Source organism: Clostridium sp. FS41 (assembly GCF_000954015.1).
In the GTDB taxonomy this organism is placed as follows: Bacteria; Bacillota; Clostridia; order Lachnospirales; family Lachnospiraceae; genus Enterocloster; species Enterocloster citroniae.
This window is the reverse complement of sequence record NZ_JYHN01000051.1, coordinates 1-57,671: the sequence shown is the minus strand read 5'-3', so window position 1 is coordinate 57,671 and position 57,671 is coordinate 1. Positions and strand designations below refer to the sequence as shown.

General features: G+C 49.4%; 53 protein-coding genes (1 of these 53 running past the window's edge). 7 read left to right on the top strand and 46 right to left on the bottom strand.

The window, feature by feature from the left end:
• The 17 genes from CLFS41_RS08480 to CLFS41_RS08405 form a co-directional block, all read right to left on the bottom strand.
• Nucleotides 1-763: the 5' portion of a sugar ABC transporter permease gene (locus tag CLFS41_RS08480; RefSeq protein WP_082082538.1), read on the bottom strand. The gene continues 125 nt to the left of window position 1, outside the view; only the first 763 of its 888 coding nucleotides appear in the window; its start codon is at nucleotides 761-763; the stop codon falls past the left edge of the window.
• Nucleotides 764-832: 69 nt separating this feature from the next.
• Complete coding sequence (locus tag CLFS41_RS08475) at nucleotides 833-2,239, bottom strand: ABC transporter substrate-binding protein (RefSeq protein ID WP_007862993.1); 1,407 nt, start codon at nucleotides 2,237-2,239, stop codon at nucleotides 833-835.
• A 156-nt stretch (nucleotides 2,240-2,395) separates the two neighbouring features.
• Nucleotides 2,396-3,334 (bottom strand): AraC family transcriptional regulator, encoded by a 939-nt coding sequence (locus CLFS41_RS08470; RefSeq protein ID WP_007862995.1) that lies wholly within the window; start codon nucleotides 3,332-3,334, stop codon nucleotides 2,396-2,398.
• A gap of 100 nt (nucleotides 3,335-3,434) precedes the next feature.
• The gene (locus CLFS41_RS08465; RefSeq protein WP_082082537.1) at nucleotides 3,435-4,466 is read right to left on the bottom strand and encodes a deoxyribonuclease IV; all 1,032 of its coding nucleotides are present in this window, start codon (nucleotides 4,464-4,466) and stop codon (nucleotides 3,435-3,437) included.
• Nucleotides 4,467-4,558: 92 nt separating this feature from the next.
• Nucleotides 4,559-5,146, bottom strand: a complete 588-nt coding sequence (locus CLFS41_RS08460) for a hypothetical protein (RefSeq protein ID WP_045092036.1) — start codon at nucleotides 5,144-5,146, stop codon at nucleotides 4,559-4,561.
• Nucleotides 5,147-5,208: 62 nt separating this feature from the next.
• The gene (locus CLFS41_RS08455; RefSeq protein ID WP_045092035.1) at nucleotides 5,209-6,351 is read right to left on the bottom strand and encodes a mandelate racemase/muconate lactonizing enzyme family protein; all 1,143 of its coding nucleotides are present in this window, start codon (nucleotides 6,349-6,351) and stop codon (nucleotides 5,209-5,211) included.
• Nucleotides 6,352-6,373: 22 nt separating this feature from the next.
• Entirely contained in the window at nucleotides 6,374-7,648 is a 1,275-nt protein-coding gene (locus tag CLFS41_RS08450) for an SLC13 family permease (RefSeq protein ID WP_007862999.1), read from the bottom strand.
• Between the two features lie 200 nt (nucleotides 7,649-7,848).
• Nucleotides 7,849-8,487, bottom strand: coding sequence for a substrate-binding domain-containing protein (locus CLFS41_RS08445; RefSeq protein ID WP_242856799.1), 639 nt, complete (start codon nucleotides 8,485-8,487; stop codon nucleotides 7,849-7,851).
• On the bottom strand, nucleotides 8,484-8,756 hold the full coding sequence (locus CLFS41_RS30705) for a LysR family transcriptional regulator (RefSeq protein WP_242856797.1): 273 nt from the start codon (nucleotides 8,754-8,756) through the stop codon (nucleotides 8,484-8,486). Before CLFS41_RS30705 ends, CLFS41_RS08445 begins: the two co-directional genes overlap by 4 nt.
• A gap of 30 nt (nucleotides 8,757-8,786) precedes the next feature.
• The gene (locus CLFS41_RS08440) at nucleotides 8,787-9,650 is read right to left on the bottom strand and encodes an NAD(P)-dependent oxidoreductase (protein ID WP_045092034.1); all 864 of its coding nucleotides are present in this window, start codon (nucleotides 9,648-9,650) and stop codon (nucleotides 8,787-8,789) included.
• A gap of 341 nt (nucleotides 9,651-9,991) precedes the next feature.
• On the bottom strand, nucleotides 9,992-10,690 hold the full coding sequence (locus CLFS41_RS08435; RefSeq protein WP_052665674.1) for a 4'-phosphopantetheinyl transferase superfamily protein: 699 nt from the start codon (nucleotides 10,688-10,690) through the stop codon (nucleotides 9,992-9,994).
• Between the two features lie 2 nt (nucleotides 10,691-10,692).
• A complete protein-coding gene (locus tag CLFS41_RS08430; protein ID WP_007863003.1) occupies nucleotides 10,693-11,205 on the bottom strand; it encodes a DUF1097 domain-containing protein in 513 nt (170 codons plus the stop codon).
• A 5-nt stretch (nucleotides 11,206-11,210) separates the two neighbouring features.
• Complete coding sequence (gene buk, locus CLFS41_RS08425) at nucleotides 11,211-12,323, bottom strand: butyrate kinase (protein WP_007863004.1); 1,113 nt, start codon at nucleotides 12,321-12,323, stop codon at nucleotides 11,211-11,213.
• An 11-nt stretch (nucleotides 12,324-12,334) separates the two neighbouring features.
• On the bottom strand, nucleotides 12,335-13,339 hold the full coding sequence (locus CLFS41_RS08420) for a phosphate acyltransferase (RefSeq protein WP_045092033.1): 1,005 nt from the start codon (nucleotides 13,337-13,339) through the stop codon (nucleotides 12,335-12,337).
• Nucleotides 13,340-13,401: 62 nt separating this feature from the next.
• On the bottom strand, nucleotides 13,402-13,641 hold the full coding sequence (locus tag CLFS41_RS08415) for an acyl carrier protein (protein WP_007863006.1): 240 nt from the start codon (nucleotides 13,639-13,641) through the stop codon (nucleotides 13,402-13,404).
• Between the two features lie 105 nt (nucleotides 13,642-13,746).
• Nucleotides 13,747-14,163, bottom strand: coding sequence for a zinc ribbon domain-containing protein (locus CLFS41_RS08410; protein ID WP_045092032.1), 417 nt, complete (start codon nucleotides 14,161-14,163; stop codon nucleotides 13,747-13,749).
• A 2-nt stretch (nucleotides 14,164-14,165) separates the two neighbouring features.
• Entirely contained in the window at nucleotides 14,166-15,485 is a 1,320-nt protein-coding gene (locus CLFS41_RS08405) for a thiolase family protein (RefSeq protein ID WP_045092031.1), read from the bottom strand.
• Between the two features lie 161 nt (nucleotides 15,486-15,646).
• Here CLFS41_RS08405 and CLFS41_RS08400 point away from each other — a divergent pair, with 161 nt between their 5' ends.
• Nucleotides 15,647-17,197, top strand: a complete 1,551-nt coding sequence (locus tag CLFS41_RS08400; protein WP_007863011.1) for a helix-turn-helix domain-containing protein — start codon at nucleotides 15,647-15,649, stop codon at nucleotides 17,195-17,197.
• A 51-nt stretch (nucleotides 17,198-17,248) separates the two neighbouring features.
• On the opposite strand, the gene CLFS41_RS08395 is transcribed toward CLFS41_RS08400, so the two are convergent.
• The 5 genes from CLFS41_RS08395 to CLFS41_RS08375 form a co-directional block, all read right to left on the bottom strand.
• Nucleotides 17,249-17,821 carry an NADH-ubiquinone oxidoreductase-F iron-sulfur binding region domain-containing protein gene (locus CLFS41_RS08395; RefSeq protein ID WP_045092030.1) on the bottom strand — a complete coding sequence of 191 codons (573 nt, stop codon included), beginning with the start codon at nucleotides 17,819-17,821 and terminating at the stop codon, nucleotides 17,249-17,251.
• A gap of 13 nt (nucleotides 17,822-17,834) precedes the next feature.
• A complete protein-coding gene (locus CLFS41_RS08390) occupies nucleotides 17,835-19,925 on the bottom strand; it encodes an FAD-dependent oxidoreductase (RefSeq protein WP_045092029.1) in 2,091 nt (696 codons plus the stop codon).
• A 32-nt stretch (nucleotides 19,926-19,957) separates the two neighbouring features.
• Nucleotides 19,958-21,445 carry an FAD-dependent oxidoreductase gene (locus CLFS41_RS08385; protein WP_007863014.1) on the bottom strand — a complete coding sequence of 496 codons (1,488 nt, stop codon included), beginning with the start codon at nucleotides 21,443-21,445 and terminating at the stop codon, nucleotides 19,958-19,960.
• A gap of 45 nt (nucleotides 21,446-21,490) precedes the next feature.
• Nucleotides 21,491-23,521, bottom strand: coding sequence for an NAD(P)/FAD-dependent oxidoreductase (locus CLFS41_RS08380; RefSeq protein WP_045092028.1), 2,031 nt, complete (start codon nucleotides 23,519-23,521; stop codon nucleotides 21,491-21,493).
• 211 nt (nucleotides 23,522-23,732) lie between these two features.
• Nucleotides 23,733-24,677, bottom strand: coding sequence for a flavodoxin family protein (locus tag CLFS41_RS08375; RefSeq protein ID WP_045092027.1), 945 nt, complete (start codon nucleotides 24,675-24,677; stop codon nucleotides 23,733-23,735).
• A 208-nt stretch (nucleotides 24,678-24,885) separates the two neighbouring features.
• On the opposite strand from CLFS41_RS08375, the gene CLFS41_RS08370 reads away from it, so the two are divergent.
• Nucleotides 24,886-26,460 carry a helix-turn-helix domain-containing protein gene (locus CLFS41_RS08370; RefSeq protein ID WP_045092026.1) on the top strand — a complete coding sequence of 525 codons (1,575 nt, stop codon included), beginning with the start codon at nucleotides 24,886-24,888 and terminating at the stop codon, nucleotides 26,458-26,460.
• Nucleotides 26,461-26,658: 198 nt separating this feature from the next.
• Here CLFS41_RS08370 and CLFS41_RS08365 read toward each other — a convergent pair whose 3' ends face one another.
• The gene (locus tag CLFS41_RS08365; protein WP_045092083.1) at nucleotides 26,659-27,525 is read right to left on the bottom strand and encodes a LysR family transcriptional regulator; all 867 of its coding nucleotides are present in this window, start codon (nucleotides 27,523-27,525) and stop codon (nucleotides 26,659-26,661) included.
• Nucleotides 27,526-27,647: 122 nt separating this feature from the next.
• On the opposite strand from CLFS41_RS08365, the gene CLFS41_RS08360 reads away from it, so the two are divergent.
• Nucleotides 27,648-27,896, top strand: coding sequence for a proline--tRNA ligase (locus CLFS41_RS08360; protein ID WP_242849232.1), 249 nt, complete (start codon nucleotides 27,648-27,650; stop codon nucleotides 27,894-27,896).
• A gap of 247 nt (nucleotides 27,897-28,143) precedes the next feature.
• On the opposite strand, the gene CLFS41_RS08355 is transcribed toward CLFS41_RS08360, so the two are convergent.
• From CLFS41_RS08355 to CLFS41_RS08345, 3 genes are read right to left on the bottom strand one after another with little or no spacing between them, the layout of a single operon-like run.
• The gene (locus tag CLFS41_RS08355) at nucleotides 28,144-29,157 is read right to left on the bottom strand and encodes an aldo/keto reductase (protein WP_117451591.1); all 1,014 of its coding nucleotides are present in this window, start codon (nucleotides 29,155-29,157) and stop codon (nucleotides 28,144-28,146) included.
• Nucleotides 29,154-30,128: an alpha/beta hydrolase gene (locus tag CLFS41_RS08350; protein ID WP_045092025.1), complete on the bottom strand. Its 975-nt coding sequence runs from the start codon at nucleotides 30,126-30,128 to the stop codon at nucleotides 29,154-29,156. The genes CLFS41_RS08355 and CLFS41_RS08350 overlap by 4 nt, the downstream gene beginning before the upstream one ends.
• Nucleotides 30,129-30,149: 21 nt before the next feature.
• A complete protein-coding gene (locus CLFS41_RS08345; protein ID WP_007863029.1) occupies nucleotides 30,150-30,386 on the bottom strand; it encodes a hypothetical protein in 237 nt (78 codons plus the stop codon).
• A gap of 193 nt (nucleotides 30,387-30,579) precedes the next feature.
• Here CLFS41_RS08345 and CLFS41_RS08340 point away from each other — a divergent pair, with 193 nt between their 5' ends.
• Nucleotides 30,580-31,455 carry a LysR family transcriptional regulator gene (locus CLFS41_RS08340; RefSeq protein WP_007863032.1) on the top strand — a complete coding sequence of 292 codons (876 nt, stop codon included), beginning with the start codon at nucleotides 30,580-30,582 and terminating at the stop codon, nucleotides 31,453-31,455.
• A gap of 37 nt (nucleotides 31,456-31,492) precedes the next feature.
• On the opposite strand, the gene CLFS41_RS30985 is transcribed toward CLFS41_RS08340, so the two are convergent.
• The 7 genes from CLFS41_RS30985 to CLFS41_RS08305 all read right to left on the bottom strand — a co-directional run bounded on the left by CLFS41_RS30985 (nucleotide 31,493) and on the right by CLFS41_RS08305 (nucleotide 42,740).
• The gene (locus tag CLFS41_RS30985) at nucleotides 31,493-34,588 is read right to left on the bottom strand and encodes a diguanylate cyclase (RefSeq protein WP_052665672.1); all 3,096 of its coding nucleotides are present in this window, start codon (nucleotides 34,586-34,588) and stop codon (nucleotides 31,493-31,495) included.
• 250 nt (nucleotides 34,589-34,838) lie between these two features.
• Complete coding sequence (locus tag CLFS41_RS08330; protein WP_048929494.1) at nucleotides 34,839-35,753, bottom strand: AEC family transporter; 915 nt, start codon at nucleotides 35,751-35,753, stop codon at nucleotides 34,839-34,841.
• A gap of 15 nt (nucleotides 35,754-35,768) precedes the next feature.
• The gene (locus CLFS41_RS08325) at nucleotides 35,769-36,950 is read right to left on the bottom strand and encodes a M20/M25/M40 family metallo-hydrolase (RefSeq protein WP_007863035.1); all 1,182 of its coding nucleotides are present in this window, start codon (nucleotides 36,948-36,950) and stop codon (nucleotides 35,769-35,771) included.
• Nucleotides 36,934-38,376: a Na+/H+ antiporter NhaC family protein gene (locus CLFS41_RS08320; protein WP_045092023.1), complete on the bottom strand. Its 1,443-nt coding sequence runs from the start codon at nucleotides 38,374-38,376 to the stop codon at nucleotides 36,934-36,936. Before CLFS41_RS08320 ends, CLFS41_RS08325 begins: the two co-directional genes overlap by 17 nt.
• A 52-nt stretch (nucleotides 38,377-38,428) precedes the next feature.
• Entirely contained in the window at nucleotides 38,429-39,646 is a 1,218-nt protein-coding gene (gene dpaL / locus CLFS41_RS08315; protein WP_045092022.1) for a diaminopropionate ammonia-lyase, read from the bottom strand.
• A 323-nt stretch (nucleotides 39,647-39,969) separates the two neighbouring features.
• Nucleotides 39,970-41,712 (bottom strand): sigma 54-interacting transcriptional regulator, encoded by a 1,743-nt coding sequence (locus CLFS41_RS08310; RefSeq protein WP_045092021.1) that lies wholly within the window; start codon nucleotides 41,710-41,712, stop codon nucleotides 39,970-39,972.
• An 86-nt stretch (nucleotides 41,713-41,798) separates the two neighbouring features.
• Nucleotides 41,799-42,740 (bottom strand): AEC family transporter, encoded by a 942-nt coding sequence (locus CLFS41_RS08305; RefSeq protein WP_007863039.1) that lies wholly within the window; start codon nucleotides 42,738-42,740, stop codon nucleotides 41,799-41,801.
• A 438-nt stretch (nucleotides 42,741-43,178) separates the two neighbouring features.
• Here CLFS41_RS08305 and CLFS41_RS08300 point away from each other — a divergent pair, with 438 nt between their 5' ends.
• Nucleotides 43,179-44,507 (top strand): S41 family peptidase, encoded by a 1,329-nt coding sequence (locus tag CLFS41_RS08300; RefSeq protein WP_045092020.1) that lies wholly within the window; start codon nucleotides 43,179-43,181, stop codon nucleotides 44,505-44,507.
• Between the two features lie 35 nt (nucleotides 44,508-44,542).
• Here the strand turns inward: CLFS41_RS08300 and CLFS41_RS08295 are convergent, their stop codons facing one another.
• The 13 genes from CLFS41_RS08295 to CLFS41_RS31140 all read right to left on the bottom strand — a co-directional run bounded on the left by CLFS41_RS08295 (nucleotide 44,543) and on the right by CLFS41_RS31140 (nucleotide 56,979).
• Nucleotides 44,543-45,466: an AEC family transporter gene (locus CLFS41_RS08295; protein WP_045092019.1), complete on the bottom strand. Its 924-nt coding sequence runs from the start codon at nucleotides 45,464-45,466 to the stop codon at nucleotides 44,543-44,545.
• A gap of 664 nt (nucleotides 45,467-46,130) precedes the next feature.
• Nucleotides 46,131-47,195, bottom strand: a complete 1,065-nt coding sequence (locus CLFS41_RS08285; protein ID WP_007863042.1) for a substrate-binding domain-containing protein — start codon at nucleotides 47,193-47,195, stop codon at nucleotides 46,131-46,133.
• Nucleotides 47,196-47,361: 166 nt separating this feature from the next.
• A complete protein-coding gene (locus CLFS41_RS08280) occupies nucleotides 47,362-48,654 on the bottom strand; it encodes a TRAP transporter large permease (RefSeq protein ID WP_007863044.1) in 1,293 nt (430 codons plus the stop codon).
• Nucleotides 48,636-49,109 (bottom strand): TRAP transporter small permease, encoded by a 474-nt coding sequence (locus CLFS41_RS08275; RefSeq protein WP_007863046.1) that lies wholly within the window; start codon nucleotides 49,107-49,109, stop codon nucleotides 48,636-48,638. The genes CLFS41_RS08280 and CLFS41_RS08275 overlap by 19 nt, the downstream gene beginning before the upstream one ends.
• Before the next feature lie 16 nt (nucleotides 49,110-49,125).
• Nucleotides 49,126-50,157: a TRAP transporter substrate-binding protein gene (locus CLFS41_RS08270; protein ID WP_048929501.1), complete on the bottom strand. Its 1,032-nt coding sequence runs from the start codon at nucleotides 50,155-50,157 to the stop codon at nucleotides 49,126-49,128.
• 34 nt (nucleotides 50,158-50,191) lie between these two features.
• A complete protein-coding gene (locus tag CLFS41_RS08265) occupies nucleotides 50,192-51,325 on the bottom strand; it encodes an enolase C-terminal domain-like protein (RefSeq protein ID WP_045092017.1) in 1,134 nt (377 codons plus the stop codon).
• A 19-nt stretch (nucleotides 51,326-51,344) separates the two neighbouring features.
• Nucleotides 51,345-52,775 (bottom strand): glucuronate isomerase, encoded by a 1,431-nt coding sequence (gene uxaC / locus CLFS41_RS08260; RefSeq protein WP_007863052.1) that lies wholly within the window; start codon nucleotides 52,773-52,775, stop codon nucleotides 51,345-51,347.
• 20 nt (nucleotides 52,776-52,795) lie between these two features.
• The gene (locus CLFS41_RS08255) at nucleotides 52,796-53,560 is read right to left on the bottom strand and encodes a glucose 1-dehydrogenase (protein ID WP_007863054.1); all 765 of its coding nucleotides are present in this window, start codon (nucleotides 53,558-53,560) and stop codon (nucleotides 52,796-52,798) included.
• 5 nt (nucleotides 53,561-53,565) lie between these two features.
• Nucleotides 53,566-54,771: a UxaA family hydrolase gene (locus CLFS41_RS08250; RefSeq protein WP_045092016.1), complete on the bottom strand. Its 1,206-nt coding sequence runs from the start codon at nucleotides 54,769-54,771 to the stop codon at nucleotides 53,566-53,568.
• 11 nt (nucleotides 54,772-54,782) lie between these two features.
• Nucleotides 54,783-55,112 carry a UxaA family hydrolase gene (locus tag CLFS41_RS08245; protein ID WP_007863057.1) on the bottom strand — a complete coding sequence of 110 codons (330 nt, stop codon included), beginning with the start codon at nucleotides 55,110-55,112 and terminating at the stop codon, nucleotides 54,783-54,785.
• A gap of 16 nt (nucleotides 55,113-55,128) precedes the next feature.
• Entirely contained in the window at nucleotides 55,129-55,794 is a 666-nt protein-coding gene (locus tag CLFS41_RS08240) for an RraA family protein (protein WP_007863058.1), read from the bottom strand.
• 41 nt (nucleotides 55,795-55,835) lie between these two features.
• Nucleotides 55,836-56,573, bottom strand: coding sequence for an SDR family oxidoreductase (locus tag CLFS41_RS08235; RefSeq protein WP_007863061.1), 738 nt, complete (start codon nucleotides 56,571-56,573; stop codon nucleotides 55,836-55,838).
• A gap of 64 nt (nucleotides 56,574-56,637) precedes the next feature.
• A complete protein-coding gene (locus tag CLFS41_RS31140) occupies nucleotides 56,638-56,979 on the bottom strand; it encodes a hypothetical protein (RefSeq protein ID WP_045092015.1) in 342 nt (113 codons plus the stop codon).
• Between the two features lie 157 nt (nucleotides 56,980-57,136).
• On the opposite strand from CLFS41_RS31140, the gene CLFS41_RS31135 reads away from it, so the two are divergent.
• Together CLFS41_RS31135 and CLFS41_RS29375 are read left to right on the top strand one after the other, a co-directional pair.
• Nucleotides 57,137-57,358 carry a hypothetical protein gene (locus CLFS41_RS31135; RefSeq protein ID WP_045092014.1) on the top strand — a complete coding sequence of 74 codons (222 nt, stop codon included), beginning with the start codon at nucleotides 57,137-57,139 and terminating at the stop codon, nucleotides 57,356-57,358.
• Nucleotides 57,264-57,581 carry a transposase gene (locus CLFS41_RS29375; protein ID WP_347467935.1) on the top strand — a complete coding sequence of 106 codons (318 nt, stop codon included), beginning with the start codon at nucleotides 57,264-57,266 and terminating at the stop codon, nucleotides 57,579-57,581. The genes CLFS41_RS31135 and CLFS41_RS29375 overlap by 95 nt, the downstream gene beginning before the upstream one ends.
• Nucleotides 57,582-57,671: the final 90 nt, after the last annotated feature.

Sequence of the window (57,671 nt, the reverse complement as noted above, 5' to 3'; positions counted from 1 at the left end):
CATAGATCGAATACGCCATCACAGATGTGCTTCCCCCTGGACCGCCCTTTGTCATCAGCTTGACCTGGGTAAAGATCTGAAAGGCATTGACTGTATTGATCACCAGAAGGAAAAACAGCGTGGGGGAGATGCAGGGCAGCGTAATATGCCGCACCGTCTGAAGATAGCCCGCTCCTTCCAGCCTGGAACATTCGTAAAGCTCATCCGGCACTGACTGGAGCCCTGACAGTACATAGATAAAATTCATACCGGCCGTCAGCCAGCAGGTTGTGATAATGATCATAAGCATTGCATGTATCCGGTCACCGGACCAGCTGATCGGCTTTCCGATCACGGAATTAATAAGGCCGGCAGTGGGGTTAAACATCATAAGCCAGATCATGGCCCCGCAGGCATAGGAGATCGACATGGGCAGGGCAAAGATGGTGCGGATGGGGCTGGTTTTCTTTTTCCGGTTATCCGCGAGAAGCCCTAAGGTTACCCCGATCAATAATTCCAGTGGAACCAGACAGGCTGCAAACACAAAGGTGGTCCGAAAGCTTTTCCAAAACTGCTCTGCCCGGAACAGGGTATGGAAATTTTTCAATCCCGCGAATTTGACGATTTCTCCCATGGAATTAACGGAAGAAAGGCTCATTACCACGGTGCGGATCAGGGGATAGAATGTAAATACCCCAAACAGGGCAAATACCGGCAGCAGATACAGATAGGGTTCCAGCTTTTTCGTCACCTTTCTGTCAGCTTTTTTCTTCATACTACTCATAAGCAAACTCCTTCTTCCCAGATCAGGCCTGCCTCAGGACATCGGCCTGACCCGGCCCGCATTCTTGTACTAGAAGTTAATATCATTGTATTCCTCAATCAATATATCGATCTCTTCAGCCGACTTGCTGATACATTCTTCCGGTGTTATCTCTCCAAGCATCATCCGTTCCAGATAGCTGGAATAAATCTCCCTTGCATCCACCAGACTGGCATATAACGGACCATATCCCATGTTGGGAGACTCATTCACCGTATCAATCACGGCCTGGTACTGCGGATATGTTTTCAGTGTTTCCTTTACGGCATCCTGGTTTAATGCCTCCCCTGTAACCGGGAAATATCCTGTGTTTGCAAATATGTATCCCTGTGCTTTTGGGGAGATCAGATACTTGACAAAATCCGCGATCCCTTCATTCCTGCCGTCACCCTTTCCGTTATCACAGATATAAACAGAGCCGCCGCCAAGGGTGACACCGCCGTTGGGGGCATCCGCCGTCAGTCCCGGGAACTTACATACGCCAAGTTCATAGGCGCCGCCGATGGTTTCTAAGGATGAACGGATGGAGCCTGAAGAGTCACACATGATCACCGCGTCTCCTGACCAGAAGGCCGCCCGGTTGGCCTCAATGGTAAAACCAACATCAGCAACATACCCCTTTGCCACAAGTTCCTGGAACTTGGAGGCGATCTCCACCGCCAGCGTGCCGTCAGCAAATGTTGTTTTTGTTGCTCTTCCCGTGCGCCCGTTGCCATTATCTACCATTGGATATTTTTGCTGTACCATGGGCTGTTCAAAGCACCAGATCAGGTTTGAGCAAAGTGCGATCCCTGATTTGGACAGGCCCTGATCCATCACCTTCCGGGAAATGTCGGCAATGTCATCCCAGCTTTGAGGACCGTTCTCATAACCGATCTCCGAGAGGACGGTCTTGTTATAATAACAGACCGGCACGGAGGTATTTAAGGGCATGGAATAAAGCTGGTCGTCAACCGTGTAATAGTTAAGCATGTTTTCTTCCAGTCCGGATATATCAATATTGTAATCGTCAATGATCTGCTGCATGGGAATGATAAAGCCGCTGTCGATCATGGTCCTTGTTCCTGCCTCATAGATCTGGACCAGATCCGGTCCGTCCTGTGTGCGCATGGATGTCTTTAATTTATTTAATGATTCCTGGTATGAGCCCTGATACTGAAGGTCCACAAAGACTTTATCCTGGGAATTGTTATAATCATCGATCACCTGCTGGATCACCTCTCCGGCCTGTCCGGATAACCCGGTCCAGAACACAAATGTCTCTTTTCCGTCCGCGGCTTTCCCCGTACCGCTTCCCGACTCCTTTTTGCTGTCCGCTAAGACCCCTTTGCTGTCTGCTGTATTTTCTTTGTTATCAACCTTTGCCGGTGCGCAGCCGCTGATTGCCGATGCCGTCATTACCGCTGCAAGAGCCGCCCCAATTAAATTTCGTTTCATACGCTTACCTCTCCAATCTGAATCTATGGTTTGTTGATGCCTTCCTACACAACTGGTTTCCGGAAACAGTTCCTGTAGATTGAATTATACTAATTATATCATTCCTCCCCATTATATCCTTGATGTTATTGTTGCTTTCATTAGACTTTTTTGCTGTTACCTATACTTTTCCCTATATTTCTTTACCAGTTCCATGCTTTGCTCCGGTGTATAAAACCGTTCACTGGAATGGATGCTGTGTTTAAACATTGTTTCGTTCCCCACCCTTTCCAGTAATTTTTTCCCATATACTTCCGGTGTGACTCCGGTACGGCTGACAAATGCTTTTGAAAAATACCGGTAATCAGAAAAGCCGCATTCCATGCAGATATCCAGCATTTTGTACCGGCCCGTGGCCATCATCTTACATGCGGCGCTGTACCGGACCAGGTCCACATATTCGCGGAAACTCTGATGCATGGCGCTCTGGACAAAATGTGAGATATGGCTCAGTGACCGTCCCTCCCTTTCTGCAAAGTCGGACAACCGTATATTATTCTGGTAATTCATATTGACAAATTGGATCAGACGCTTCAGCCTTGCATTCTGATTCTTTTGGATCTGGCTTTGCTCCTCTGTAAGCACGCGGTAAGGAAGGTAGGATAACAGCGTATAGAGAAACAGCCGGATCTGGCTTCTGCAAAAGAATTCATAAAAGGCAGGCTGTGTCAGGTACTGCCATGTCACATCAAGCAGGGTCTGCTCTATATCCTTATAGATTTCTTGCGGCAGACTGTTCACAAAATACTGGTCAAAATGGATATGTTCAAACTCCGGCACGTCCTCGGCCACCAGATCCGGCGAGATCTGGATCCCAAGCAGGGTACAGCTTTTCCCCGTGGCCTTGATCTCATGGGGCTGTTCCGAATTCATCAGGACCATCTCCCCCTCCCGCACCGTACATCGGTCATTGCCCACCTGTACTTCCAGGTCGTCCTCCAATGCCCACATAACTTCGATATCCCGGTGAAAATGGGAGGTCCGATAATCAAGCGTATTAAAATACAGTCTTACACATTTAACAGTCTGGTGCAGGTTAATATTATGTTCGCTCATTACCTTCTCCTTTTTATAAAAATATTCCCGGATCTTATCAACTTCCGTATCCGTATTTCTTTTTACATAGTAGCACGTAATGAGCCAAATCTCACTAACATTAAAAATCTGTGCCCGGGTATGTCTTACTTATCCCATTTTGCTCTGAAATTTTATCACTGACAGATCCCCATACATATTGTTTCCTCAGCTTTTTTATTTCCTGTGCATGTCCGGCCAAGTCCGTGGGCGTCTCTAATATAAAGGGCAGATGACACAGACGCGGGTGGTTGATGATCCTGATGATCGTGTCCTCCCCGATGTGCCCCTCCCCTATCAGTGTATGCCGGTCCTTGTGGCTTTCCCTGACATTCATGCTGTCATTGATGTGAAATGCTTTCAGACGGTTTAATCCGATGAGACGGTCAAACTGTTCCAGCGTCTCATCCAGCCGGTCCACAATGTCATATCCCGAATCCCACATGTGGCAGGCATCCATGCAGACTCCGATGTGATCTTTTTGGGCCACCCGGTCCAGAATCTCCTTCAGTTCTTCAAACCGTTTTCCCACCTCGCTGCCTTTCCCGGACATGGTTTCCAACAGCACCGTGGTCTTCATGTCCGGGAACATCACATGGTTCAGCCCCTGGGCGATCTGTTCAATGGCGCTGTCCAGGGGCTGGTCCAGCCGGCTGCCCGGATGAAGGTTGTACAGATTTCCCGGCATCAGTTCCATCCGCTGCAGGTCCTCCCCCATCATCCGGGCGGAAAGCTCTCTCAAATGCCGGCTTGACGAACAGAGATTCAGCGTATACGGAGCATGGGCTATAAACGGTCCAAATCCATGCATTTGCAAACTATCCAGGAATGTCTCGATCTCTCCCGGTTTTAACTCCTTTGCCCTGGCTCCCCGGGGATTGCGGATGAACATCTGGAATGTATTTGCGCCGATTTGGACCGCGTCCTTTGCCAAAGCGGCGTACCCCTTGGCAACTGAAAGATGGGTTCCGATTGATAATTCGTTTATGCATATTTCGCTGGCCGGTGTTTCGCTGGCCGGCGTTTCGTTGACCGGTGTTTCGCTGGCCGGTGTTTCGTAAGTCAATGTCTCATGTTCCTTACAATGTTTTTTGCACCTATTATAATTTTTCATATTGATATTATCTTTCTTAAAAGCTCAATTATGTATATAAAAACATTCCCGGCCAGGAAGAATCCTTACCGGGAATAAATATTTATACTCTTTTAAATCAGTTGAATCCTGTACGCGGTCGTCTGCGGTGGAATACTTGCCGTCATAAAATTGGCATGGGTGATCCTGGCCATCTGGCCGGGCCGGAGGGAATGGATATTGATAGGTCTCCCTGCCCGGTCTGTGATCGGCGTGGTGCTTGGAACACTGAACCTGATCTGGCTGTTTATATCACCGCGGTTTCCAGTGTAAATAAAGCCATTGCATGCATCCACATCCACAATCCGGTCTGTTGTCACCGAAGTCTCCTGACCCCTGCTTCGCACAACAATCATAAACGCATTGGATTGAGGCGGGATACTTCTTGTCATGCGGGAAGAAAAAATGGCATTGATCCACATTCCCGGCTGAATCCGGCACAGGCCCACACTCTGTCCAAAAGAATTTATAATAACTGTATTTCTGTTTATGTTCAGCTGTAGGGTCTGGATGGAAACCATTTGTCCGGCTTCCGGCATGGAATAAGAGATCAATATGGTTCCGTTTGAATTGTTGGTACAGGAGCTGTCCTCCACAAATGCATTATCAATACGCAGGGCATTTCCCTGCCGGACGATGGTTCCTCTGGGGTCGTTGTTCATAGCTATCCTTAACTAATACGTTGTTTACTATTATAGTATGAGGATTTTGGCAACCTGTTCCACTATACGTCATATACCCCGCCGTCATAGGCAGTCTGGGCGGAAATGCTTCTCTGTCTGGGCGGGAACTTCTCCGTAAGGTCTTTTGCCAGCTCAATTCCGATTCCCGGTGCATCCGGGATCACAATGTATCCATCTTCCTCCCGGAACGGTTCGGTGGTCATCTCCGCCTCGTTTCCCTGGTGATAAAAGGATGGGAACTCCTGGATGGCAAAATTGGGGATGGCCGCGTCCAGCTGCAGGCAGGCTGCGGTGGAAACCGGACCCAATGGATTGTGAGGCACGATTTTGGCATAGTTCGCCTCCGCCATGGCCGCCACCTTTTTGGAGGGAGTCAGACCACCCAGGGCGCAGACATCCGGCCTGAGGTATCTGGCCGCCCGCTTCTGTAGAATTGTTTCAAACTCCTGTATATTGATAAAGCGCTCTCCTGTTGCCACCGGAATACTTGTGCCCTTGGCAACATCCGCCATAGCCTCCGGGCTGTCCGGGGGGATCGGATCTTCCAAAAACAGGGGTCTGTAAGCCTCCACCCCTTTTGCAAATGCAATGGCCTCACAGGGATCCATACTGCGGTGGCATTCCAGGATCAGGTCAAAATCTCTCCCCACCGCTTCCCGGCAGGCCCTCACCCGCTCTATGTAACCTTCCACCTTGCTGTTATAAATACCGGATGACCGGTCCGCCTGGGTCCTGGTGATATCACCTGTGATCATCAGACGGGCCGCATCATATCCCTTCTGTTTTAAATTCACGCAAAATTCAGCCATTTCCTCCGGCGTATAGCAGAAAACCGCCTCGTAGCTTCTCACTTTATCCCGGCATTTTCCTCCCAGCAGTTCGTAAACCGGCACGCCCAGCGCCTTACCTTTTATATCCCAGAGTGCAATATCAATGGCGGACAGGGCGCTCATGATCACCGATCCCCTGAAATACATGCTGCGGTACAGATAATTCCAGTGGTGCTCAATCTGAAATGGGTTTTTGCCCAGAAGATAGCTCTCAAAACGTCTCAGCACTCCCTCCACTCCGTCTAAAAAGCCCCAGGCCCCGGCCTCGCCCGTACCGTGGATCCCCTCATCCGTGCTGATCCTGATAAATAAATATTTGCTTGCCGGAATGATCTCCAAACCAGTAATCTTCATAATATGGTCACCTCATTCTTCATTAATAAAACGGAAACATGATAGGCAGTGTAAAAATGCAGACAATAGTGATCATAACCGCCAAAGGTGTTCCGCATTTTAGATAATCCTTTAGTGAATACCCGCCCGGCCCCATGATCATGATCTGGCAGGGAGCCGCCATGGGGGTCAGAATAGAGGTACAACTGGCAATGAGCACGCCCATTACAGCCGCCCTTGGGTCCACTCCAATCTTTACACAGGCAGCTGCTACCAATGGAATGAAAATAGTCACGGTTGCCAGATTGGACATCACCTGGGTCAGAATGAATGGGATAATGAAGAACACTGCCATGATGACATAGGGGTTGGTGGTATTGCCCAGCAGGGAGATCATCCAGTCCGCCACCACATCCCCGGCCCCTGTTATCTTGATGGCGTCCGAGAGAGCCAGCACACCGGCAAACAGGAACACGGTGGGCTGATGAATGGAACCCAGGGCCTCGCGCTCCGACAGCACGCCGCACAGGACCAGGAGGCATGCCCCAATGGAGGCGGTAAGGTACATCTTAATTCCGGTCACGGATTCCAACAGCATACAGGCAATGGTGCCCAGGATAAGGATGACAGCCACCTTTTCCTTGGAAGGTGTCAGATGGCTGGCCGTGTCCTTTTTCTGAATGTTATCTGAAAACTGGGAATTATCAATGTCAGGCATGAGACGGTAGCCGATAAATACCATGTAGGCCAGTGAAATCAGCAGAATGGGGATTCTGGCAATGGTAAAATCCCAGATTGAAAACGGGATGGAAGCGCCCGCCTTGATCATAACATCGCTCCAGGTCATATTGCTGGCCCCCTGTCCCAGGAATGTCATGGCGGTAGCTATGTTGGCAATAGCCATGGCGGGAAACAGCATCTTGCTGCGGCTGGTGCCGATCTCATTGGCAATCCCCACCAAAAGGGGAATCATGATGGCGGCCGTGGCTGTGGCGCTGGTCAGGCAGGCCAGGAAACCGGCCACTAAGGATGAAATCAAAATCAGCATTTTGGGATTATTTTTGTAGCGGACCACCAGTTTCTGGGCTCTGTCCAGCAGACTGGTCTTGGTCAGTGCAGCGCCGATCACAAACATGGCAACAAACATGACCACATTGGTGTTGATGAAACCGCTTAAGGCTTCGGCCGGCTTCATCACACCGGTAAGAATAAGGGCGAGAATGATTCCCGCTGAAATGATGGAAAATGGGATTTTTCCCGATAAAAACGCTATGATGGTACATAGCAAGATAATGAGCGTAATCTGTAAAGGTGTCATGGTTTCCTCCGTATGGTTAGAGTATCCCGGATCCTTTTAATGTCCGGGAGTACTCATTCTTCAATGACCGCGCCGTCCTTTGATATACTTATCATAATGCAGTCAAATGCAGATGTACAGCTCAATATTTTCAACATTTATCAACTTTAATTCAATATTTTACGTAATCGTCCAGACGGAGAAACTGAACGGTTACTATATTACCGGATATGCTTTTTGCAGATACGGTGAAACACGTTGATCTCCTCTGTCAGCATGGATTCCTCCGGATGTGCGGTGACCAAATTCCTGGATAAGGGTTTCTCACCCACGGACAGGGGGACAATCTCCTCATGGAACAGATTATTAAATATCATGTGGTCCAGCGTGATCATCAGGGCATGGGTGTACGCCACACAGGCCAGGCCGCTGCGTGAGGATCCCAGCTCATAAGCGATATCCGGCTTCAGCTGGTAATAACCGTACAGATTATCCGCATAGGTACGGTACGGGGAACCGGGCATCAGCATTACATTGGGTTGATCACAGCAGTACGAAAGGTCGATCCAGGGATATCGAAATCCCGGTTTTGAAACAGCCTTCCGTACCACCGGATGCGTCCCCACCGCTGCCATCACCAGCTCACACTGGTGGACCGTTTCATAGCAGAAGCCATGCTCCTGCTTATCCATCACGGCCAGCAGCACGTCCAGCTGGCGCCCCTTTACCATCTGGACCAGCTCCCCCACGGTGCGCTCGTGCATCAGGATTCGGATCCCCGGAAATGCCTCCTTAAGCTCCGGCAGGATAAAGCGGAACATGACCTCCGTAAAGGTGGCCTGGACCCCGATGCGTATCACCCCCTGCTCATACTGGAAAAACTGCCCATCTGCGTGTCCAGTTCCCGCTGGATCCGCTCGATCTCCCCTATCTTCTGAACATAATACTCCCCTGCCTGGGTCAGCACAAACCGCTTGCCCACACGGTGGAACAGCTTCACCTGAAGCTCAGACTCCCTGGCCTGGACAAATTTACTTAAGGCAGACGGGGTAATGAACAGGTTCTCCGCTGCTTTCGTGATGCCGCCGCAGCGAGCCACCTCCAAAATGTATTCAATTCCTTTGTCCATGTCTCCCACCTGACCTTTGCAGCTGCAGGCTTACCAATTATAATATTTGATCAAAGCCTGCGTTCCCAGTTCTCCCATGCCTTCCCGCTCCAATTCCTTATACATGGAAAGGACGTCCTCCAGCACCTTTAACTCCGTATCCGCTGCCCTGGCCTCTTCATCCGCCAGGTTCATATCCTTGATAAAATGCTTGATAAAGAATCCAGGCCGGTAGTCGTCCTGCAGCGCCTTTGAAGCCACATTGTTCATCTGCACGCTGCCGGCGGCTCCTGTGGAAATGGACTTTAGCATTGTGTCCACATCCAGCCCCACATTCCTGGCATAGACCATTGCCTCACAAGCCCCTGCCAGGGCTCCCGCAACCGCAATCTGGTTACACATCTTGGTGTGCTGTCCGTTTCCTGCCCTACCTTCATAATCAATATTTTTACCCATGGCCTGAAGGATGTTCAGGCAGACGTCAAAGTCTTCCCTGTCACCGCCGGCAAGAATGGTCAATGTTCCATCCTTTGCCCCCTTGTCGCCTCCTGTCACCGGAGCGTCCAGGGCGTGAAGACCTGCTTTCTTTGCCTCCTCATAAATCCGCACAGCCAGTCTGGGACTGGTGGTTGTCATATCGATCAGATATGTGCCGGGATCCGCATTGGCAATGATACCGCCTTCACCAAAATAGATGTCCTCCACATCCTTTGGATACCCCACAATACTGATCACAGCCTGTCGTCCCTTGGCGCATTCCCCCGCGCTTTTGCACCAGACTGCTCCTTCGCTAATGATATCCTCCACCTTTGATCTTGTTCTGGTATAAATAGCAACCTCATAGCCCGCCTTCATCAAATTGCGCACCATGGATTTTCCCATGATCCCCATGCCAATAAAACCTATTTTTTTCATTTACCATTACCTCCTACAGATATGGGGAAAGGCCCCCCGTTTTTTCCAGGCTCATCTCCCAATATATCACTTTTTTTCAAATTATCAAGCCCCGGAAGACTCTTACCAAACCGTACTGTTCCCAGAAGGAGGTATCCCCCTGTCCCCTGAATCCCAGGTTCCGGATGACCCTTATGTCCTTAAGACGCTTTACGCTGTCCTACCACAGTCCCCTGAACAGCTGGGGATATTCCTTAAATGAAGGATTTTTGTCCGGATATACCCGCAGGAACATTTCCGCCCCTAGAGGTCCACCCACCGAAGAATCCAGATATATTTTCCCATTTCCATAGGGAGCAGTTTTATATTTCCCCACGCATCATTCCCCGGATCCGGCCCAAAGGATGCCCGGCGGCCTGCCTCCCCGCAGCCTGCCGTTTAGCTGCCTTTGGCCCATGGACCAGTTCCTCCCTCCCAGCCTCTCTGACAGATATCTGAAAGTCCTCATTTGCAGCACACGCAACCATGTAATCCTCGTATTGAAACCAGTGGACGAACCGCCCCTCATTTTCATATACCGCTCCCGCTACAAACCCGGTCCCCAATAGTTTCAAAGCCGCCTCACACTCTGTCCACATCCTTGTAAACTGTATGGACTGTTCCTTTTCCGGCGTTTGTTTAAGACGTACCTGCTGTTCCCCGGAAAACACTTTTCTTACAGATGGCCAGTGGATATCCATGATTCTCTCCATGTCCACCCCGATCTCCATATCCGCAATGGCCAGGGCCACATAATTCCCGCTGTGGGACAGATTAAAACAGATCTCCCCGGACCTCAGCATGGGCTTTCCATACCTGTTCCTTATGAGCTGTCCATCACTCCATACCCCCAGATAAGACTTCAGCAGGAAGCCTGCCGTCAATTCCTGGCATGCCTCCTGCTTTACCTTTATATTCCTGTATTTTTCAGCGTAATACTGAGGGATGCTGTGGATAAACTCATCCCCATGTGCGGCAATCCGGTCTGCATCTGCGATGATTATCTTTACTTTTTGCATCATTATTACCTCATGAGCCGCCTTACCATCATTTTCTGAAACGCGTCAACGCCCACGCCCACGTAGATAACTCCCACCAGCATGGCAATCCCGATCTGGACCGGCAGGGTGCCGATCCGGTCCACTTTCACGGGACCCATGATAGTAAGGCCGATGGCCCATCCGCACAGCCAGGCCGGTGTATAGATCACCTTTGCAAGTGTCTCCCCAACGATCACCGCAATCCCTCCCAGAATGAACAGGGTAAGGTACAGCTCCACATTGGGATTCCACGGCAGGATTTCCATGATCCACACCGCGGTCAGCGCCCATAGATCGCCCAGCAGGAAACCAAGGCTGATCTTAAACGTATCCTGCCGTCTATTGCCGTTGGCCACAAATAGTCCGGCGCAGATCAGAGCCACGGCTCCGGTATCCACCCCTATAAAAGGCGCCAGCACAGCCCAGACCGGAGGCATAAACGCAATGCCAAATGCCAGGGTCAGCATATTGATTGTCTTTATCCTTTTTTCTTCCATATCCGTCACTCCCAGTCAAAACCGTCCCATACCGGCTTTCCTGTGTATGTTTTCAGTTCCTCCCCGCCTTCCAGCACGCGGATGGCTCCGGCAGCCATGGCTTCCATCTCAAACTCTCCGGGATAGGCTGTCACCGGTGCGATAAAGGAACATGCATCTGTGATCTGTTTTACAAGGTCCTGGTTATGTACCATGCCGCCGCCCAGCAGAATGCCGTCCACCTGTCCGTGAAGCGCGGCTGCCATGGATCCGATGCACTTTTCGATCTGGTAGATCATGCTGTCCCAGAGCATTTCCGCATACCGGTCCCCCGATGCAGCGCGGTCCGTCAATTCAATGGCGTCCGAGATTCCCACGTGGTTTACAAATCCCCCTGTTCTGGTGCAGAGTTTTCTCACATCCGCCACTCCCAGGCCGCTGGTTTCCATATATTCCAGAAGGTTTGCCACGGAAATGCTTCCGCATCTGGTAGGCGCCATTGGCCCCTCCCCTCCCACAATATCATATCCATCGATCATCTTTCCCCTGCAATGGGCAGATACGGAAATGCCTCCGCCGATGTGGCATACCACATAATTGCACTCCTCATAGGCCCTGTCCATCACATTCCGGCTGTGGCGGATCGCCGTCTCCTTCAAATTCAGCGCATGGAGATGAATGATGCGGTACACTCCTTTGATACCGGTCATACGCGCCAGTTCCTGGAGTTCGTCCACATCCGGCGGATTAACCACCATTGCCTTGGCGCCATAGGTTTCTGCAAATTCATGGGCCAGCTGCGGGCCCAACGCGGCCGGGTGGATCACGCCATTGGCGCAGGTCCTTGCATGTTCCAGCATCAGATCCGTCACCCCATAGGTTCCGCCCTCCACGGCCAGCAGACCGCCGCCCCGGCCCACAAATACATCCACATCTTCAAGGCTGATACCCGCCTCCTTAAGAAGCTTTAAAATGGTATCCCGGCGGTAGGGAAGCTGTTCCGGCAGGGTCTTAAATTTCCCAAGCTCATTTGCCTCGTGGGAAACATTCCGGGAATACAGGCATTGATCTCCTTCAAACAGCGCAACCTTTGTGGAGGTGGAGCCGGGATTGATGGTCAGTACTTTATATGCTTTCATGCTGTGTCTCCTTACCTTTTACTTCCAGCAGCACGCACGGCGCTGATGACAATATTTCCTTTTATTTCGGAAACCGGAGCGCCTCTGGAGCAGTCACATACCACTTTGTTAAATCCCTGAAGCATGGGTCCGTAGGCATTGGCATGGCCAAACTGCTGGATCAGCTTCACTCCCACATTTCCCACATTCAGGTCCGGCCAGATGATCACATTAGCCTTTCCTGCTACCCGGCTTTCCCTTGGCACCTTTTTAAGCGCCACCTGGGGTGAAACGGCCGCGTCAAACTGAAATTCTCCATCGATGGCAAGATCCGGGCGCTGCCCATTGGCAATTGCCACCGCCTTAGCCACCTTATCCACCAGCTCTCCCTGGCCGCTTCCCAGAGTGGAGTAGCTGACCATGGCACACCTCGGCTCCCAATCCAGAAGGCTGCTCACCGTATCACAGGCGGAAATCGCAATATCCGCCAGCTGTCCCGCATCCGGATTGGCGCACACAGCGCTGTCACCGATCGCCAGAAGGCTTCCTTCGCTTCCCCTGAATCCCGGAATATCACATAGTCCGATACTGGATATGGTGCTGATTCCCGGCATCAGGCCGATCACCATCTGCCCGGCCAGCAGCACATCTCCGGTGGTGTTGTCAATTCCCGCAAAGGTCACATCCGCTTCATCCACGGCCTGCATAACCATGGCGTAATACAATGGGTTCTGCATCCGGCGGTTCAGCGCCTTCTCCTTTAACATGGCCTGGGGCAAGTCCACATACCGGTCAATCAGGCTCTTTTTATATGTCTCCTCCCTGATATCCACGATTGTGAAAATACTCTCCTCATATCCCTTTTCGGATAATGCCATCCTGATCTCATCCCCATACCCGACAAGCACAGGAATAATATATCCCTCTTTGCCCGTCTCATAAGCCGCCTGCATCATCTTCTCATTGAGAGCCTCCGGAAATGCGATCCGCTGGGGATTCCTTTTTGCTTTTTCATAAATCTGATCCAGTACACTCATAATTGATTCCTCCTGACAAATTTCCTGGAGTCTGTTTGAAAAATCCTCTACAGTTCTATTCCCTACAGTTCTTTTTCAATCAGATCCGTCAGATCTCCAACGGTTGCACAGGCGCTGGCCTCTGAAAGCATCAGCTCCACATCCAGTTCATTTTCAATTTCCGACACAAGGGCAACCATCTGCACGGATGCGCCTCCCAGATCCTCTTTAAAAGATGTGGATGTGTTCAGATCCTTTACATCCTTTTTGTATGACATGGCTACCATCTGAAGTACCTGTGCTTCTAATTCTTTTCTGTCCATTTTATTCTCCTTTTTGTCATTTTCTATCATTATTTCTTTATATGATCCATAGATTGCTGTTCTTCTTATGATCCGCGCATTACTGCTCTTCATCTGATCCGGACATCACTGCTCCTGGTCCAGATCAAACACAACCGTCTTATAACCGCCTTCTCTCTGGAAGATAGACGCATGGCAGTTCAGCGGAAGCTTGGCCGACAATTCCTTACGGTTTTTCTTGCTGATGCCGCGGACCACCGCATTTAACCGGGATCCTTCCTCCAGCTCCACTTCCCCGTAGGCGTATTTTCCCAGGTTCTTGTACTCCGGCTTGGATGAAAGGGCGGCCGGAAGTACGATGGAATGCAGTTTGGCCTTGCCGCTGATCTCATACCACTGGGTTTCATAATTACCGCACTGATTGCAGGCATAAACCGGAGGGAATTCTACATTTCCGCATAACGGGCATTTGCGTCCCAGAATCTTTCCCTCCTCCAGGCCCTCATAAAATGTCTGTACCACCTTTTCTAATTGAATGCTCATCATCACACCTCCTGTTGATCTATTGTACGAAGCAGGACAGCGGCAACGTTCTGGGCGCCGCCATATCCCCTTAACATTGCAGTCTTAGGCTGTTTTTTTACCTGGTGCTCACCGCACTCGCCCCACAGCTGCTTGCAGGCCTCATAGACATCCGCCAGCCCCGATGCCGCATGTGCATGGCCGAAGGAGGTGCGCCCGCCGTTTGTATTGATCGGTTTATCCCCGTCCCACGCCGTGCGTCCGTCACAGATGTATTTCCAGCCCTCGCCGTATGGAAGATATCCGGCGATCTCCGCCGACACCAGGTGAGAGGTGATGATAAAATCATTTGCATAGAACAGGTCCAGGTCATCCCCGGACATGCCTGTGAGTTCGTATACCTGACGCACCGCTTCCTCTGTGGCGCGTACCTCAAAATGAGGTGTGGTGGCTTCACAGGCAGCGCTTCCGATTCCCAGCACCTGGATGGGCCTGTGTTTCAGGTTCTTTGCGATCACCGGAACCATTTCCGTGGCGCACACAATGGCTGCGGCTGCGCCATCACATTTCAGTTCCACGCCTCCGGCGCGCAGGTAATCTCCCATTTTGGGGTTATAGGGGGAATTCATGTATTCGTCCAGCGTCATACCCGCTTCCTCTGCAAGGGACTCATATGTCCGTTTTTCCAGGGAAAGGGGGTTCACGGATGCATTCCGCCGGTTGTTGATACACATCCAGTTCAGGGCATCGTTCATCTGCTCGGCCGTGATGCCCCTGGTCCGCACATACCACTCCGCGGCATCGTCATAAATCAGTTCCTGGCCCGCCATCAGACTTCTTGTGTAAGTGCGGTCATACAGCCATGACGTGGTCTTTAAAAACTTTTCCATGGTCATCTTGTCGCGCTTATACGGGTGCTTGGGGCTTTCCACATTGTCGGCCGGTGACGGAGTGCTGTCACCAAATTCCACCGCGCCTGTGAGAACACAGTTGTATTTTCCTGACGCCACTGCATTGACCGCCTGCTCAATGGCAAGATAACCTGTGCAGCATGCCTCCGAATGGTGGATGGATCCTTTTCCCTTCATTCCAAACCAGTTGGCAACCTGAACATTGGGTGTCAGATAGTTGGAACCGTTGAGCGGGCTTGCCTCACCGTGAAAATAAAAATCCACATCCCGCGGATTGACTCCCGCGTCCTCCATTGCTTTTAATGCCGCGTATCCGAACAGTTCCCCCTCGGTGAGTCCATCCGTCTCCGGATGATCTACCGTGTACATAAATGGGGTACAGCCCACGCCGATGATCGAAACGCTTCTGTTATATTTTCCTAGTGTACTCATAGACAGCTTCCTTCCTTTCCCTTTTTTCTCCCGTTTTTCTATTTACGATTGTGTGATTATTATATATAATAAAAGCACTGTTATCATCGTGTTTCCGGCTAATGATGGCAATTGCCGGAAGCTCATTTTTGTGCGGACGCACAATGCGAAATGGAGGGGTTATGGAATATCAGATCTTATTAGATAAACTGGAAAAGAAACACTATTATCCGCAGATATTCGGCAACAGGCAATCCAACTGCGATATGCTTAACATAAGGATCCTGACACCGGAGCAGAACCGTTTTGAGGAGACCGTCCTCTATCTGACCTCCACTGCTCTGCTCCCCCATAGGGATACGGTTTCCACATTTACACTGTTCTGTTATGGAGATGAGATTGACTTTTCTCCCTATGATGAAAGCGCATTTACCATTGTCTATTTTGGTCCGGAAATCTCACAGGCCCAGCTTTTTAATGTTACGCTGGAAAACCTGACCGAGCTGCAGCAGATCACAACCGGCATGCACATCCTGACCAATGCGCTGTTCTCCGGCAACGGCCTTCAGCACCTGATCGATACCGCTTCCCAGCTGTTTAACAATCCCATTTATGTGGTAGACCTGCAGAATAAATATCTGGCCATGTCCGCGGGCATTATACCGGATAATGATTTCTTCCGTGAGGAAAGCGCTTCCGGTTATATCAGCGAAAAAGGGATCCGGTCCATCCGGTTCAACCGGCTGGACGAGAAGGTCCGAAGCAGCGATACCGCCTACTACTTCATCAACGAGCTGGTCAAAAAGGGGATGCTGGTGGATGCGGTCCATATACAGGAGGTGGAGGTGGGCCATGTGATGATGCTGGAATCCGAGCATCCCTTCCGGGAATATGATGCGGACTTTTTCCACCGCTTCTGCAAACTGGTCTCCATGGAGCTGCAGAAGGATTCCGCCTATTCCAGAAACAGGGGTGTGATGTATTCCTACTTTCTGGCCGATCTTCTGAAAAATCCGCGGCAGAATGTGTCTGATATTAAGGACAGGCTGAAGGTCCTGGGTTACAGCCTGAAGGAGACATTTTATATTGTGGTCATCCCGCCGGTCAGTCACAGTTTTTCAGATCTGAAGCTGGAGGTCATTTTGGAGTATTTGAAAAAGATCTTCGGAGGCAGCATCTATTCCATTTATGAGGACAGCATCGTATTTCTCATCAGCCGGGCCATGGACCAGAACCTCAGTGAATACGAGATATCCCAGCTGTCGGAATACCTGTCGGCCAACCGCCTGAAGGCAGGGATCAGCAACTTTTACCAGAATTTGGAGGACACTCCCCGGTTCTACCGGCAGGCCATTGATTCCGTCCATCTGGGCCTGAAACTTAAGGACCCGGCCCCCATCTATTATTACAGCGACTATTATCTGTTCCAGATGCTGGAGCTGTATGAGAAGGAGGATTCTGAAATACGGTTTCTGATCCATCCGGGACTGATGAAGCTGTACTACTATGACAGGGAAAAGAACACTGATTTTATGGTGACTTTGAGGGAATACCTGACCCGGCCGGGGCAGCCTGCAAAGATTGCCGAAAATCTGCATATCCATAAGAATACACTGCTGTACCGGATGGGGAAGATTAAGGAAATTACGGATTGTGATTTTATCGAGGGAGAAGATTTTATGAATTTTAATTTGTCGGTAAGGATCATGAGGTATTTGGGGATGATTGAGTAAGAAAAAAGAGCCGGACCGGCTGAATTAACGGACCGGCTCTTTTCGTCTGTCTCACCGTCTGCAGGGAATGGGCTTGCGCGGACATTTCGGCTTGACCGCACCGGCCTTTACCACCGCGTCTTCTTCGCACACGCTCATACAGGCGCCGCACTGGGTACACTCATCCTGGTCAATAACGTGAACGAACCGTTTTTTCCCAAGAACCGCGTCCTCCTCACATTCGTCCATGCAGTCCCCGCAGCCCGTGCACCGGTCCGCCAGGATATGATAGGTCATAAACTTCCTGCATATACCGGCTTTGCATCCTTTTTTGCCGATATGCTCTTCAAAATCCCCGCGGTAAGTCTCAATGGCGGCCAGCACCGCGTCTGCGATTTCTTCCCCTGTCCCGCAGAGAGACTGGGTCTTCATCAGGCCGCAGAGTTCTTCCATCAGGCTTAGATCAGAGCTGCGGCCCTTTTTCTCCGTGATGTCGTTTAAGGTCATCTCCAGCTGGGTGATGCCCTCGTATCCGAATACACATTTTCCGCAGGTCCGGCATTCATTAGCACGGACTTCATTCAAAAGGAGGTCTGCGATACATTCATTCTCTTTCAGGTTCTGAATCTTTTCCAATGTAGTCATCTCTCTTACCCCCTTAGTATTCGTTCCAGAGCTTTGGTCTGGCCAGCTGGAGGCGCAGGTCGCACTGGAGGCATCTTCCGGCCTCGCACATGGCCTGTTCACAGGTAAAGGGATGCTCCGCCTCCTCAAATCCCTGTATGCGCCGGGATGGAGGTTCGGTCCTGGGTTCCTGGCGTTTTAACTCTGCAAAATCTTCCATTCTGCCAATATAAGCGGCCGGGACTTCCTTTTCCAAAAATTCCTCACTGATATCGCCGTCACCGCCCAGGTACAGGTCCATCTGCTCCGCCGCCCTTCGTCCTGCTGCAATTGCAGCGATCACGGACTTAGTTCCGGTCACAGCGTCACCTGCCGCATAGACCGCCTCCATGCTGGTGCGCAGGTCTGCATCGGCCAGAATGTAAGGGCCGTGTGTCAGCTCCAGTCCCATGTCCTCTGTTCCCTCCGGCTTCTGACCGACCGCAAAGATCACATAGTCTGCAGGAACAATGTGTCTGGTTCCTTCTTCCAGCTCTATGACGGCCTTCCTGTTTTCATCAAAGTAAAATTGCTGAACTTTCTGAAGTTCCACTCCTTCCACCTTGTCCGTACCGGTGATCTGCAGGAAAGAATGGGCCGCGTGGAGGATGATTCCCTCCTGTGTACCTTCCGCAATTTCCTCCGGGGTGGAGGTCATCTGCCGTTCATTTTCCAGGCAGGCGATATGTACCTCTTTTGCGCCCAGACGGACCGCTGTCCTGGCACAGTCATAAGCCACATTGCCGCCGCCCAGGACCATCACCCGTCCGTTCACGGGGAGGGGCGACCCTGTTCTGGCCTGCCGCAGGAAATCGGTGTTTAAGTATACCTGGGGCAAATCGTTTCCTGTCAGAGGAAGTCTGGTTCCCTTATGTGTTCCCACGGAAACCAGCACCGTGTCAAACCCCTGCTGCAAAAGACTGGCCGGAGCCTGGACCGGGGTGTTTGTCTTACATTCAAACCCTGCCTCTAAAACCGTCCGGATCTCCCGGTCCAAAAGCTCATCCGGGAGCCGGTAGGCCGGTATACCGTAACGGCACTGGCCCCCGGCTTTTTCGTTTTTCTCAAACACAGTCACCCCATGTCCTTTTTTCGCCAGATAGTAGGCGGCTGTTAAGCCCGCCGGGCCTGCTCCGATGACAGCGGCCTTCTTTCCCGTGGGGGCTTCCCTGCGTGCATGCTCCTTCCAGGCGCCGCTCTCGTTTACCGCTGCCGCCCGCTTCAGCCTGCACACGGAAAGCGGGGCATCCAGTTCATTTCTCTTGCACTCACTCTCACATGCATGGTTGCAGATGCTTCCCAGCGTCTCCGGAAACGGCACCTTTTCCCGGATCACCGCCGCAGCCTTGTCAAACTCCCCGTCCCTGATATAGCGGATGTATCTGGGAATATCGATATGGGCAGGGCAGGTGCTTTTGCAAGGCACAATGTTTTCCGCATAGGAACGGTCTTCCTTCATGATCCTTACCTGATCCATAATGGAACCGGTGGGACAGACCTCGATACACGCTCCGCAGAAACGGCATCCCGCTTCCTTTAACGACTTTCCATCCGGAACACCTGCGCAGATGCCCGCATCCGTCTTAATATAATCCAGCACCTTTACGCCGCGCAGCTCCTGACAGGCGCGGATACATCTTCCGCAGCGGACACACCTGGTAAACAGGTGGGAGATCAGGGGGTTGCTGTCGTTGTTGGCAAGACTTCTGGATTTCTTTCTCCAACGCTCCGGACTGACCCCCATGTACTGGTACATGGACTGCAGCTCGCATTTGCCATACTTGGGACATCCGGTGCAGTCAGCCGGATGGGTTGCCAGTATCAGTTCCATGGCCGTTTTTCTGACCTTCTCAGCCTTTGCCCCGTTTACCGTAATCTTCATGCCCTCCCGGGCCTCGGTTTTACAGGCCGGGACCGCCTGGTCACCGCCTTCTATTTCCACGGAACACAGACGGCATCCTCCCTTTGCTTCCAGGTCCGGGTGGCTGCACAGATGGGGGATAAAGATCCCCCCATCCAGCGCCGCGTCCAGTACCGACTGCCCCTGCCTTGCTTCTATTTCTTTTCCGTCAATGGTAATCTTCATTCTTCCGCTCCTGATTCCGCCGTCTGTATTCTCTAATACTCAAACTCATCCAACCCGGCCGCTGCATTTTCACCTGCAATACGCCCGCTGTTTAAACAGAAGCCCATGGTATTGCCGGACAGTATAAAGGGATAGCTGTCCCCGAAAATGTTGCACGCATCGGTTCCCACACAGTACAGACCCGGAATTACCTTTGCCTCCTGTGTCATGACCTCTGTCTTATGGTTGATTTTGACTCCGCCCAGGGAACCGTAAGCGCCCACGTTCTGGCGGCAGCAGTAAAACGGCGCCTTTGCAATAGGCTGCATATAGTGCCTGTCTTTTTCAAAAATCTCATCAAATCCAGCCTCGCACATCTCGTTGTATTCCTCCACCTGCGCGGCCAGGCCTTCCGCATCAATGCCTGCTTTTTCGGCCAGTTCCTCAATGGTGTCCGCCTGCGCGATCGGCTCATATCCGTCCGCCAGATCCCGGTTCCACTGTTCGTCAAAGTGATCATACAGGTCGTGGGGGTGTACGTGGCTGACAATGTCCGGACCTTTTTTCTTGTATTTTTTAAGCAGCTTGCTGTCAAAGATAGAATAGGCCACGCTGCCGGGCTGGGCCGTGATCGCATTTCCTGTAAAGGTGGTGTTTCCGATCTGATCCTCCGGCATGAACCTCTGCCCGTTGCGGTTGACCCACAGGCACGGCTGGCGGAACGCGCCGTCCAGGATAAAATGATTCATATTGTCTGGAAGCTGGTACATCAGCTCCATGGTGCACGGCTCCTTGCCTGCCCCTGCTTCCCATGCCATCTTAATCCCGTCCCCCTTCATTCCCGGAATAGCGAAATTAAAAATGGTCTTTCCGAACTCATATCCAGTCTCTTCTTTGATCATGACAGGATTATCGCCAAAGCCGCCGGTGGCAAGGATCACTGATTGGGCCCTGGCCTCAATCTCTTCACCGTCTTTATCCTTGGCCATCACTCCTACCGCGCGGCCGTCTTCCATAATGACCTTGCAGACAGGAGTCTCCAGCAGGAATTCCACTCCCAGGTCTTTTGCACGCTCCGTCATCTTTTTTGTCATGGATGTGGCTGCCCTTGGCCCAGGGATGCCGCCGTCCTCGGGCTTGCATACATGCCATGTAAATTCACCGTCCGAGTATGCTCTCGTATTCTCCGGCGCACTGAACGCCCTCTGCACACCTGCAAATTCCACGCCCATATCCGACAGCCAGTCAATGGTATCCCCTGACTTGAAGTAATAATCACGCACCATCCGCGCGTCCACACGGTAGTGGGTGAAATACATGTGCTTGCGGAACGCCTCCCCAGGAGTAAGGGAGATCATGTGCTCCCTCTGAATCCTGGAACCGACTCCCAGAGGTCCCATGCCCATATTGGCCGCACCTCCTGTGGTGTTGGACTTTTCAAAAACCAGTACGCTGGCCCCGTTTTCCGCCGCTGAAATGCAGGCTGCAAGGCCGGAAAGGCCGGCTGCCACAACAATAACGTCTGTTTCCATTTTCCTCATAATCAATAATACCTCCAATTTTTTTATTCAATTTCACATCATCAGTCACATGATATCAATCGCCGCTTCATAGCCCGCATGGACCGCGTCTCCGACTTTCCCGGCCCTGTCACAGTCCCCGATGACATATGTCCTGATTCCTCCGGCCATCTCCCGGATCTCTTCCACAACTGCCTTGTCCGCCTTCATCCCCATGGAATATACGCATGTATCCGCCGCAATCAGCTTTTGTTCGCCGTCCGTTTCAACCAGCACGCCTTTATCTGTAAACTCCAGCACCTTTGTATGAAGCATCTGCTTCAAACCGCGCCGGTCCATTTCATCCAAAAGGGCATTGCGGTAGTATCCAAATGTTTCAAACGCCATCATTCCCTGCATCTCGATCACAGTCACCTCATGGCCATGGTTGGCCAGATGGAGTCCCACTTCACAGCCTACCAGTCCGCCGCCTGCAAGAACCACGTGTTTTCCTATTTTGTCCATATTGTGATATGCTTCCAATGCATTCATGGCCCGGTCAATTCCCTTAATGGGCGGCTTTATGGGTCGTGCGCCTGTGGCTATGATCACAGCATCCGGCTTACACTCATCCATGATTTCCCTGGAACACACCGTATTCAGGCGGATATCTGCCCCGGCTTCCCCGGCCCCACTTTCCCCGGCTTCGCGGATCAGAAGATTCTTAAAATTTCTAAGGTCCTCCTTGTCCTCGTCATAGTCCGTAAAGTTGATCGTACCGCCAAGTTCCCCTGTCTTTTCAAGGAGTGTCACCTTGTGCCCACGCTTCCTGGCAGTGATGGCAGCCTGCAGGCCTCCCACCCCGCCGCCAATGATCAGCACATTTCTGCTTTTTGTGGGATATGGGTGCCGGTCCTCATACCAGCCGAACCCGGAATTGGGGTTAATGGCACAGCGCCCCATGGATGCGGGGCTGTAAATGCGGTCAACATCCTCCTTGGAAAGCCCTTTTTCCCAGAGAGGCACATCGGTCCTGTGCTCGCAGAAACCGGGATAACAGGAAAAGCATCTCACACATTTGCGTATGGTATCTTCCCTGCCGGAAAATGCCTTGTTGGGAAATTCAGGATCCGCAAATCCCTGGCGTCCCAGTTCAATAAAATCCGCCTTCCCATCCGCGATCACCTGATCCGCAAAGGCCGGGTCGTTGATTCCGCCGATTACCGCTACTTTTGATCTGGTTACCGCCGCCTTGACCTTTGCCGCATGTTCTACGTTTACGCCGTGCACATCAAAGAAATCCGAGAATGTCTGCGTCTGGTTTCCCGCCCATTTCAAACCGTTGGAAACATGGATGATATCAGCCATGCCATCGATCTCCCGGCAGAATTCCACCATATCGTCAATGGTCATTCCTCCGTTTACTCCGTCCTCCGCCGACATGCGCAGTTCCAGGATCATATCTTCCCCAATGCCCTCACGCACTGCTTCCAGGATCATTTTGGGGAACCGGGCGCGGTTTTCCATGCTTCCGCCGAATTCATCGGTCCGGTGATTGGTCCACGGCGAGATAAACTGCTGCATGTTAAAGCCGTGCCCGCCGTGAACCAACACTCCGTCAAATCCGCAGGCCTTTGCCAATTTGGAAATCTTCCGGTAATCATTGCAGATCTTTTCCATCATTGCAGGGTTCAGCGCAAAAACCTGTACCCCGTCCTCCCGCACATAGGCGTCCGGGCCCCAGGGAACATAAGGCGCTTTTGTCTCAGCCACCGCTCCCTCATGGGAAAATTCCAGATAGGCGAGAGCGCCATGCTTCCTGATGCGGTCCGCATACTCCCTGATCTTTTTAAAATCTTCCCCATCGTAGTCATCCATGTCAATGGCACGTTCCATAAACAGGGTGGTGCCCTCCTCATTGTTCACGGGAAGCTCCCCCGTTGACACGGCCGCAAACCCGCCCTTGGCCCGGTTCTCTACCATCCGGTATACATTTTCAGCAATCTCAGGCAGAAAAAACACGGAATGTGCAAACAGGGTAGGTGCTGCGATCAGGCGGTTTCTGTACACTTTTCCCCGGATTGTCATGGGGCTTTCCAGATGTGTGAATTGACTCATTGCCTCTCCTTTTTGGCAGACCGTTGCAGAGCGTGTTTGAATATGCTCCGGTCCGGAATCCATTATTATTTTATCGTAACTGTTCAGTGACATTTGATCTGATTCAAATTATAGTGGATTGACAATCCCTTAACATCATGCCTGCACCTTATGTTTTCCGCCGCAGATGGCTGGTTTTTGTGCAAACGCACAAAGTAGTATAAGTATACTTTTAAATCCCCTTAAACTGCTTATTCTTATACTTCCGCACCCTTTCCTGCACCGCCTTCAGATTCTTTGGCTCTGCATAAAATCCGCCCTCGGTATGCCCGATCTCTTCCAGGTGCTTTGCCCGGCCTGCCACTGTGGTGCGGTCCTTCAGATATCCGTCTTTTTGGATGACAAATCTCCATTTTCCATCCCCTGTCCGTTCCAGATCTCCGCCCGCGCCGCAGACCTGACATTCCACGGGATAATGCAGCCCGTCCCACTGGGGTTCTCCCAGCACCAGGGCATTGGAGTGACAATTTGGACACCAGCCCATATCCTCATCTCCCAGCCATCCGCGCTCCCCGGGAGGTGTTGCCGCTGCTTTCATGATATGTTCTCCCATCTTTCTCGCACGGGCCATGAGAGCGTCATCCAACAGGCACTGGGCACGGCCCGGAACCCGCGTTGCCAGTATCATATCCACCACCTTCATATCCGTGGTGAACATGGTGGCCTGCATGGCTTCCAGAGCCATGGACTGCCATGCCCTGGTGGAACCGCCCGCACAGATCAGCCCCGCAACCCGGTCCTTATGGTCAATTGCACCAATGGTCTCCAAAAATGCCGTCTCATAGCTCAAACTTCTCTGGGCAAATATAAGATACTCCGCATTGGGCATCAGATCGTAGGTGGGCGCTGAAAAGATCACCGCGTCCTGGTCCAGCATCACTTCCATGATCTTCTTTTTATCATCCCTTTCATCCAGCACACAGCCTGTATGCTTTCCCTGTGCCATGCCTCTTGTGCACGAGGTACAGCCCGTGCAGCTCTCGATGTGATAATCCTTTAAATTGATCATTGTCACATCCGCACCGGCCTCCTCGCAGTACATAAGCGCCTCCTTTAACAGGATCTCACTGTTGCTGTCCTTTCTGCCTGCTGTAATCCCCATTACTTTAACTGCCATCTCTTTTCCTCCTGGACATTTGTATGTACTCTCGGAGATTCCTCCTGTACACTTGTCTGAATCGACTTTTGATTGAAACAGATTCCCGAATCTGTTATACTTCATATAAAATATATCAGTTATTTTTTTAACAGGCACCCGTTTCAAGTCGGATCTTATCCGCATTTTCGTGTTACTTTTCGTACATTTGTCTGACAGGAGGCTGTACATGGCATATTTGGAAACGATCGTCCGTCATCTGGAGGAGATATTTGATATTAAAATAGAAGGGCAGTGGAATGGGCGGACCAGGATTGAGGGGATCCGCTTTTTGGCCTGTGAGCAGGACCGGGCAGGGCAGGGACAGACATATATGGGACGGACATATGGGGGACAGGCACAGGACTTAGAGGGGCAGCTCCTTTATATCAGTGATTCCAAGAACGAGCTCCCCGCCAGGCGCCCTCGGAACCTTTTGATGGTGGGGTTATGTGAGCCGCTGCCTGACCCTCACATTATCTATATCAGGGAACAGATCGGCCTGGCCCAACTGTTTAATGCGGTCCAGGAAGTCATTTTCATGCACAATGCACAAAAGCTGAAACAGGAGGAACTGTTCCGGTCGCTGCACAGCGGCCACGGGATCGAGGGGCTGGCCCATGTGGCCCACGCCTATCTGGGCAATCCTGTGACAATATGCGATACCAGTTTTTCAATCATTGCAGCCAGTCCCGTGGTGGAGGATGCTGATAATCTGGAGAAAAAACATGGACGCCTCTATCTGAAGGACGCCCTTTTTCAGAACATGGAGGACCGCAAAATCATCAGGCACATTTATTCCTCCTCTGCGCCCTATGTCACAACCCTTGATGATTATCCATATAAATGGGTATTTGAGAGTATACGCATCCGGCATGCAGTGGTGGGATATGTCTGCGTCAGAGGGACAGTCCGTGAATTTACAGAAGATGATTTAGAATTGATCGATGTATTTTCCCAAATGCTTTCCATTGAAATGCAGAAGGACGCCGGTTACCGCCATCCCACCGGCCTGAAATATGAATATTTCCTCACGGAGCTGCTGGAGGGGCATTTTGACCGCACGGAATACATAACCAGCCACCTGCTCCAGCTGGGACGCGTGCAGATGCCCTATTATACCATTCTGCTGCTGTCATTTACGGACCCGGACCACAAACCAAGTCAATATAAAGGCTATTTTGAACAATTGCTTGCCCTGCTGCCGAATTGTATGGTGGTGCTGTTTCACGGCTGCCTGACCGTGCTTTTGCCCGGCGATTCAGCGGAGCCCTTCAGCGAAACATGCAGGAGCCGTTTTGATGCCTTCTTACAGCTGAACCATATGCAGGCTTTTATCAGTTATCCCTATACCGACATTGCAAAAAGCAGCATCTACTACCAACAAGTAAAAGAGCTGTCTTTGCTATACGCAAAAACAGCCCGGCCGGATCACCCGTCCTTTGTTTACTATGAAACATATTTTATGGAGCACGGCTTCTATCAGTACCATGATAAGAACCTTCTAAGCGCTTCCGTCCATCCTGCCATTACCCGTATCATGGAATATGACAGGACCGCCAACACGGAATACGCCCGGACCCTGCGCGTATACCTTGCCCAGAACCGGAACGCCCTGTCCGCAGCCAGGGAGCTGCACATCCACAAAAGCACTTTCTTTTACCGCCTTGGGAAAATGTCGGACCTGTTTGGGATCGATATGAATGACGGACTGGCCCTGTTTACCTATGAATACTCGTTCCGGGTGCTGGATTACCTGGGATAGGCCCTTATATGAGATTTGCTTTTTCACAAAACATCCGCATTTCTTTTACTATCTACAACACCGCAAACAGTCTTTTTGCCAAAGATTTTAGAAAATTTAAGAAAAATATTTTTCATTTCATAAAATCAGCGCATCTATACACAACCGAAAATCCGGCTGAATATAAATGCGCTGTTTCATACTTTCAATATAGGATTCTTAACGGTATTGAAGATACTCCAAGAACCGTTTGACTGCGAGTGAAGCTGTCTTTTTACTCCGCAGGGCAATTCCGATTTTTCGATATGCGGGTACATCTAATTCCTTTGCCACAATCCGGTATGGAACGCGCTTCAAAATCAATTCCGGCAAAATGCTGATACCAAGACCGCTTTCCACCATTGACATAATCGCGTAATCGTCCCATGTTGTAAAATGTACGTTGGGCGTCAGGTTACAGCGTTCAAATATTTCCGACACTTCCGTTTTTGCGCCTTTCTCCAAGAGCATGAATGGCTCGTTGCAAAGAGCCGCCACAGGGACTTTTTCAAGCTGCGCCAGAGCATGATTTTCCGGCAAAATGACAAGCAGCCTGTCCTGTTCTAAAAAAATGGTTTCAAAGTCAGAATAAGTCGGTAATCGCAGGAAGCCGCAATCCACGCGCCCCTCTGAAATCCATTCCTCAATCTCTGTATAATCTCCAAGCAGTAATTCATAATCAATGCCCGGATAGGCCTTTTGAAATTCCCTGATAATATTCGGGAGCCAGTGCGTTGCTACGCTGGAAAATGTGCCGATACGGATAAGCCCCGATTGCAGCCCGTTCAGTTCGTCCACTTCCATTTGCAGCTTTTCATATTCCATGCAGACACTCTTTGCATGAGGAAGCAACTTCATTCCATCGCTTGTCAGCTTTACGCCGGATTTCCCCCTTTCCAATAAGACAACTTTCCATTCCTTTTCCAAGTCGTTTATCATACGGCTAATACCAGATTGAGAGTAATTCAGTATTTCTGCGGCTTTTGTGAAACTGCCATACTCGACCGTCTTGACAAACGCCATATATTTTTGAATATTCATGTCCATGTTGTCACCCTGTTCCATTCATCTGATTTTATCATATATCCTATGATAAACATTCGCTTTTGTAATTACATGGAACATGGTAAACTGAATACGCAAAAAAGTCAAGCGGGAGTGTGACCACAATGTTTTATGTAAGTGAAATTCAGACCGAAGCCCCCTGTCGCTTTCAGACGCAGCTTCAGGAAAAAGTTTATGAGGCGTTAGAAAAACTGCAAATTCCTTTCCAGCGTGTCGATACCGATGAAGCGATTACTATGGAGGATTGCGTTGCCATTGATGAAAAACTGGATATGAACATGGTAAAAACCTTGTTCCTCTGCAATCGGCAGCAGACAGATTTTTATTTGTTTATTACCATCGGCAGGATATGACGGTATCGGGGAGGTATCGTCATGTTCTTTTTTCATGTGCATAATGGCAGCTTGCTAAAAAAATCTCATTTCAAACAGCACGTCAGTTTGCCAACAAATATGAACTGTATGCTCATTTAGTATGTCTTGACATGGAGCATATCGAATATGCTTTTAATGCCTTTTGCCTCCTGTTTCTCAACACTCTGCCTACACTGACACGGACTTTTGGGGCGGAAGCATATCGATCAAAATAAGGGACCTCCTATTAATACCAGTCATGTTTTTCGCCCCGGTCCAGGGCATTGATCTGCTCCATCTCCTCCCTTGTCAGTTCAAAGTCAAACAGGGAAATGTTCTCACGGATATGCTCCGGGTTGCTGGAACCGGGAATTACCACAACGCCCTTTTGCAGATTCCATCGCAGAATCACCTGTGCCGCGGAGCGTCCGTGAGCCCGGGCAATGGAAACAATGGCTTCATCATTCAAAAGTTCCCGGGTGTGCCCCCTGCCTCCCAAAGGGTACCAGCCCTCCATCACAATTCCCAGACCGTGCATATAGCCGATAACTTCGCTTTCCTGATAATAGGGATGGATTTCATTTTGGACCACCGCCGGGGGAATGGCCACCTGGGGAAGAAAAGTATCTATCTCCTCAATATACCAGTTAGAAAGACCGATGGAACGGATTTTTCCATCTGCCACCGCCTGCTCCATGGCTTTGTACGCCTGCACATCACCAGAACCCGGATGATGGAGCAGCATCAGGTCAATATACTCCACTCCCAGGGCTTCCAATGCCTCGTCTATGGCCTCCGCTGCATAGGCAAACTGTGTGGGATACAGCTTTGTGGTAAGAAAGATCTCTTCCCTTGGCACGCCGGACTGCCGGATTCCCCGGCCAACTGCCGTTTCATTGTGGTACATATAAGCAGTATCGATCAGCCGCACTCCGCTGTCCAGTGCTGATACAATGGAATTTACACATTCATCATCCAAGAGACTGTATGTACCGATTCCGGCAATGGGCATTTCATAACCACTGTTCAGCCTGACCGTGGGAGCCATACCATTTTCCCCGGCAGGCAGATCAAAGACAGCTGCATCTGCCGTGGCTTCAGACGTCTGGTCTGCGGTCTGAACCGCAGACCGGAAGGAGGTTTCGTTGGCCGGCGGATTTAAAGAAGTTCCGCCTGACTGCGGATTTGGTGAAATTCCGCTGCCGCAGAGCAAAAGCAGAGAAAAAGCAGCCACCGGTATTAATATATATGTTATTTTCATTGTGATCTCCCCTGGCACAAATTTTCCGTAAAAAAGCTTTCGATCTTATGAAATGGGATCTTATCTTTCCTGTCATACAGGTCTGTGTGGACCGTATCGGGCAGGATCAAAAGCTCCTTGTTACCGCCTGTCAGCTTTGAAAAGGCATCCCGGCTGAAATAGCAGGAGTGTGCCTTCTCACCATGGATCATCAGCACCGCGCTGCGGATCTCCTCACTATACTGTAAGATCGGCATATTGATAAAGGACAGAGAGGACGTCTTATTCCAGCCCTCATTGGAGTTCAGGGAACGCTCCGTATACCCGCGCTCCGTCTTGTAATAATCGTAATAATCCTTCACAAAAAAGGGGGCGTCATCGGGAAGCGGGTCAGCTACACCCCCGGCCCTGGCAAAGGTACCGGACTTAAAATCCTCTGTGCGCTGGGCGTTCAGAGTTTTCTTCATCTCATAGCGTGTCTGGGCACTGTCATCCTGATCAAAGTAGCCCTTTGCATTAACACGGGTCATATCATACATAGTGGATGTAACCGTTGCTTTGATACGGGTATCCATGGCCGCTGCGTTTAAAGCCATTCCACCGAAGCCGCAGATTCCTATGGCGCCGATCCTCTCGGGATCTACCATATCCATATTGGAAAGAACGTCCACCGCGGCAGAGAAATCCTCCGTGTTGATGTCCGGTGAAGCCACGTTCCTCGCCTCTCCCCCGCTTTCTCCAATAAAAGACGGGTCAAAAGCCAAGGCCGCAAAACCTCTGAACGCCATCTCATCTGCGTACAACCCTGACGCCTGCTCCTTCACCGCGCCAAAGGGACCGCACACAGCGATTGCAGCCAGCCTGTCTTTAGCGCCCTTTGGCACGTAAAGATCTCCGGCCAGTTCAATGCCGTAACGGTTTCTGAAATATACCTTTGTTCTGGTGACATTTTCACTGAGTTTAAATGAATATCCTTCAAAAGCTGCTTTCATGGGAATCCTCCTCCATCATCCTTAAAATACATTTCCGCGTTTGATCTGGTAGACCAGAAAATCCAGACAATCTATCTGTCTCTGGCTTTGGTGGACTGTATCCAGCAAAGCATCCTTTTGCTGCGCGAGTATCCGCAGCAACTGGGCCTGCCGCCCTTCTTCCACTAAGCACAGGCAGGCCCAAACTGTCTGGGAATCAAAACCTGCATCCACCAGGTTTTGTATCAAAATCCCCTGCTTATCTGATGCTTTTGCCATATAAGTCCCCTCCTGATTCAGATTATACGATCTCCTCTCGGAAATAGCCAATACTTATTTTCTATAACTAGATATTCTTGAAATAAATATCTTGGCAGTGTATACTATAACCTATACCGGAACTTTTATTGGAACTTATACTGGAATTTTTATCAGAATCGGAAGATTGAATGAACAGAATGGAGGTATTGTCATGGAAATCCGGGTTTTAAGATATTTTTTAGAGGCTGCCAGGGAGGAAAATATAACAAAGGCCGCTGCCTATCTGCATATTTCCCAGCCCACGCTGTCCAAACAGCTGAAGGATCTGGAGCAGGAACTTGGCAAGAAATTATTTGTCCGCAGCAATTACAGCATTAAATTGACAGATGAGGGGATGCTGCTCAGAAAGCGCGCGGAAGATATTCTGGAAATGGTTGATAAGACCACGGACGAATTTAAGTCACTGGGCAAAGTGACCGGTGGCGATGTATATATCGGATGCGCCGAATCACATCTTGTTAAACACCTTGCACAGGTGATCATGGATTTCAAACAGCAATATCCCGGCCTGCGCTACCACATCCACAGCGGGAATACCCAACAGGTAACGGAACGTTTGGACCGGGGCCTTCTGGATATGGCTGTTATTGTGGAGCCCCCCAACCTGACGCACTATAACTACATTGCGATCCCTGGCGTGGATTCCTGGGGACTTCTCATGCGCCAGGACCATCCCCTTGCAAAAAAAAGCCATATCACAGCCAATGATTTGATGGGTATTGAGTTGATCTGTTCGGACCAGTCCATGAAAGCCGATATCCCCAGATGGTGCGGCGAAAAGGCGGACGCCCTGAATTATGTGGGGTCCGCCAACCTTTTTTACAACGGAAGTGTATTTGTAAAGGAGGGCCTTGGATGTATGCTGACCTTTGACCACCTGGCGGACACCAGTACAGACAGCGGACTGTGTTTCCGTCCATTATACCCTGTGCTTGAAAATAAAATGTATATTATCTGGAAGAAATATCAGGTGTTTACGCCAATTGCGGAACTACTTATTCAGGCACTTTTGGAAAAGGCCGGGTGATGGTCTATCGTGGCCTTCTAATGTTTCTGTTGTCCGGTCACTCACCCGCTTCTTCCCACTGAAAAAACTCCACCTCCGTCATAGGCCTGCCGAAAAGGTAACCCTGGATATAATTCAGCCCCACTGTCTTCAGTGCCTCATATTCCTCCGCTGTCTCCATTCCTTCCAGGCAAACCTTGATCCCGATGCTGTGGCAGATGGCCACCACAAACTGAATGAATGTGGCGTCAAATTTACTTTTTAAAATATCCTTGATGAATATACGGTCTATTTTGACCACGTCCACGGGTGCAAATTTCAAAAGCTCCAAAGAAGAATAGCCCGTGCCGAAATCATCCATGGCAATTTGAATGCCATGGGCTCTCAGGCTTTCAAATTTTTTGTAGAAAAGACCCATATCGTGGATTTTACAGCTCTCTGTCAGCTCCAGCATCAGGCTGCAGCAAGGGTATTCCTCCTCCCCTACCGCATCCAGCACATTTTCCACAAAATCAGCTTCCATCATCTGGGGCACCGATACATTCACGCTTAACGAAAAATCAGGGTTCTTCTTCAGCCATGGTCTGGCCGTCCTCATGGCTGTTCTCAGGGTCCACTGCCCCACCTGGATGATCATTCCCGTCTCCTCCAGAATGGGGATAAACTCCACCGGGGACACAATACTGCCGTCCGGATCCGTCCAGCGCAGCAAAGCCTCGGCACCGATGATCGTTCGGCTGGCCGCGTCCACCTGGGGCTGATAACGCAGGCTGAATCCGGTGAATCCGCTGTTGACGGACTCCCGAAGGGCCATCATGATCTTCAGGGTCTTCTTTTGGTTTTCCAGGATCTCCTTTGAGAAGAATACGATACGGTCCCGCCCTTTTTCCTTGGCATAGCGCAGAGAATACTCTGCATATTTAAACAGTTCAGAAGCCGCGCCTCCGTCCTCCGGGTACATCACGCCTCCGGCGGACAGCGTAAGGTTCAGCTTATACTGATTCCAAAAATGCATGCGCCCCATCATATTCCGGATCTCCATATAGAGTGTTTCCATATCCCTGTGCCCCACATTGTCCATAAGAATCCCCATGCAGTCATTGTCCAGCTTAAAAAGACCCGCATTGTCCGGCAGGATGGACTGTATGGACTGAGCCACGGTTTTTAGGATATGATCCCCCATGGAACGGTCATATATCTCATTGACCTGTTTGAAATTATCCAAACCAAGGAGCAGGATCCCCAATCTTTCCACCGCCATCTTGTCCCTGATCTTTTTTTCAAACACGCGGAAGAACTCTATGTGATTGAGAAGCTGCGTTACCGGATCTACCTTGTTTTGACGTCCCAGCTGGGTCATGATCCCTGCAAATACAGACGGTTCCCCGAATTCATCCCGCATCATCTGCCCCCTGCACCGCATCCACAGATATTCTCCCTCCCTGTTCTTGGCGCGGAATTCCACAGAATGATAGTCCATCATATTTTCGCCAATCTCCATGTTGGACTTGTAAAACCGTTCCCAGTCATCAGGATGAACGATCTCCTTCCATATGGGCAGCGGATTGTCCAATACCTCACCGGGCATATTAAACAGCCATACCTGTGCAGGGCTGTACCGGAACACTCCTGTCTTCATATTGCATATGTATATGAAATCATCCGTACTTTTTGTCAGGGCATCATACAGCAAGGAGGAATCATATTCACGCCAGCCTGCAGCACCGTCTGAATGCCGGAAGGGGTTTTCATTTTCCTCCAGCATCTTCGTTTTTCTTTTTCGCAGCTTCTGCATGTACATGATCTCATCCGCCTTGGCAATAATGCTGTTCACGGACAACGGATTATCCGGTCCAACAGTATAGGTGCCAAAGGAAAATGTCATTTCATAGGGTATGTTCTTCTGTTCCTGAAACGCCTTAAGTTCCTTCAGGCTGTCCAGAAAGAGTTTGGACATCTCTCTCTCATTCATATGAAAGCTGACTGCCATGAACTCATCACCGCTTAAGCGAAACAGGAAATCAGGCTTTTCCACCCTTTTTTTCACCACGTCCGTCACCTGGACCAGGAGGGTATCGCCTGCCCTGCCCCCATAGGTCTCATTTATCATATTCAGGTTGTCCACGTCCAAAAGAGCAACCGTCAGGCTGCCCCCTTTCATCTTTGTCTTTCTGAGGGCCGCCCACAAATGCTCCTTTCCTTCCATGCGGTTCAGCACGCCTGTGATCCCATCTTTCTTTTCCTGGCTACTGACCGGCAGTGTGTCTGGACGATCCGTCTCCTGGAGTACCTGGCCCGCCCCGCCATTGGACGAATAAAATTTCCGTTTGCTTTCATACATACAGGCATCCGCCATGGAGAGAATCTCAGAAACCGTATATCCCGATCCTCCTTGCACCTCAACCAGGCCGCTGCTAAACGATACCTCATAGGTGATTCCATGGAACTGCCTGGTATATGACATCCGTTCCAGGACCTGGTCGCTCCATTGCCCGGCCTCATCCAAAGAACGGTGGAACAAAACAGCGATAAACTCATCCCCGCTGAGCCGGAACATAAAGTCGTCCTTTTCCATACATGCCTGTGTGCTCTTCACCACAAACTTCAACATTCTGTCACCTTCCAAATGGCCCATGCGGTCATTGATCAGCTTCAATTGATTCACATCCATCATGACCACGATAAAAGACTCCCCTTCTTTCAGGGTATCTAAAAGCTGAGAGAGCCGTTCCTTTCCCGCCCTTCGGTTCAGGATCCCGGTCAGGTCATCGGTCTTAGCGTATTGGGAAAGTTTAATCTGTTCCGAAATATCAACAGAGTGCTGGAAATGATATTTTTTTCCATTCACTTCAACCAGGCTGTCACAGTTTTGATACGTGTGGCCTGTTACCGTATTGCACTCCCTCCAGTTTACGGCTCCATCCTGCGTATCAGAGAGAAGTCTATGGATCTGGCAAAAGCCGCACCGGCCCTTCATTCCCTTTTGAAGGACTTTCCAGCAGATACAGCCCTCCGGTTTTTCCAATCCGAAGGTCTGTTTCATGGCATCATTCATATAAACAATCTCATCTGTCTCCACATCAGTGATATAAATATTGGCATTTATCTTATCCAGCAGCTGGCTATAGAATTCCACGTCAAATACTTTTTTCATAAAAGCTCCTTTTAACTTTATTTTATTATTTAATCCACTGATTTCCAAGATAGTTTTTGTGTACATATGCATATAGTATCTGACGAAAATATTTAAACGGTTCCACTGATTTCAGATCCTGTTTACGTATCTAAAAAACCTCTCCTAATTATGGGGTACAAAAAAAGAAACCGCAGATCAGTCTGCGGACACGGGTTTAGAAGCGCCATATCCGGACAAACTTTTGGGTTCCTTTTCTTATTATATTTACTTATTTTGTAAAGACCGCCTGTACCGCACAAAAAAATGCAGGAATGGTGACAATCGATAATATGGTGCTAAGGCAGACAGTTCTTACAGATAGTATATAGTCTTTGTTGTACTGCTGGGCAAAGATCGCAATATTGCCGCCCACGGATGTGGATGCAGCTATTAATACAACCATAATGATCACTATGTTATCTACAGGCAGGATCACGAATACCCCCAAGGTGGCCAGTGGAATGATCAACAGCCTGAGCAGAACACACATATATATTTCCTTTGATAAAAAAATACTCCTAAGATCAGTTTTTACCAGATAGCTGCCCAGTATGATCATCGCCAAGGGAGTATTCATATCAGCTATATACCCAACTGTTTTCACCATGAACCCAGGTATGGATACCGGCAGCAAAAACATTACCACACCTAAACCAATGCTGATGAATACAGGGTTTTTTAATATGGCAGCAATATGTATGACTTCTCTGTCCCCGGTCATGATATATAGCCCATAGGTCCACTGGAACAGATTCAGGAAAGCCACATAGGCGGCGACATAAAAAACAGCCTCTGTGCCAAATACGGCCTGGGTTAACGGAATGCCAATGAAACCCGCGTTTCCAAATGCTGAAGCAAAATTTTGTATTCCTTTTCTCTTCCCAAAAAACAGCCACGATATGGCCATAGCCAACACAAGGGACAGAAGGGATAAAACAGCCGACTCTCCCAATTCCCTTAATTTTTCATATGAAAACCCAATCATATAGGACTTCAGGATAACACATGGAATCACCACATTTAATAAAATCGCTCCCAGATCCCTGCACCCCTGTTGCGACAGCATTCCTTTTTTCATAAGCCCAACTCCAACAGCCATTAAAAACGCCATGATCAGGATCTGCCTTAATAAAATGTAAACCATCTTGATACCATGTCCTTATAATTTGTCAATTTCAGTTACGGTTAAGGCGTATATCTTTGCGCGCTCGAACAGGGAATCTACCACGGCGTATTCACGTACGTTATGATTAAATTCCCCTATGGGCCCGCAGGAACAAAGTACCGGGATTCCCGCCGCGGCGATTGCACCGGCATCCGATGCGCCGCCCAGCTGAATCTGCCCAAATTCAGCAAAACCATGATCCGCCGCCACCTGATTGACCAAACTGAATAAACGCATGATCTGTGGGTTGGGTTCAAAGGGGTGAAGCTTTGCCAGATCCACATAATACTCCGTGGTAGTTCCTTCCACAAACACCTTTTTCATAATCTGGTCCACATCCTCCAAAACCTTTTTCCCGATCTCATCGGAAAAGACACGGATATCAACCGCAAATTCGCTGAGATCAGGGATGGAGGTAGTATTGGTATTCGTACCACTGTTGATCACGCTGACCGTCACGGTCGTCCCCCTGTCAAGGTCAGTCAGCTTTGTCAGTTCGGCCGCTTTAAAGATGGCTTCATGCACCGCATTCTTTCCTTTTGTAAACTCATTGCCTGCATGCCCGCCAAGCCCATGGACTTTGGCACGGACGGTGTACTGGGTCTTACGCCCCACACATAAACGGTTTTCAATATGCCCTGTTTCCATATTGAATGCACAAAGCGCCCCCTTGCTCTCTTCCGTGTAAAAGATATCCGCATCATTTCCAATATGGTCGGACTCTTCTTCCCCCGCGTACAGGATTTTAATGGGATGTTCATTGTAACCCAAATGGTTCAGCGCCTTTACCACATACAGCGAAATGATGATCCCGCCTTTCATATCCAGCACGCCTGGGCCGTAAGCCTTTCCGTCTCTGATCTCAAACGGGTTTTCTTTTCCAAAGGAACCGCTGTGATGAACGGTATCAATATGGCCGGAAAATATCACAGGCTTTCCCGGGCGGTCTGATCCCAGGACTCCCACCAGTATTCCCGCCCTTTCTTTCATTACTTCATGAATACGGCACTGGAACCCTTCCTGTTCAAACTCATTCTTCAGCCATCCGGCTGCCCGTTCCACATTTTCCTTTTCATCATAGTGGCCCTCCATATTCACCAGCGTTTTCCACTTTTCCACCATCTCATCTTTATGAGCATCAATAAATCTATTGATTTCATTATAATACTGATTCATATTCTCTCTCCTTTTCATTGACTTGGTCTTCTGATCCTCTGGCCTTTTTTGAAAACTTCTTGTCGATCCCGGTAACTTCTACAACGATCAACACAGCTGCGGTAACTAACGGTGTAAACAGGTAGGGAAGCATCTGTGTGGAGTCAACGCCCAGGAAGCCGGTTACCGTAAGCGGATTTGAATTCCATGGAACTAAAAGACCGCTTAAAAGACAGCCAACAGACATGGCTCTGGTCAGGTCCCATTTATTCAAATGCTTCTGCTCATACACAGGTGTCATAAGATTTCCTGTAAACACAAAAGAGAAATTGCCGGATGCGGATGTAATATTGGAGACAAACCCCAATATGACCGTGCAGATGGTTCCCCCCAGCCTTGAGTTCACCTTTTTCATCAGCGGTTCCACCACCTTGTCAATAATTCCGGCCGTACTCAATATTCCAAAAAGCCCAAATGCAAATATGAACAGGAATGCCGTACCGGACATACTGGTAATGCCTCCTCTGCTGAAGATCTTAGCTATAAATGCATTGTCGGACTCCAGGACATAACCGCTCCACATGCTCATGGTTACGCTTGTAAAGCTCTGCCCCTGATAAAGCCATGCTACCAAGAATCCCGAAATGCTTCCGCACAGGATGGATGGAATGGACGGCACTTTAAATAACAGCATGACCAATACAACGCCCATTGGAATGAGTGGAACAAGCCCTAACCTATAATTTGCCTCAATCCCGGAGATCACATCACCGATGCTGCTTAAGTCCACGCTGCTGGTGTCAATATTCAGTCCCCATAAGAAAAAGATAACTGCGCAGATCACAGCGGCCGGCAATGTAGTAATAGCCTGATATTTGATGCTTTCAAACAGGTCCACGCCCACTGAGCCGGCTGCCACATTGGTGCTGTCCGACAGCGGTGAAATGGCATCCCCAAAATATGCACCGCCGATAATAGAGGATGCGATTACAAGAGGATGAAGCCCCATTGAGAGGCCTACGCCCATTAAAGCCACACCTGCCGTGCCGCAGGTTCCAAAGGATGTGCCTGTAAATAAAGAAAATATAATGCAGATCACAAAACTCATAACAAGAAAATATTTAGGATTGATCGTAAGCAATCCCAGCTTTGTGATCAGCGGCACGGTTCCACAGGCATTCCATGTTCCGATCAGTGCCCCCACACAGAGTACGATGGTCATGGGCACCAGGGATTTCGCACAGTAGTGGAAAATACCCTGCTGCAATTCTTTATATGTATATCCCAGCTTCATACAGAATGGGATGGTTATGATCCACGATATCAAAAACAATGGCTGGGTTTTCGCTCCAAGAAACACTGCCGGTATCATAATAATAGAAAACGATACAATTGTTACAAATAATGCATACCCAAAACTGGGCGCTTTCTTCTCTTGCTCTGTCATATTACCCTCCTAAATACATTTGTGATCGTTCCAGGCATTATCCCCTCCATTCCTACGGAGTGGCATATGCTCCATCGTATACGATCCTGTGGTAAGAAGCCGGATCCGTATCTCCTTCCGTGTTAAACAAAAGAATAACCGACTCCTCATTCAGCCCCATCATTACCTTTTCTTCTTCCAGTTCCCAGCTTTCCATCAGCATGGTCAAAAGCCCCATTGTCACTGCTCCCGATTCTCCGGATATGACCTTTTTATCATTGCCCCATGGAGCAGCCAACTGCCGCATGCCCCTGGCAGCCACATAATCCGGACAGGCTGCATAGAAGTTGGCATAATCCCTTAAAATGGGCCATGTGATCGTACATGGTTCCCCGCAGTTAAGTCCTGCCATAATGGTCTCTCCGCTTCCGGCAGCCTCATGCGGCCCTCCGTCCTCCTTTCGGGCAGACTCAAAGATACACGCCGCTTCCTCCGGCTCGGCAATCACAATGACCGGACGCTGCTTTTCATAGTAATTAACCATAAACCCGGTTATCCCTCCTGCCATAGCTCCCACACCTGCCTGAAGGAATATATGGGTGGGTGCCTTAACTCCGTATTCTCCAAGCTGATGGACTGCCTCATATGCCATTGTGGTGTATCCCTGTATGATCCGCTTGGGAATTGTCTCATAACCGTTCCATGATGTATCCTGAATCAATGTCCAGCCATGCTCCTCACTCATATGCCGGGCATAACGGACCGTATCATCATATCCCATATCCGTAACCGTCACCTCCGCTTTTCCGGCATTTGGGATTGCCTGGGCACGGTATGGTGATGATCCCTTCGGCATATAAACATAGGCCTTGCATCCCAGCTGGCCGGCCGCCCACGCCACGCCCTTTCCATGATTGCCATCCGTTGCCGTCACAAATATCATGTGGGAAACAGATTCCCTGACCAATGGCTGCTGAAGATCGGAGAACTTAGTGGTATGGATATCCAGTCCCAATTTCTCACAGATCACACATGCCAATGCGTAGATGCCGCCTAACCCCTTAAATGCATTGAGCCCGAACCGGTAGGACTCATCCTTCACAAAAATCCCTTTTACCCCCAGCTTCTTTGCCAGAACTTCCAGTGAAACTAAAGGTGTTTCCCGGTAGGCCGTCACGGAACAATGCAAGTGACGAACTGCCTTCGTACTTTCTGTGTTTAGAAACTCAGGACCCATTTTTTCCGACACATGATCGTTTTTTAGCACCTTTAAATGCTGATAATATGCCACCTCTGTAACCTCCTTGCTTTTTTATCCGCGGTACAATTATATTAAGCAATCTTTGTGCCAACTTCCGTCTTATCATAAAGTTCTGAATTTCCTTGAATTTACGTTGTTTCTATCCCCTACGTCACGTATGCAGGATTTACTCTGCCATTGCTCTTATCATTTTGATATTCAGATGTCCTGATCTCGTATTATTTTGATAATCTATATCATATTGATACCTGATCTGCGTATCTCCATTAAAAAAGGCCGTCTAAAAGACAGCCTTTTTATCCATAGACCATACGGTTGATGGTACGTTATTAATCGTACGTTCCTTTCCCAACTTAGAGCTGATATACTTTTATCTTTCTGTATAATGTTGCAATACCGATTCCCAATTTGCCTGCTATCATTTTTTTAGCTTCCGGGGAAACTCCATAGATTGCCAGTGCCCGTTTGATCATCTGGCGTTCCATGTTTTCCAGATTCAGATCTTCTATGGCCTCCTCCACGCGTACGGTCCCATTTGTTTGGAAAAATTTTCCTGGAAGAAGGCTGCCCTCCAGCATTCCGCTGTAAGGCATCATATTCATCACATATTCAATCGTGTTCTGCAGTTCCCGGATATTTCCAGGCCACTCATAACGCTCCAGGTATCTCCAAAAATCCTCATCAATCCCCCTCACCATTTTCTTAAGCACTGCACTGTAACGTTCAATAAAACTGGTGGCGATCACACGTATATCCTCCTTCCTCTCCCGAAGGGGAGAAAGTGCCATGGGAATCACATTGAGACGGTAATATAGATCCTCACGGAACTCCCCTGCCTGGATCATTGATTCTATATCCTTATTAGTTGCCGCCACCAGACGCACATCAATCTTCACTGTCTGGTTACTGCCCAGTCTGGTAATCTCCCTGTTTTCAAGAACACGCAGAAGCTTTACCTGTAGATACAGGGGCATGTCACCTATCTCATCTAAAAAAACAGTACCGCCGTTGGCTGCCTCAAACAGACCGGTCCGGCCTTTTGCATCAGCCCCTGTAAATGCGCCCTTCACATATCCGAACAACTCACTTTCCAAAAGATTCTCAGGTATGGACGCGCAGTTGACCGCAACAAAAGGATAGTTGGATCGGTCGCTCTCCCCATGAAGCGCAACGGCTACCAGTTCTTTTCCCGTACCACTTTCTCCTGTTATAAGAACATTGGATACAGACGGTGCCACAATCTGAATCTTCTCCCGGATAGATACAACAGCTGAAGATACGCCTAAGATGCGGTTTAATTCCCTTGGTTTTACCCGTACCCCTGCACCGTCATTTTCATCGGAAGTCAGATCTGCCTTCTGGAATACAAATAATTTTCTGTACTCTTCCATATCCAGATCATAAAACCTGCCTGCCAAAAGATAGGTGAAACCTCCGATCTGAAGGCTGTATTCAAGCAGATCCTGTACCTGGTTCCCTGTTTCGTGAAATGTGATAGGCGGCAGCTTGTGATTCAGTTCCTGTATAAACAGGAGTTTCTTACCAGCCTGGTTAATCCTGGATATTTTAAGGTTCTGGTCCATGACCAGGATTCCGCTGTCAACCTTATTAAGAATATTCTCCAGCAGCAGGATCACATTTTGGTTTCTTCCTTCATTCAGGATATCCTTGGCTTTTGATTCAAGAAGCTCCCCAAATTGATTCAAAAAGCGGATAAATACTTCTCTATTTCCAAAAAAATGCTGTTTCTGGCGCTCTTCAAAGCATACAAATCCCAATACCCCGATCACTTCTTCATCCACGCATAGCGGGAGCCATACCTCACAGATGTTATCACAGACAGACAGCTTTGGACAGACACGGCAGATGCCGGATTTCTTCGGATCATCCATGATTGTCAGCTCCTTGTGTTCTATGGCTGACTTTACTACATATCCATAAGACGACATATCCCCGATCCGATTGCGCATCCGCCCGCTTCCCGCAATACGAATGCAATTGGCATCAATGATTGTCACGTCAACTTTCAGGATTTCTGCCAGGATCTCAACATACCGCTGGGCTGTTTCCTGCATTTTCATTAAAATGCGTTTCATGCTATTCCCCCATTTTCACTGAAACAAACGATGTTATAATCCCATGGTAACGGCGGATCGCGTTTATGTCAAGAACCCGTCCTTCATTAAAAGATTCCCATCCGGCTCAGTATGAAGATCCACATAAAAATGGTCCCCAGGGAACATACGGATGTAAATACAACCAGCTGCGCCGCCAAATCCGCATCGGAATCCATGGCACTGGCCAGGTTAAACGATGTGGTTGCACAGGGAGCAATAAAGATGCACATCAGGCCAATGAAATCCGCCCTGCAAAATCCAAGCCATACGGTAACAGGTACAAGAATAGCCGGCACGATCAGAAGCCTGAACAGGATGCCCACCGCAATGCTTCTTAAGTTGCTTTTTACTGCTCCAAAGTTAAATAATCCCCCCATAACAATCAGGGCCACCGGCGTACCGCAACGCCCCAGATCCCTAAAAACATTGGACAGCATGTCCGGATACTGAATATGCAGCAGCTGTGTCAAAAAGCCGGCCAGGGCCGCAATAACATACGGATTGGTTACCACTCCCCCAAACACTTTCCTTAACTCGATCCTTCCTCCTTCCCGGAATAACTCCAGCAGGATGACGGAAATTATGTTTTGAACCGGGACAATAATAGCGATCAGCAGCGAGATCGCTCCAATGTTTCCCTCACCACACAGCGCTGTCCCGATCAGAGTTCCGAATATAACAAAATTTGTGTGAAAAATACCATGGGCCAGCGCGCCGCGCCTTTTCTTTGTTTTCTCTGTGGGATATGCGGCAAGCAGCGAAATCCCCAGAATCACGATCTGCGTGATCACAGCATACACGATCAGTTTTCCGTTAAATACCTCCCTGATATCCGCTTTATAGATATTGTAGTATAGGGAGATGGCCAGAAAAGTTTTGAAACACAGCTTGTTCATCTTATTCAGGGTATGATCGTCCACCATATTGATCTTTCTCAGAAAATATCCCAGTGACAACATGATAAACATGGGTAATACGGCGCTTAACGCGGTTTGAAAACTGCTCATTATTCGTTCCTCTTTCCTTACCCTCAGTGGACAAGGGCGCACACTCCCCCTTGTCCACTGAGGGTAAATATTGATTTTAAGATGGTCCCAATTGGGGTCCCCTTATTTATTTAGCAATTTTCATGCCATCATCGAAGTTCCTGAAATACCTTCATACTTTTGCTTATAAATATCATTTTGATAACAAATGTGCCTTATTCCATATCGTTTTGATAATCAGTATCAAATTGATACAGCCAAAACTGATCACACATCCAGACGATTACCCTCAGTGGACAAGGGCACACTCTCCCCTTGTCCACTGAGGGTAAATGTTATATGATATAATTACCATATATAATAAATATTCCTGCCAATATCACATCACACAATAATCATGAACCGCCATACGTCCCGCAGCCTACATCCCAGGGCGGGCTTAAGAGGAGCAAATAAGCAATGAAAAAATCCATCTGTATTTTATGTATCTCGTCCCTGTTATGCAGTCCCTTCACAGCCTTTGCCGGTCCTTCTGGTAATACGCAGGCAAGTGCCAGTGAAACAGAGTATCAGCCCCCATCACTGCGCCGTGAGATCCGGGCTTTGCAGAAAGGCGATTGGATCCATCTGACAACGGAGCAGAAACTGGAAGATCTGGATCTTTTGTATCAGACACTAAAAGAAAATTATCCTTATTTTCATACGTTAAAGAGAATGCGGGATGCGGATTTAGATCAGAAATACCGGAAAGCCCGGGGAGAAATCCGCACCAGTAACACGGATATTTCCTTTTATCAGCAGTTGGATGAATTTATCAATACCAATGACCAGATCGGACATTTGTTATTACATAACCCTTACTGGTTTGAAGAGACGGCAGACAGCTACAGACGCGTGGCCGCAGATTATCCGGACTCAGACCGCATGCAAAAATTAGCGGCAGCATACAACAATCCAAAGTCCCTGGAAAACTACAAAAAAATGAGACAGGTGACAGACCCGGCCTATGATAAGGTGATGGATTATTACGCTTCCCTTGAATCAGCGCAAACCGATGAACAGGAATCCGTGGCAGCTAATGTTCAAACGCGCATTATAAAAGAGGGAAGCATTGCCTATATCAAAATTGACCGGTTCCTTTCCGGCAATGAGTACGGGGAAGATAAGAAACAGCTATTTGATTTTTACCATAAGGTCAGGGGATACGACCATATAATATTTGACCTTACGGATAACGGCGGAGGTTCCATGGATTATTTTAATGATCTCATCGCCTCTCCCAACATTGACAGCGCACTGACATGCAACGCCTACGGTCTGATAAAAGGAGGGGAAAACAACCGTATCTTCCTGGATATGGACCAATACCGTCCTGTTTCGGAATTTCCCGACCTGCCCCGCACCAATCAGGAAGATCTGTCCGATACGGACTTCTTTCATGATATCCAATACACCGTGGATCCTGCAGGGGGAGGGAAAATGCTCAGCGGAAAGCTTTGGATGCTTGTCAGTGACACGGTATTTTCCTCATCGGAATATGCTGCCATGTTCTCAAAAGCAACAGGCTTTATGACACTTGTGGGAACGCAGACTGGCGGTGAAGGCATTGGCAGCGATCCTCTGCCCATCATTCTTCCCAACAGCGGCCTGATCGTACAATACGCACCGGTGTACGGTGTAATGCCGGACGGATCAGGGAGCCAGGAATGCAAAACCGCACCGGATATCCGGTCAGCGGACGGTGAGACGGCACTCAATGCCTGTTTAAGGGCAATTGCAGAACAGTGACCGCAGGAGGCGGGGGCGGAAGCTTTAAACACGGCTCAATACAGCTTCATAATGATTAATAAAAAGGTCAATTCGATCACACTCAATAGAATGGAAATACTATTGGCAGCACTGGCCTTCCCCTCATCACCGCCGCACATGCCTGTATAGGCCGGCGCAACTGCGCTGATAGGAGCAAAACTAACCAAAACCAGTGTCCTGCGAATCACGATGTCAAATGGAAGGAGATAATAGCCGGCCAGCGCCGTCACAATCGCCGCCACATGGCGAACTCCGAGGATCCTGCATATATCGCCTATGTAATTCCGCTGAAATTCAAACCTTAAAAGCAGTCCTATCATCAGCATAGCGGTAAACGTATTAGCCGCCGCCATGGGGGCGATCAATGTCAGAACCGGCTTGGGCAGCCTGAACCGGGCTACCGACAGGATAAACATCAGAACATAGGTGATCAACGGCATACTTGAAAGAAGGCGTTTTGCAAATGATCCCACATCAAATCCGTCTCTGTTGTCGGAAAGGTATTCCGATGCAAAGGCATAGGTTGCCCCTGTACACATCACACTGTTTCCCACATCAAACATGCAGGCCGCCACACTTCCCATCGCAGGAAGAAAACTCTGTACAAACGGAAGACAGAACGCTCCTATGTTGTATGCGGGGAGGCACAGTATATGCAGCGCCTTTGCCTCCCTGCTTTTCTTTTTTGTAATAACGATCCCAACAGCGATCATTATGACATTTGCAGCAATCCCCAGGACCGTCAGCGCCAGCATCTCCGCTCCCACCACCTCTATCTTTGAAAAATTAACAATGATGGCACAGGGGAGGGTGACATTTATGAGAATCCGCTTTACGACATCACCCGCATTTTCCGGAAGGATTCCTCCCATATGCAGATATGCGCCGATCAGGATGATCAGCATGAACGAAAAAGCTGTCAGTAAAACCGTAGTCATGATCAATTCTCCTCATTCCAATCACATCTTATATTCCAAGCCAGTCATCCGGTTCCCCGTCATATCTGACAAAGGCAAGCCCCTGATACCGCATATGCGTGATTGAGCATAATATAGCACCTTTTCACATGCCTTGCAAGGTCTTTGTCTCCACTCTGAAATGCCACTTTATGAATCATTCTCTTTATTTTTCATTTGATATATGGAATATCTCTCACGTTATCAAAGGTTCTATTACTATAAATTGATTTTATATAAATGGGTATAGAAAAGCTCCGGAAATATCAATTCCCGGAGTATTTCCTTTTTCCTGTTTGAATTAAGCTCATTCTATATGCCCCCCCCCCCCATCCTCATCATAGTACGTATTCATATCCCACAGAATGTCTGTTATGAAATGCGGTCGGCTGCCTGTACTCCCTGTGGAGCGCAGTTTCCGTACAATACAGCCATGACATCAGAAGCTTGGATAGTACCCATCCCAAACAATTCTTCTATAATTACTGCGATCCGTATCTCCTTCTGTGGAAAAACACAATATCCGTGAATTTGAATCCAGCTTAAGCTGTTCTTTGAGCCATCCCAGACTCTCATTCTGTAGCACTTCTGCCACAAATCCCAATGTGGATGCAAAACTCGAATTCGGATCCCGTCTGTTCCTATCCTAATAATCTTCCCGCTCCCAGTAATAATTTACATTGCCTTTGAAGATCAGGGCAATCTCCACCTTTTTCACCTGTTCCTTTGGCACATTTCCCTTTACCAGATACTCACAGAGCATTTTTGTGGCTAAATAAGCCTGGCGGGTGGGGTCCTTGTACACGATATTGGTAAAAGTCCCATCCTGCAGAGCGGATACGCTCTCATCAAATACATCATTGGCAATGACAGGTATGGTTCCTGACAGCCCGCTTTCCCTAAGCACCTCCGCCAGCACAACACTCCCCCGGGCAAAAACACAGCCGATCAGATCCGGTTTTAATTCCTGTATCCTTTTGAGCAATTCCTCTTTTCCAAGATCCTTTTCAAAATAACCATACAGGTTTTCAGTCTGTATCCCGGCCCCTTCCCTTTGCAAATACTCGTGGAAGCCCTTTGCGATCATATAATGGGCATCATTGTACTGATTTCCGGCCATAAGCAGCACACGACCGCGGCCCCTCAGGATATTACATGCCTGCTCGGCCATAACTCCTCCGGCCACATAGTAATCCGCGACAACCACCCCCACCCTCTGGCACTCCGTATTGTCACCTGTAACAAAAACAACGCTGATTCCCTTTTTCGTCAAACGTTTGATTTCAAGGACCTCATCCTCTCCCTCCGGCGGAATGGAGAGAATGCCGTCCAGCCGTTTTCCATGCTCCAGTTCATCATTAAGCCGGTTAAGAGTCTTGGCCAGCTCCCCGGGCTTAAAAGGCAGCTCCCTGGCCTGGACATTTAGATCTCCCCACTCCCGCATATAACCCATGTATCCCCGCCATATAAAGTTATAGAAATACACGCTGTTTTTGTCCAACTCGGGTAAACATACCGCGATCTGTATCTCCTTGCGCTTTAAGCAGGAAGCCATGGAGTTGATCTTATAACCATTGGCAGCGGCATAGTCAACAATCTTTTTTCTGGTCTGCTCACTGACTCCAGGCTTTCCCGTGATCGCCTTGTGGATTGTGTTTAACGACATGCCAAAGTGCTGGGCTATGTCCTTCATTGTAATCTGAGATTTCATTGCTCCTCTTTCCTGCTTTTTATAGAACGGCACTATATTCCAAAATAGAGAGAAATGCACCCGGACAACTGGGCACATTTCCCTTTTTTCTTATTGTATATAATTTTTCAGAGGTTTTCAATCCCATTTTAAGCAGAAAAGAAAATCCTTCTCCTTATCATTCTCCTTATGCCCCCAGATTAGGCAGTGTCATACTGATCGCAGGAATGAAGGTTACCATCATCAGACAGATGATCATGGTCAGATAAATAGGCAACATCCGTTTGGTCAGCGCTTCAATCTTAATCCCGGAAATACCGGATGCAATAAACAGGGAACTTCCAACCGGCGGGGTTAAAAGACCGATCCCCAAATTCAGGATCATGATGACCCCAAAATGGACGGGGCTGTAACCAATGGACTGTACAATAGGAAGCAGGATAGGCGTCACGATAAGGATCAGGGATCCCATCTCCATTACCATTCCCAGGCCCAGCAGCAGAACATTGATGATCAGCATAATGATCACCGGGTTATCAGTGATGCTGTAGATACTGTTGGTAATGAGCACCGGAACCTTCAAATATGCCATCAGCCATCCGAAGGCCGTTGACATGGAGATCAGGATCATGATCATTGCCAATGTTTTTACAGAATTAAATAACATCCTGGGCAGCTCTTTAATGGAAACCTCCCGGTAGATGGCAAAGGTAACGAAAATACTCCACAGCACTGCCAGGGCCGCGCTTTCCGTAGCCGTGATAAATCCGGTACACACACCGATCACCACGATCACGATGGTCAACAGTCCCCAGAATGCATCCTTAAATGCAAGCCATACCTTTTTGATCTGGAATTTTTCACCGATGGGGTAATTACGTTTTCTAGCCACGTAGTAGCTGTAGACCATCAGACAGCCTGCGAGCAGACAGCCCGGAAGAATACCTGCAAGAAACAGGGCTCCCACGGAAACGCCCCCGGCCGCCAAAGCATAGATGACCATGTTCTGGCTTGGCGGGATCAGGATTCCTTCAACTGAACTGGCCATTACGATGCAGGTTGCAAAGTCCTTTTCATAGCCTTCTTTTTCCATGTTTGGAATCAGGGTAGGCCCAAGGGTTGCCACGCTGGCAGCCGAGGAGCCGGAAACCGCTCCAAACAGCAGGGACGCCACAATGGTCACCATTGCAAGCCCACCATGCATCCAACCAACCATTACCCCGGCCAGACGCAGCAGACGCTTGGATATACCGCCTGCGCTCATGATGTCGCCCATCAGGATAAAGAAGGGAACTGCCAGCAGTGAATAGGTGTTCACTCCCTTTACCATGTTCTGGAGCACCATCTGGACCGGGATGTCAAGATAAATACAAGTCACCATGCTGGCGATGCCGATGGAAAGGGCAATGGGCATCCGCACTGCCATGAGAAAAATAAAAAGTCCTATTAATAACAGTATGGCTATTGTTTCAGATGGCATAATAATGTCCTCCCCCTGTCAATTGTTGCTATAATAAAGGCCAGACCGGAAACCGGGATCACGGCATAGAGGACCGAAGACGGCAGGCCCATGCCGCTCATGATGTTTCTGGAGGTCAGTTCCAGCAGCCCGTAGCTGCCAAACACCATGACGACTCCAAAGATAAATACCAAAAGCAGATCAAGCAGGTCCATAATGGTACGGGTCCTGTCTGAAATAAAATTGTCGATCAAGGTCACCTTTAAATGCAGATCCTCACTGATCGCCACAGCTGAACTCAGCAGGCAAAACCATACCATACAGATAAGGGCCAAGTTTTCCCCCCACGGCGGTGTATGTTTCAGGATATAGCGGCTGGCCGCAACACCTGATACGATAAGGACCTGGCAGGCCAGCAACACGCAGCACACCATGTAGATGCCCCTTCTGACAGTACTGCAAATCTTATCTACCATATCTATTTTTCCCTCCTCACATTTCATTCATGGCCCGGATCTGCTCCACCATGTCCTCAAACCCCACTGCATACTGATCGTACACCGGCTGCACAACCGACTGCCAGGGGCCAAAATCCTCCACTTCGATCACTTCAATGCCCTGGGCTCTCAGCGCCTCGATCTGTTCAGCTTCGTCAGTTGCCACAACCTCCCGGTTATAGTCCTCGGCAGCCTCGGCGGCCTGCCTGATAATATCCTGGTCCCCGGCACTGAGTTTGTTAAAACGGTACCCGCTCATAATGATGACGCCGGGAGTGTATGTATGGTTGTCCAGAATGACATGGGGAGCGATCTCACCAAAGCTGTTGCTGATATATCCGGATAAAGGCTGGTCCGCCCCGTCCACCACGCCGGTTTGAAGGGAGGTATACAGCTCACTCATGGAAATAGGAGTTGGTGACGCCCCGAAACAACTCACCGTATCCAAAAGGATGGAAGTCTCAGCCACACGTATCTTTGTTCCCTTTAGATCATCAGGCTTCTCAATGGGTTTTTTAGCAAAAAAGTTTCTGGCGCCCTCATCCACATAGGCCAGTCCCACCATGTCCGTCTCCGCCTCCCAAAGGCTGTCTAAAATATCACGGCCCAGATCGCTTTTCAGCACATTCCACAGATGGTCACGGCCCTCAAACAAATAGGGAAGTCCAAAGATCCCCATCTTATCCGCCCCAAAGTCTCCCATGGTCAGGGTATTTCCCCGGAAAATGTCCAGGGCTCCCATTTGTACGGCCTGAAGCTCTGTCCGCTCATCCCCCAGCTGACCGCCTGCATAGATTTCCACTATGATCCGGCCGTTGGACAGTTCCTTTACCTGGTCCGCAAAGTAGTGCAGCACCTGGGTATTGATATTATCCTCCGGATTCACCTCCCCGGCCTTTAACACGATCTCGGCCCTCTTTTTGTCCTCCTGTTCCTGGCTGTCCTCCTGGGAGCTGCCCGCACAGCCTGCCAGGCATACAACAGATAAAACCATCAGGAATCCCAGGATCCTATTCCGTCCTCTCATCGCCTACCTCCATTTTTTACCAAACCATCGTTTCTCATTCTATAAAGTCTTGATCCAGTGTCTTCACCTTGTGAGCCACACAGTTGTCTTTAATCAGATCCCAGTCAAGTTCTGCGCCTATTCCCGGCTCCTTGGGAACGTAGATCCGTCCATCCTTAATGGGAAGGTCCCCTTTCATGGGGAAACGGAAACTGTCTTCCGGTACAAAATACTCAAAGTATTTACAATTGCGGATCGCACAGGAAACATGAAGGTTAACCAGGTCCATGTAGTTCATGGTCGTGGTATGTATCTCACAGTTCAAGCCAAAGGCATCCGCCATATGGGCAATTTTTAATGTTCCCGTGATACCGCACTTCCATGAAACATCGGCCCGTACAATATCAGCCGCATTCTGGGCAATGGACTGGGCCACGCCCCAATGGGCTCCTCTGGTGGTCTCGGTGGCAGCAATGGGGATATCCAGGGTCTGACACAGCTTCTGATATTTATACAGCTCAAAATCCCTGAAAGGCTCCTCAAACCAGATATAGTTTAGTTTCTCAAGCTGGCGCCCCACCCTGATCGCCTCATCCAACGTGTATTCTCCCACCGGATCACTCATCAGGCCCATGTCGTCCCCAACTGCCTCCCTCAGCTTCCGGTGGATCTCCATGTCCTTTTCAACAGGACCTGAGGGGTGGACTTTGTAGCAGTTGATGCCCATTGACCGGTAGTGCAATGCCTCGTCTATGTAGACCTTGGGGTCATCATAAAACAGGCTGCTGGCATAAACAGGAAGGCTCTCCCTGTAACCTCCTATATATTTATATAAGGGCAGACCCGCCTTTTTTGCACATATGTCCCACAGGGCCACGTCAACCGGCCCAGGAAGGAACACAGGATAAAAGGCCTCATGACGGTCCAGGTTCCAAAAATCGTAGAAAATAGCCTCGCGGTCGTGGGGATCGCGCCCTAAAACAAGAGGCGCGGCTGTTTCCTGGAGATACCCCTCCGTCACCTGGCCGGAGCGGGCCGCCATTGCTGTGGCAATACCCTCAGTCCCGTCATCACACGTCAGTTTCAGCACAACCACATCCCAGGGCATGGCGCTGCCTCCCTGACGCTTCTCATCAAACAGGCACTGATCCCGGCGTACCCACCATGTTTCAAATTTGGTAACCTTCATAAATGCTCCTCTCTCCTTCTCATTCCAGGGCGGCATTTCCCTGTTGTTTGTCCCATCCAAAAAATCGTTTCACATTCCTGTAGCACACGTCCTCAATAACTTCTTTTAAGTATTTCTCATCCGAAAAATATTCCCCCCGCTCTACCAGCTCCCCTAAATAGCTGCACAGCCCTCTCCTGTAAAGCTCGTGCCTGGGATAACTGAGGAAACTTCTGGAATCCGTGAGCATCCCCACTGACAGGCTGACCGCGTACAGGTTTCCGGCCGCATGAAACTGGCGTTCAATACCATACGGCTGGTCATTAAACCACCAGGGCGCTCCCAGCTGTACCTTTCCTCTAAAACTGCCATCGCAGAAACCGGCGGCCAGAACAGCAAAGGTTTCCAGTTTGGAAGGATCCAGGGGATAGAGAATGGTCTTTGGAAGCTCCCCTAACTCGGTCAGGCGGTTCAGCAGCGCTCCCACGGACTGAATAGCCGTGGAGTCATCGGTACAATCAAATCCTGTGGAGCGTCCGATTTCCCTCACCTTCCTGTGGTTGGCATCCTGATACGTGCCAATATGAAGCTGCATAACAAAACCGTATTTGTTGTAAAGCTTTCCCATCTCCACCATAAAAGCAGATTTAAAACGATTTTGTTCTTTCCTGGTCAAAGCCTCACCCTTGGCGGCTTTCCGGTAAACCTCCTCCACCTGACTTACCGTATACTCCTCCCAAGTAAAATCCTCGATCCCATCATCGCTGACCGTTGTCCCAAAATCCCGGAAAAAGGACAGACGTTTTTCCAAAGCAGCAATCATATCCGTAAAACCGTGGATTTCCAGTCCCGCTGCCCCTGACAGCTGCTTTTGATATTCGGGAAAAACGGGATTCTCACAGTAAAACGCCTTGTCCGGACGGAAGGCCGTAATGATCTTTGGCCCTGTACATCCTTCCTCCCTTAGCTTAAAGTGGTATTCCAAGGTATCCACCGGGTCCTCCGTGGTGCTGACAAGCTCCACATGTGAGCGCTCCATGCACCATCTTGGGGTCATGTGGTTTTCCCTGATAAAATCCTTTGTCCTCTTATAGATGTCCCGGGCGTTGTCTAAACTCAGGGGCTCATCTATGTCAAAGTACCGCTTTAATTCCAGGGCACACCAGATGTAAAGAGGGTTTCCCATAAGCCTGGGGAGGATCTCCGCGAATTTCATATATTTTTCATAATAAGACGCTCCGCCGGTCACATAATACTCATCAATCCCAAATGTCCGCATAGCCCTCCATTTATAGTGGTCATGGGCCAGCCACATCTCGCCTATATCCTCAAATTCCTTATTTTCATATATCTCCTGCACCGCCAAGTGGCAGTGGTAGTCCACGATCGGAAGCGTCTCTGCATAAGTATGGTACAGATAGCTGCCTGTTTTATTTTTCAGAAACAGTTCCTCAGAAAAACAATGGTCCATAGTTTGCTCCTTCCTTCTTTTTAAAAACCAATAAGGGCTCCGCCGTCCACCGGAAGACATGTTCCCGAGACATAGCCGGCCGCATCGCTTGCCAAGAACACGGCAGCCATCCCAATGTCTGTTGGATCGCCGATCCGCTTCATGGGAATCCTTCCTATAATTTTGTTCCTCCTGGCCTCGTCATTGTCAGTAGCCTGGTGGTACATAGGTGTTTCAATCCAACCGGGAGCGATTGCATTGACCCGCACGCCGTAAGCGCCGCCTTCAGCGGCCAACGTGTGCACCAGCCCCAGATAACCTGCCTTTGCCGTGGAATATCCCGCCACCTGGGGCTGGCCAATGTAACTGGTCATACTGGCCTGGAAAATAATGCTCCCTTTTCCCTGCTCCTTCATATGGCCGAAGAATGCTTTTGTCAGGGCGAAGGCCCCTACCAAATGGACATCCAGCACGCGTTTGTAGTCCTCCACAGTCATGTCCTCAATAAATTTCTTACAATGATTCCCTGCATTGTTTACCAGGATGGTGACTGGTCCCATTTCCCGGATGATCTGGTCTGCCAGTTCCGGGGCATGGCCCGTATCCGTTATATCATGGTGGTAAAACACGGCTTTTTCTCCCATTTCCTTTAAGGCGGACTGTCCTTCTTCCTTGGTCCTGCGGCTTAATACCGCCACCCTGGCACCCGCCTTTACCATACACTCAGCAATGGCAAGGCCTAATCCTGTGGTCCCTCCGGTTATTACCGCAGTGCGGCCTTCCAATGAAAATACATGTTCTGTCATCTCTCTCACCTCCCGCATGGTCTGATCACTTCTTTTTCCTGATATTTATAGGGGATGAAGTATTCCTTGTGTCCCAGTGCTTCACTTTTTGACTTATGCCCCGATGCAACTCCTGTAACAAGCTGCCTTAAATGCCCGGTCAGTGTTTCCATGGTACATGTCCCATCTAAAACCGGGCCTGCGTCAAAGTCCATGTCGCCCTCCATGCGCCGGTAAGTGTCTGAATTTCCCGTAAGCTTTATACACGGGGCCACGGCAGAGCCAATTACATTCCCCCTGCCCGTCACCAGGAGCACCAGGTGGCACCCGCAGGAGATCAGGTCCATCAGACCCTCGCTGTCATTGGGATTCGTGATCCCAAACTGCATCCAGTGAGGATCCGGGGTGGAGTCTAACAGCCAGAGTCCCGGCCTGGGAGGACATCCTCCCACCTTCAGCACTCCCTGGATAGGCCTGCTTCCGCTTTTGGCCACAGCTCCCATGCTCTTCTCCTCAATGGTAGACAGGCCGCCCATAAAATTTCCGGGGCTTACGGAATACTGACGGACGGACCGGCAGTATTCCAGCGCCTTGTCATAGGTGGCTGCCAGATCCTCTGCAGCCTCCCTCCCTGCCGCCCGGCCAACCAATATATGTTTAAGGCCCACCGCCTCCACGATCTCCTCAAAGACGGCCGTTCCTCCAGCATCCACCAGTTGGTCAAACAGCCTTCCAACCACTACATTTCCAGCCAGGCCGCTTGTGAAATCACTTCCGCCGCATTCAGCCCCAATGACCAGATCACCAAACCTCATAGGTTTTCTGGGAGTGTTCTCCATGGCCTTTTTCATATGTTTTACCAGTGCAAGGCCCTGGTCTATGGAGTTTTTTGTACCACCCTGGTTCTGAATAAACATCCAGGCAGCCTCCTTTTCTTCCTTTGCTGCAATGTCCGCCAGCCACTGAGGCTGTACGTACTCACACCCCAGGCCTACGGCCAGTACCCCGCCGATGTTAGGATGACGGATCAGGGAAATGAGAAGGCGCACTGCGTACTCATTGTCAGTGCATCCTGAAAAACCCACCACCTCCGTCTCACTGTCATCTGCAAGCCTCACGATCTCTTTTGCCACAAAGGCTGAACATTCCACCGTGTAGATCACAAGAATTTTGTTGCGGATCCCTGCGGAACCGTTGGCGCGGACATATCCCATCCAGGTTTTATCTGCCATATCATGGCCTCCTACTCATACTTGATATCCTTAGGCGCCCCTGTGCGGACGTCCAAATGGCTGGAGCGTTCATCATATACACTGTGCATGTTATGCAGGTGGACCCATTTCCCCTGGCCGATGTCAGCCCCTGCCCTTCCGATACATACACCGTATTTAATGACCTCCTCTTCTGGGCCAATCGCCTTCAGGGATATTTTATGGCCCCGGGGGATCTCCTCTGTACACATTGTCCCGGGATCCGCTGCCTCACCCAGGATCCTGACCGGACCGGGCTTTAAGGTTTCCAGCGCTGTTGCCACATTATCCCTTGCATCAATCTTAAATGCACTCTGCATCATAAGCATCTCTCCATTCCTACAGGATGCCGTACTTCTCAAAAGCAGCTGTAGCTGTCATTCCGCTCTCAATGGCCTTACGTACCACCTTTTCACCGGCAGCCTTTTCCAGGGCTTTTTCGATCACCTCATCAGCCACCTGTTTAGGAATGATAAGTACCCCGTCAACATCACCGAAGATCAGGTCGCCGTCATGGATTGTCACCTGGCCTATCTCAATGTCACAGCGGTAATCCACCACCTGGGTGCGGACGCTGGAATCCTGGGCATAACAGCCGCAGGAAAACACGGGCCAATCCTGTGACAGTACCTGAGGCGTATCCCTATGCCAGCCATTGACCACTGCTCCCACTGCCTTTCTGCACCTGGCTGTGGCAGTGAGCAATTCCCCCCAGTATGCACAGCGTTTACTGCCGCCCGCGGCAATATAGATCTCATTTTCCTCAAGCTGATCCAGCGCCTCGGTCAGAAAACCGAACGGCTTTTTCTGGGGACCATACACATCGATCATCAAAACCGTCATTGCTTTTCCCGCAACCTTCATATCTTCCCTCAAAGGACGTATATCCTGGGGAAGGAACTGGTGGTAATACCCCATATTATCCAGGATATCACCTACCACCGGTGTATAAAGTTTTTCCTTCATCAGCGCGAATTTCTCGCTCTCGTTATTCCATAGTTTCATTGTTTTACTCCTCTTTTCCCTTTTTTCTAATCGGACGATTATCAGAACCCAAACGCCAGCGCCCCGCCGTCAACTGCGAAATCCTGCCCTGTAATATATCCGGCGCTATCCGATACCAGATACTTTGCCATCTCCGCAATGTCCCTTGTGTCTCCGAATTTATGCACCGGCATCCTGGAAAGGATTTTTGCCTTGCGTTCCGCATCCATCACCTGCTGGCTCATCTTGGACGGAAACCAGCCGGGGGCAATGGAATTGACGTTGATATTATCACCGGACCACTCCACGGCCAGGCCCCTGGTCATGGACAACACCGCTCCCTTGCTGGTGCAGTATGGAACCACCTCAGAAAATCCCAGATGTGCTGCCATGGAGGTAATGTTCACAATCCTGCCCCTTCCAGCCGACTTCTTTAAGTAAGGGTAACATAGGCACGACAACTTGAAGATGCTGCTTACATTTACCTTCATGATACGTTCAAAATCGCTGTCATCGAAGTTCTCTGCCCTGCACTTCACAGTGATTCCTGCATTGTTAATAAGGAAATCGATTCCCTTATTTTCCCCAATTTTTTTTATCAGACTTTCCATCTCACCATAATCGCTGACATCAGCTGCCACATGAATGACACCCTCATGGCTTTTTTCTGCATCCTTTGGCTGTCCTGTCCTACTTACGGCATATACGGTTGCACCCGCCTCAGCCAGCGTGTTTGCAATTGTAAAGCCGATTCCGCTGGAGCCGCCTGTTACGATTCCCGATCTGCCTGTTAAATCCATATGTATGTTACCTCCGATTGTTTATATTATGTGAAACGTTTCCCCTCTTATGGTTTTCATAATACTACTGAACCTGACGAATGTCAAGATTCTTTCGCAAATTACTTGAAATACAAAAAAGGGGGCTGTCGGGAAATGGATCGTTCCGAACAGGGACTTTGTCCATTCCTTCAATCACAAACATCCGGGCATTTCCGAGATTGTATTTGGGGCCATATCCGTTTTCAAGCAAAAATGTATTATACTTTGTGTAAAGAGCATCGATCGTGTCCAGCAGACCGGCAAGATGATAATTGAGACTGCCCCGCCAAACGAACGTATATCTGTTCGTGTTTGCTTCAATCTTTGTTCCATCGATGTAAAGCTCTTTCAGCGAGATAAGGCCTTCCTTTTCCAGACGGCGCATGAACTGGTAATTCAGTTCATCCAGGACTTCTCCCGTTCAGTTTTTTTCCTTTAAAAAAACATCTCTCCGGGGCTTCTGCCCTTTGGTCAGCCAGATAAAGGCGAGATCTCTAAAAGTCATTGAAGAAAACAGGACACGGAAACTGCAGAAGAACCTGATGCAGATTGCACAGGGAGAAGACATCGGATTCGTTTATGGGAAAGGTAAGCATAAACCGGAGATCCAGAAGCTTTACAAGGAACCGGAAGAGTGCGGGACTCGTCTGATGGAGTATAAGGAATGCTTTGAGATCATGGGGAAAGGCCGCAGCAGCTATTCCAAAACAGACATGGAAGCAACCTTCATGCGGACAAGAGTCCCATACAAATATCCAGAGTGAAGAAGATATTCTGAAACGTCATCCCCGTTCGGTCCAGACAGAGGGACATTTTGGAGATATCAAGGAGAATGAAAACTTCCGGCGTTTTAACTACCGATCAGAGGAAAAAGTATATAAAGAGTTCATGTTGTATGCGATAGGCAGGAATATGATGAAATACCACCGATTTTTACACCATGAAATCGAAAAATATGAAGGGAAAAAGGAAGAGACAGTCCCGTAGAGAATTTTGCCTTAGAAAAGGCCCGAATTCTCTGGGATTGTCTCTTTCCGTCATGTTAGGGGTTAAAAGTCGGTATTAACCGATACCCCC

Bases quoted from the DNA above. Each gene is read 5' to 3' on its own strand.
- CLFS41_RS08475 (WP_007862993.1), bottom strand. From the start codon at position 2,239: ATGAAACGAAATTTAATTGGGGCGGCTCTTGCAGCGGTAATGACGGCA.
- CLFS41_RS08470 (WP_007862995.1), bottom strand. From the start codon at position 3,334: ATGAGCGAACATAATATTAACCTGCACCAGACTGTTAAATGTGTAAGA.
- CLFS41_RS08465 (WP_082082537.1), bottom strand. From the start codon at position 4,466: ATGAAAAATTATAATAGGTGCAAAAAACATTGTAAGGAACATGAGACA.
- CLFS41_RS08460 (WP_045092036.1), bottom strand. From the start codon at position 5,146: ATGAACAACGACCCCAGAGGAACCATCGTCCGGCAGGGAAATGCCCTG.
- CLFS41_RS08455 (WP_045092035.1), bottom strand. From the start codon at position 6,351: ATGAAGATTACTGGTTTGGAGATCATTCCGGCAAGCAAATATTTATTT.
- CLFS41_RS08450 (WP_007862999.1), bottom strand. From the start codon at position 7,648: ATGACACCTTTACAGATTACGCTCATTATCTTGCTATGTACCATCATA.
- CLFS41_RS30705 (WP_242856797.1), bottom strand. From the start codon at position 8,756: ATGGACAAAGGAATTGAATACATTTTGGAGGTGGCTCGCTGCGGCGGC.
- CLFS41_RS08440 (WP_045092034.1), bottom strand. From the start codon at position 9,650: ATGAAAAAAATAGGTTTTATTGGCATGGGGATCATGGGAAAATCCATG.
- CLFS41_RS08435 (WP_052665674.1), bottom strand. From the start codon at position 10,690: ATGATGCAAAAAGTAAAGATAATCATCGCAGATGCAGACCGGATTGCC.
- CLFS41_RS08430 (WP_007863003.1), bottom strand. From the start codon at position 11,205: ATGGAAGAAAAAAGGATAAAGACAATCAATATGCTGACCCTGGCATTT.
- buk (WP_007863004.1), bottom strand. From the start codon at position 12,323: ATGAAAGCATATAAAGTACTGACCATCAATCCCGGCTCCACCTCCACA.
- CLFS41_RS08420 (WP_045092033.1), bottom strand. From the start codon at position 13,339: ATGAGTGTACTGGATCAGATTTATGAAAAAGCAAAAAGGAATCCCCAG.
- CLFS41_RS08415 (WP_007863006.1), bottom strand. From the start codon at position 13,641: ATGGACAGAAAAGAATTAGAAGCACAGGTACTTCAGATGGTAGCCATG.
- CLFS41_RS08410 (WP_045092032.1), bottom strand. From the start codon at position 14,163: ATGAGCATTCAATTAGAAAAGGTGGTACAGACATTTTATGAGGGCCTG.
- CLFS41_RS08405 (WP_045092031.1), bottom strand. From the start codon at position 15,485: ATGAGTACACTAGGAAAATATAACAGAAGCGTTTCGATCATCGGCGTG.
- CLFS41_RS08400 (WP_007863011.1), top strand. From the start codon at position 15,647: ATGGAATATCAGATCTTATTAGATAAACTGGAAAAGAAACACTATTAT.
- CLFS41_RS08395 (WP_045092030.1), bottom strand. From the start codon at position 17,821: ATGACTACATTGGAAAAGATTCAGAACCTGAAAGAGAATGAATGTATC.
- CLFS41_RS08390 (WP_045092029.1), bottom strand. From the start codon at position 19,925: ATGAAGATTACCATTGACGGAAAAGAAATAGAAGCAAGGCAGGGGCAG.
- CLFS41_RS08385 (WP_007863014.1), bottom strand. From the start codon at position 21,445: ATGAGGAAAATGGAAACAGACGTTATTGTTGTGGCAGCCGGCCTTTCC.
- CLFS41_RS08380 (WP_045092028.1), bottom strand. From the start codon at position 23,521: ATGAGTCAATTCACACATCTGGAAAGCCCCATGACAATCCGGGGAAAA.
- CLFS41_RS08375 (WP_045092027.1), bottom strand. From the start codon at position 24,677: ATGGCAGTTAAAGTAATGGGGATTACAGCAGGCAGAAAGGACAGCAAC.
- CLFS41_RS08370 (WP_045092026.1), top strand. From the start codon at position 24,886: ATGGCATATTTGGAAACGATCGTCCGTCATCTGGAGGAGATATTTGAT.
- CLFS41_RS08365 (WP_045092083.1), bottom strand. From the start codon at position 27,525: ATGGACATGAATATTCAAAAATATATGGCGTTTGTCAAGACGGTCGAG.
- CLFS41_RS08360 (WP_242849232.1), top strand. From the start codon at position 27,648: ATGTTTTATGTAAGTGAAATTCAGACCGAAGCCCCCTGTCGCTTTCAG.
- CLFS41_RS08355 (WP_117451591.1), bottom strand. From the start codon at position 29,157: ATGAAAATAACATATATATTAATACCGGTGGCTGCTTTTTCTCTGCTT.
- CLFS41_RS08350 (WP_045092025.1), bottom strand. From the start codon at position 30,128: ATGAAAGCAGCTTTTGAAGGATATTCATTTAAACTCAGTGAAAATGTC.
- CLFS41_RS08345 (WP_007863029.1), bottom strand. From the start codon at position 30,386: ATGGCAAAAGCATCAGATAAGCAGGGGATTTTGATACAAAACCTGGTG.
- CLFS41_RS08340 (WP_007863032.1), top strand. From the start codon at position 30,580: ATGGAAATCCGGGTTTTAAGATATTTTTTAGAGGCTGCCAGGGAGGAA.
- CLFS41_RS30985 (WP_052665672.1), bottom strand. From the start codon at position 34,588: ATGAAAAAAGTATTTGACGTGGAATTCTATAGCCAGCTGCTGGATAAG.
- CLFS41_RS08330 (WP_048929494.1), bottom strand. From the start codon at position 35,753: ATGGTTTACATTTTATTAAGGCAGATCCTGATCATGGCGTTTTTAATG.
- CLFS41_RS08325 (WP_007863035.1), bottom strand. From the start codon at position 36,950: ATGAATCAGTATTATAATGAAATCAATAGATTTATTGATGCTCATAAA.
- CLFS41_RS08320 (WP_045092023.1), bottom strand. From the start codon at position 38,376: ATGACAGAGCAAGAGAAGAAAGCGCCCAGTTTTGGGTATGCATTATTT.
- CLFS41_RS08310 (WP_045092021.1), bottom strand. From the start codon at position 41,712: ATGAAACGCATTTTAATGAAAATGCAGGAAACAGCCCAGCGGTATGTT.
- CLFS41_RS08305 (WP_007863039.1), bottom strand. From the start codon at position 42,740: ATGAGCAGTTTTCAAACCGCGTTAAGCGCCGTATTACCCATGTTTATC.
- CLFS41_RS08300 (WP_045092020.1), top strand. From the start codon at position 43,179: ATGAAAAAATCCATCTGTATTTTATGTATCTCGTCCCTGTTATGCAGT.
- CLFS41_RS08295 (WP_045092019.1), bottom strand. From the start codon at position 45,466: ATGACTACGGTTTTACTGACAGCTTTTTCGTTCATGCTGATCATCCTG.
- CLFS41_RS08285 (WP_007863042.1), bottom strand. From the start codon at position 47,195: ATGAAATCTCAGATTACAATGAAGGACATAGCCCAGCACTTTGGCATG.
- CLFS41_RS08280 (WP_007863044.1), bottom strand. From the start codon at position 48,654: ATGCCATCTGAAACAATAGCCATACTGTTATTAATAGGACTTTTTATT.
- CLFS41_RS08275 (WP_007863046.1), bottom strand. From the start codon at position 49,109: ATGGTAGATAAGATTTGCAGTACTGTCAGAAGGGGCATCTACATGGTG.
- CLFS41_RS08270 (WP_048929501.1), bottom strand. From the start codon at position 50,157: ATGAGAGGACGGAATAGGATCCTGGGATTCCTGATGGTTTTATCTGTT.
- CLFS41_RS08265 (WP_045092017.1), bottom strand. From the start codon at position 51,325: ATGAAGGTTACCAAATTTGAAACATGGTGGGTACGCCGGGATCAGTGC.
- uxaC (WP_007863052.1), bottom strand. From the start codon at position 52,775: ATGGACCATTGTTTTTCTGAGGAACTGTTTCTGAAAAATAAAACAGGC.
- CLFS41_RS08255 (WP_007863054.1), bottom strand. From the start codon at position 53,560: ATGACAGAACATGTATTTTCATTGGAAGGCCGCACTGCGGTAATAACC.
- CLFS41_RS08250 (WP_045092016.1), bottom strand. From the start codon at position 54,771: ATGGCAGATAAAACCTGGATGGGATATGTCCGCGCCAACGGTTCCGCA.
- CLFS41_RS08245 (WP_007863057.1), bottom strand. From the start codon at position 55,112: ATGATGCAGAGTGCATTTAAGATTGATGCAAGGGATAATGTGGCAACA.
- CLFS41_RS08240 (WP_007863058.1), bottom strand. From the start codon at position 55,794: ATGAAACTATGGAATAACGAGAGCGAGAAATTCGCGCTGATGAAGGAA.
- CLFS41_RS08235 (WP_007863061.1), bottom strand. From the start codon at position 56,573: ATGGATTTAACAGGCAGATCGGGAATCGTAACAGGCGGCTCCAGCGGA.
- CLFS41_RS31140 (WP_045092015.1), bottom strand. From the start codon at position 56,979: ATGCGCCGTCTGGAAAAGGAAGGCCTTATCTCGCTGAAAGAGCTTTAC.
- CLFS41_RS31135 (WP_045092014.1), top strand. From the start codon at position 57,137: ATGCAGATTGCACAGGGAGAAGACATCGGATTCGTTTATGGGAAAGGT.